At 62.0% G+C, this 57,671-nt stretch carries 44 protein-coding genes and 1 pseudogene (1 of these 45 running past the window's edge); 28 read left to right on the plus strand and 17 right to left on the minus strand.

All coding sequences use genetic code 11. The annotated features are described in order from the left end of the window. Nucleotides 1-261: 261 nt before the first annotated feature. Entirely contained in the window at nucleotides 262-1,353 is a 1,092-nt protein-coding gene (gene coaA / locus ACRQDJ_RS06595; protein ID WP_435717895.1) for a type I pantothenate kinase, read from the minus strand. Between the two features lie 56 nt (nucleotides 1,354-1,409). Between coaA and ACRQDJ_RS06600 the strand changes: the two genes are divergently transcribed. From ACRQDJ_RS06600 to ACRQDJ_RS06625, 6 genes and pseudogenes are all read left to right on the plus strand, one after another. Continuing rightward, nucleotides 1,410-3,080 carry a bifunctional ADP-dependent NAD(P)H-hydrate dehydratase/NAD(P)H-hydrate epimerase gene (locus ACRQDJ_RS06600; protein ID WP_435711530.1) on the plus strand — a complete coding sequence of 557 codons (1,671 nt, stop codon included), beginning with the start codon at nucleotides 1,410-1,412 and terminating at the stop codon, nucleotides 3,078-3,080. Between the two features lie 100 nt (nucleotides 3,081-3,180). Beyond that, nucleotides 3,181-4,354 (plus strand): annotated as a pseudogene (alr, locus tag ACRQDJ_RS06605) (alanine racemase). Between the two features lie 65 nt (nucleotides 4,355-4,419). Beyond that, entirely contained in the window at nucleotides 4,420-4,947 is a 528-nt protein-coding gene (gene tsaE / locus ACRQDJ_RS06610; RefSeq protein WP_035276466.1) for a tRNA (adenosine(37)-N6)-threonylcarbamoyltransferase complex ATPase subunit type 1 TsaE, read from the plus strand. Next, nucleotides 4,944-5,660, plus strand: a complete 717-nt coding sequence (tsaB, locus tag ACRQDJ_RS06615) for a tRNA (adenosine(37)-N6)-threonylcarbamoyltransferase complex dimerization subunit type 1 TsaB (protein ID WP_284889248.1) — start codon at nucleotides 4,944-4,946, stop codon at nucleotides 5,658-5,660. Before tsaE ends, tsaB begins: the two co-directional genes overlap by 4 nt. Nucleotides 5,661-5,679: 19 nt before the next feature. Continuing rightward, nucleotides 5,680-6,306 carry a GNAT family N-acetyltransferase gene (locus ACRQDJ_RS06620; RefSeq protein WP_284889247.1) on the plus strand — a complete coding sequence of 209 codons (627 nt, stop codon included), beginning with the start codon at nucleotides 5,680-5,682 and terminating at the stop codon, nucleotides 6,304-6,306. Between the two features lie 66 nt (nucleotides 6,307-6,372). After that, nucleotides 6,373-7,857 carry an isochorismate synthase gene (locus tag ACRQDJ_RS06625; protein ID WP_284889246.1) on the plus strand — a complete coding sequence of 495 codons (1,485 nt, stop codon included), beginning with the start codon at nucleotides 6,373-6,375 and terminating at the stop codon, nucleotides 7,855-7,857. Between the two features lie 75 nt (nucleotides 7,858-7,932). Here the strand turns inward: ACRQDJ_RS06625 and menD are convergent, their stop codons facing one another. Together menD and ACRQDJ_RS06635 are read right to left on the minus strand one after the other, a co-directional pair. Then, on the minus strand, nucleotides 7,933-9,639 hold the full coding sequence (menD, locus tag ACRQDJ_RS06630; protein WP_284889244.1) for a 2-succinyl-5-enolpyruvyl-6-hydroxy-3-cyclohexene-1-carboxylic-acid synthase: 1,707 nt from the start codon (nucleotides 9,637-9,639) through the stop codon (nucleotides 7,933-7,935). After that, a complete protein-coding gene (locus ACRQDJ_RS06635) occupies nucleotides 9,636-10,625 on the minus strand; it encodes an o-succinylbenzoate synthase (RefSeq protein ID WP_284889243.1) in 990 nt (329 codons plus the stop codon). The genes menD and ACRQDJ_RS06635 overlap by 4 nt, the downstream gene beginning before the upstream one ends. A 118-nt stretch (nucleotides 10,626-10,743) precedes the next feature. On the opposite strand from ACRQDJ_RS06635, the gene ACRQDJ_RS06640 reads away from it, so the two are divergent. The 3 genes from ACRQDJ_RS06640 to tsaD are packed head-to-tail and all read left to right on the plus strand — an operon-like array spanning nucleotide 10,744 to nucleotide 14,036. Continuing rightward, a complete protein-coding gene (locus tag ACRQDJ_RS06640; RefSeq protein ID WP_284889242.1) occupies nucleotides 10,744-11,721 on the plus strand; it encodes a 1,4-dihydroxy-2-naphthoyl-CoA synthase in 978 nt (325 codons plus the stop codon). A 23-nt stretch (nucleotides 11,722-11,744) separates the two neighbouring features. After that, nucleotides 11,745-12,977, plus strand: coding sequence for an AMP-binding protein (locus ACRQDJ_RS06645; protein ID WP_284889240.1), 1,233 nt, complete (start codon nucleotides 11,745-11,747; stop codon nucleotides 12,975-12,977). An 18-nt stretch (nucleotides 12,978-12,995) separates the two neighbouring features. After that, complete coding sequence (tsaD, locus tag ACRQDJ_RS06650; RefSeq protein ID WP_026428257.1) at nucleotides 12,996-14,036, plus strand: tRNA (adenosine(37)-N6)-threonylcarbamoyltransferase complex transferase subunit TsaD; 1,041 nt, start codon at nucleotides 12,996-12,998, stop codon at nucleotides 14,034-14,036. 3 nt (nucleotides 14,037-14,039) lie between these two features. On the opposite strand, the gene ACRQDJ_RS06655 is transcribed toward tsaD, so the two are convergent. Then, nucleotides 14,040-15,281 (minus strand): class I SAM-dependent methyltransferase, encoded by a 1,242-nt coding sequence (locus tag ACRQDJ_RS06655; RefSeq protein ID WP_284889238.1) that lies wholly within the window; start codon nucleotides 15,279-15,281, stop codon nucleotides 14,040-14,042. Between the two features lie 116 nt (nucleotides 15,282-15,397). Here ACRQDJ_RS06655 and ACRQDJ_RS06660 point away from each other — a divergent pair, with 116 nt between their 5' ends. From ACRQDJ_RS06660 to ACRQDJ_RS06685, 6 genes are all read left to right on the plus strand, one after another. After that, nucleotides 15,398-16,228, plus strand: coding sequence for an aldo/keto reductase (locus ACRQDJ_RS06660; protein ID WP_284889237.1), 831 nt, complete (start codon nucleotides 15,398-15,400; stop codon nucleotides 16,226-16,228). 264 nt (nucleotides 16,229-16,492) lie between these two features. Beyond that, complete coding sequence (gene groES, locus ACRQDJ_RS06665) at nucleotides 16,493-16,789, plus strand: co-chaperone GroES (RefSeq protein WP_284889236.1); 297 nt, start codon at nucleotides 16,493-16,495, stop codon at nucleotides 16,787-16,789. Nucleotides 16,790-16,965: 176 nt separating this feature from the next. Continuing rightward, nucleotides 16,966-18,525, plus strand: a complete 1,560-nt coding sequence (locus tag ACRQDJ_RS06670; protein ID WP_284889235.1) for a type I restriction-modification system subunit M — start codon at nucleotides 16,966-16,968, stop codon at nucleotides 18,523-18,525. Continuing rightward, nucleotides 18,522-19,754, plus strand: coding sequence for a restriction endonuclease subunit S (locus ACRQDJ_RS06675; protein WP_435717896.1), 1,233 nt, complete (start codon nucleotides 18,522-18,524; stop codon nucleotides 19,752-19,754). Before ACRQDJ_RS06670 ends, ACRQDJ_RS06675 begins: the two co-directional genes overlap by 4 nt. After that, entirely contained in the window at nucleotides 19,751-22,807 is a 3,057-nt protein-coding gene (locus ACRQDJ_RS06680; protein WP_284889233.1) for a type I restriction endonuclease subunit R, read from the plus strand. The genes ACRQDJ_RS06675 and ACRQDJ_RS06680 overlap by 4 nt, the downstream gene beginning before the upstream one ends. Before the next feature lie 58 nt (nucleotides 22,808-22,865). Next, nucleotides 22,866-23,225 (plus strand): hypothetical protein, encoded by a 360-nt coding sequence (locus ACRQDJ_RS06685; RefSeq protein ID WP_284889231.1) that lies wholly within the window; start codon nucleotides 22,866-22,868, stop codon nucleotides 23,223-23,225. Nucleotides 23,226-23,358: 133 nt separating this feature from the next. Here ACRQDJ_RS06685 and ACRQDJ_RS06690 read toward each other — a convergent pair whose 3' ends face one another. Both ACRQDJ_RS06690 and ACRQDJ_RS06695 read right to left on the minus strand, forming a co-directional pair. Next, entirely contained in the window at nucleotides 23,359-24,462 is a 1,104-nt protein-coding gene (locus tag ACRQDJ_RS06690; protein ID WP_284889229.1) for a CBS domain-containing protein, read from the minus strand. Between the two features lie 286 nt (nucleotides 24,463-24,748). Continuing rightward, entirely contained in the window at nucleotides 24,749-27,559 is a 2,811-nt protein-coding gene (locus ACRQDJ_RS06695; protein WP_435717897.1) for a LamG-like jellyroll fold domain-containing protein, read from the minus strand. A 356-nt stretch (nucleotides 27,560-27,915) separates the two neighbouring features. Here ACRQDJ_RS06695 and glmS point away from each other — a divergent pair, with 356 nt between their 5' ends. The 3 genes from glmS (at nucleotide 27,916) to guaB (ending at nucleotide 34,533) form a co-directional block, all read left to right on the plus strand. Then, entirely contained in the window at nucleotides 27,916-29,952 is a 2,037-nt protein-coding gene (glmS, locus tag ACRQDJ_RS06700; RefSeq protein ID WP_284889225.1) for a glutamine--fructose-6-phosphate transaminase (isomerizing), read from the plus strand. Nucleotides 29,953-30,056: 104 nt separating this feature from the next. After that, the gene (locus ACRQDJ_RS06705; protein ID WP_284889223.1) at nucleotides 30,057-32,747 is read left to right on the plus strand and encodes a 5'-nucleotidase C-terminal domain-containing protein; all 2,691 of its coding nucleotides are present in this window, start codon (nucleotides 30,057-30,059) and stop codon (nucleotides 32,745-32,747) included. Nucleotides 32,748-33,024: 277 nt separating this feature from the next. After that, a complete protein-coding gene (gene guaB, locus ACRQDJ_RS06710) occupies nucleotides 33,025-34,533 on the plus strand; it encodes an IMP dehydrogenase (protein WP_026428247.1) in 1,509 nt (502 codons plus the stop codon). A 236-nt stretch (nucleotides 34,534-34,769) separates the two neighbouring features. Here the strand turns inward: guaB and ACRQDJ_RS06715 are convergent, their stop codons facing one another. Further along, nucleotides 34,770-35,456, minus strand: coding sequence for an exonuclease domain-containing protein (locus ACRQDJ_RS06715; RefSeq protein ID WP_284889221.1), 687 nt, complete (start codon nucleotides 35,454-35,456; stop codon nucleotides 34,770-34,772). 126 nt (nucleotides 35,457-35,582) lie between these two features. On the opposite strand from ACRQDJ_RS06715, the gene ACRQDJ_RS06720 reads away from it, so the two are divergent. Beyond that, a complete protein-coding gene (locus ACRQDJ_RS06720; protein ID WP_284889220.1) occupies nucleotides 35,583-35,879 on the plus strand; it encodes a hypothetical protein in 297 nt (98 codons plus the stop codon). Nucleotides 35,880-36,349: 470 nt separating this feature from the next. Here ACRQDJ_RS06720 and ACRQDJ_RS06725 read toward each other — a convergent pair whose 3' ends face one another. Further along, on the minus strand, nucleotides 36,350-36,952 hold the full coding sequence (locus ACRQDJ_RS06725; RefSeq protein ID WP_435717898.1) for a hypothetical protein: 603 nt from the start codon (nucleotides 36,950-36,952) through the stop codon (nucleotides 36,350-36,352). A 154-nt stretch (nucleotides 36,953-37,106) separates the two neighbouring features. Beyond that, entirely contained in the window at nucleotides 37,107-37,856 is a 750-nt protein-coding gene (locus ACRQDJ_RS06730; protein WP_284889218.1) for an ABC transporter ATP-binding protein, read from the minus strand. Nucleotides 37,857-38,039: 183 nt separating this feature from the next. Between ACRQDJ_RS06730 and ACRQDJ_RS06735 the strand changes: the two genes are divergently transcribed. From ACRQDJ_RS06735 to ACRQDJ_RS06750, 4 genes are all read left to right on the plus strand, one after another. Continuing rightward, complete coding sequence (locus tag ACRQDJ_RS06735; protein ID WP_284889216.1) at nucleotides 38,040-38,873, plus strand: sensor histidine kinase; 834 nt, start codon at nucleotides 38,040-38,042, stop codon at nucleotides 38,871-38,873. Nucleotides 38,874-38,909: 36 nt separating this feature from the next. Next, on the plus strand, nucleotides 38,910-39,566 hold the full coding sequence (locus ACRQDJ_RS06740) for a response regulator (protein WP_284889215.1): 657 nt from the start codon (nucleotides 38,910-38,912) through the stop codon (nucleotides 39,564-39,566). 124 nt (nucleotides 39,567-39,690) lie between these two features. Further along, nucleotides 39,691-40,944 carry a lipid II:glycine glycyltransferase FemX gene (locus ACRQDJ_RS06745; RefSeq protein WP_284889213.1) on the plus strand — a complete coding sequence of 418 codons (1,254 nt, stop codon included), beginning with the start codon at nucleotides 39,691-39,693 and terminating at the stop codon, nucleotides 40,942-40,944. A 181-nt stretch (nucleotides 40,945-41,125) separates the two neighbouring features. Further along, a complete protein-coding gene (locus ACRQDJ_RS06750; RefSeq protein WP_284889211.1) occupies nucleotides 41,126-42,241 on the plus strand; it encodes a GuaB3 family IMP dehydrogenase-related protein in 1,116 nt (371 codons plus the stop codon). A gap of 61 nt (nucleotides 42,242-42,302) precedes the next feature. Here the strand turns inward: ACRQDJ_RS06750 and ACRQDJ_RS06755 are convergent, their stop codons facing one another. The 6 genes from ACRQDJ_RS06755 to ACRQDJ_RS06780 form a co-directional block, all read right to left on the minus strand. Beyond that, a complete protein-coding gene (locus tag ACRQDJ_RS06755; RefSeq protein ID WP_284889209.1) occupies nucleotides 42,303-42,734 on the minus strand; it encodes a GNAT family N-acetyltransferase in 432 nt (143 codons plus the stop codon). Next, nucleotides 42,731-44,926, minus strand: coding sequence for an NAD(+) synthase (locus ACRQDJ_RS06760; protein WP_284889206.1), 2,196 nt, complete (start codon nucleotides 44,924-44,926; stop codon nucleotides 42,731-42,733). Before ACRQDJ_RS06760 ends, ACRQDJ_RS06755 begins: the two co-directional genes overlap by 4 nt. A gap of 4 nt (nucleotides 44,927-44,930) precedes the next feature. Next, complete coding sequence (ald, locus tag ACRQDJ_RS06765; protein WP_284889205.1) at nucleotides 44,931-46,070, minus strand: alanine dehydrogenase; 1,140 nt, start codon at nucleotides 46,068-46,070, stop codon at nucleotides 44,931-44,933. A 102-nt stretch (nucleotides 46,071-46,172) separates the two neighbouring features. Continuing rightward, nucleotides 46,173-47,072, minus strand: a complete 900-nt coding sequence (locus ACRQDJ_RS06770) for a hypothetical protein (RefSeq protein ID WP_435711602.1) — start codon at nucleotides 47,070-47,072, stop codon at nucleotides 46,173-46,175. Then, on the minus strand, nucleotides 47,065-47,949 hold the full coding sequence (locus ACRQDJ_RS06775; protein ID WP_284889203.1) for an ABC transporter ATP-binding protein: 885 nt from the start codon (nucleotides 47,947-47,949) through the stop codon (nucleotides 47,065-47,067). The genes ACRQDJ_RS06770 and ACRQDJ_RS06775 overlap by 8 nt, the downstream gene beginning before the upstream one ends. Further along, complete coding sequence (locus tag ACRQDJ_RS06780; protein WP_284889201.1) at nucleotides 47,946-48,314, minus strand: GntR family transcriptional regulator; 369 nt, start codon at nucleotides 48,312-48,314, stop codon at nucleotides 47,946-47,948. The genes ACRQDJ_RS06775 and ACRQDJ_RS06780 overlap by 4 nt, the downstream gene beginning before the upstream one ends. Nucleotides 48,315-48,455: 141 nt before the next feature. On the opposite strand from ACRQDJ_RS06780, the gene ACRQDJ_RS06785 reads away from it, so the two are divergent. From ACRQDJ_RS06785 to ACRQDJ_RS06800, 4 genes are read left to right on the plus strand one after another with little or no spacing between them, the layout of a single operon-like run. Then, nucleotides 48,456-49,475, plus strand: a complete 1,020-nt coding sequence (locus ACRQDJ_RS06785) for a Gfo/Idh/MocA family protein (RefSeq protein WP_284889200.1) — start codon at nucleotides 48,456-48,458, stop codon at nucleotides 49,473-49,475. A gap of 3 nt (nucleotides 49,476-49,478) precedes the next feature. After that, a complete protein-coding gene (locus ACRQDJ_RS06790) occupies nucleotides 49,479-51,179 on the plus strand; it encodes a sodium:solute symporter family protein (RefSeq protein ID WP_284889198.1) in 1,701 nt (566 codons plus the stop codon). Then, nucleotides 51,180-51,605, plus strand: coding sequence for a hypothetical protein (locus tag ACRQDJ_RS06795; protein ID WP_284889197.1), 426 nt, complete (start codon nucleotides 51,180-51,182; stop codon nucleotides 51,603-51,605). It begins immediately after the preceding gene. Nucleotides 51,606-51,644: 39 nt separating this feature from the next. After that, nucleotides 51,645-53,507, plus strand: coding sequence for an FAD-binding protein (locus ACRQDJ_RS06800; protein ID WP_284889195.1), 1,863 nt, complete (start codon nucleotides 51,645-51,647; stop codon nucleotides 53,505-53,507). Nucleotides 53,508-53,682: 175 nt separating this feature from the next. Here ACRQDJ_RS06800 and ACRQDJ_RS06805 read toward each other — a convergent pair whose 3' ends face one another. Beyond that, a complete protein-coding gene (locus ACRQDJ_RS06805; RefSeq protein ID WP_026428236.1) occupies nucleotides 53,683-54,858 on the minus strand; it encodes an acetate/propionate family kinase in 1,176 nt (391 codons plus the stop codon). 130 nt (nucleotides 54,859-54,988) lie between these two features. Further along, nucleotides 54,989-56,617, minus strand: coding sequence for a phosphate acetyltransferase (pta, locus tag ACRQDJ_RS06810; RefSeq protein WP_284889194.1), 1,629 nt, complete (start codon nucleotides 56,615-56,617; stop codon nucleotides 54,989-54,991). 221 nt (nucleotides 56,618-56,838) lie between these two features. Here pta and guaA point away from each other — a divergent pair, with 221 nt between their 5' ends. Continuing rightward, on the plus strand, nucleotides 56,839-57,671 hold the 5' portion of the coding sequence (gene guaA, locus ACRQDJ_RS06815; protein ID WP_016443034.1) for a glutamine-hydrolyzing GMP synthase. It continues 745 nt past the right edge of the window; the window shows 833 of its 1,578 coding nt (coding positions 1-833); the start codon lies at nucleotides 56,839-56,841; the stop codon falls past the right edge of the window.

Below are 57,671 nucleotides of genomic sequence, written 5' to 3' on the forward strand. Positions count from 1 at the left end.
TTCACCCACCAACGAGACAAAACCCCAGGCCACAACGTCAATATGAATCACATCACGCCAAAATGAGCCAAGTCAGGAGGAGGAGGCAGATGCCGTGGCCCATGAACTCGCGGACGTGGTCGCCACAAACCTCGCGTTATAACTCGTACGGTGCGCGCCGCGCGCCGCGCAGTATTTTTTACGACGACGCCGCCACGTATCCTTGCGCCCCGGCCCGCCTATGCTGCTGGCCGGGGCACAGCCTAGCTACGGGCCGGGCGGCTACAACTTACGCAGGTGAATGCGCTGGACCCGGTGGTCGGCGCCCTTGCAGAGCATGATATCGGCGCGCTCGCGGGTGGGCTGAATATTCTCCAGCAGATTGGGCAGGTTGATTGCGTTCCAGATGTCGAGGGAGCGGGCCCGCAGTTCGGCGTCTGGCATATCCGCAAATTGGTGGAAATAGGCGCCGGGCAGATTAAAGGCGACGTCGCGCAATTTGAAAATACGCGAGAGGTACCAGGTTTCCAGGTCTTCCGGGGAAGCGTCCACGTAAATCGAGACGTCGAAGAAATCGGAGACCGCGGTGAGGTTCCCGGTGTAGAAAGCGGCATCCGTGGGAGTCACGCGCGTGGGAGTCACGCGCGTGGGGGTGGCGGTCCGGGCGCCGGTCCGGGCGCCGGGCTGGGTGCCGGGCCGCGAATCAGCTCGCTCACCGGCCGCTGCACCGGCCTCCGCATGCCTCGGCGGCCAGCCGGCCGCCAGCAGTGGCGGCTGGAGCACATTGAGCCCTTCCAGGATGAGAATATCCGGGTGGGCCACCACCTGGTGCTGACCGGGCACAATATCGTAAATAACGTGATCGTAGCGGGGCACCTCCACGCGGTCCTCCCCGGATTTGACCCGCCGCAGAAAATCAAGAAGCGCGGCGTGATCATAGGATTCCGGGAAACCCTTGCGGTCCATGAGGCCGCGCTCTTCCAGCACCGCATTGGGATAGAGGAAGCCATCCGTGGTCACCAGGTCCACACGGGGAGTGTAGGGCCAGCGCCGAAGCAACTCTTGGAGAAGTCGCGCCGTCGTCGATTTTCCTACCGCAACCGAACCGGCAATACCGATCACAAAAGGCGTGCGCTGTTCGCGCAAGCCCAAAAAATCGGAAGTTTTGCGGTGTAGATCGCCGATTTCCTGGGCGTACATTTGCAGCAGCGCGGAGAGCGGGCGGTAAATAGCATCCGCTTCGGCCAGGTCAATCGGGTCGCCGAGGGCTTTCAGGTGCCGCACATCCGTGTGCGTGAGGGGGAGGGGCACGTTTTTGGCGAGGGTGCTCCATTCGTCGTGCGTGAAGGTGACGAGGTGACGGTTGGACTCCATGGGGCCAGCCTACTAGCTGGGCGGCGGGGTGCGCGGGCGCGCGTTACCATACCAGTATGTTGCGTACCTATGATGCCAAGACCGTGCGAGCCGCGGAAGAACCCCTGTTGGCGGCCGGCGAGCCGCTCATGGCCCGGGCCGCTCGGGCGCTCGCGAATGCGATTATTTGGGAGCTGCGCCGTCGCTCCATCCGCGTGAGCGGGACCCGCATCGCAATTTTTGCCGGGGCGGGTAATAACGGCGGGGACGCCCTCTACGCCGGTGCATATCTGGCGCGTCGCGGGGCCACCGTGGTGGCGGCGCTTCCACTGCCTGCCTATCACCGCGCGGGGGCGCAGGCTTTGGAGCGCGCCGGCGGCACCCTCATCCGCGAGGCCAGCGCGGCGCAGGCGGTTGAGCTCGCGCGCCGCAGCGCCGTGTGGGTGGACGGGCTGCTCGGCATCGGGGCGCGCGGGCCGGCGCGCGAACCGCTGGCTTCGTGGCTTGCCGCGCTGGAATCCGAGCGCCTGGCCAGTCCGGTCGAACCGCTCGTGGTCGCGGCGGATACTCCCTCCGGGATCGGGGTGGACGACGGCGCCCTCCCCGGCCCCTACCTCTCCGCCCACCTCACCGTGACCATGGGGGCGGCCAAGGCCGGGCTGGTGCTGGATCCGGCTCGCCGGGCCGCGGGGCGCATCGAGGTGGTGGAGCTCGGCTTCGCCCCTCACCTGGGCGAACCTTCCGTGCTGCGCCTGGGTGATTCCGATGTGGCGGACCTGTGGCAGGTGCCCGGGGTGAACGACCACAAATACACCCGCGGCGTGGTGGGGATCGTGGCCGGTTCGGTGCAGTACCCGGGTGCGGGTTTATTAACGACGACGGCCGCCCTCGCGGCGGGACCCGGGATGGTACGTTACCTCGGCGAGAGTGAGGTCGCGGAGCTGGTGATCACCGCACATCCGGAAGTGGTGGCCGCCCCGGGGCGGATCCAGGCCCTCGCGGTTGGTTCGGGCGATCCTCCGGGAGCACCGGCCCTGCTGCACGCCGCGCTCAAAGACGGGTCCCCGGTGGTTGTGGATGCCGGGGCTCTGCCCACCATCGCCGATATGGCGGCGCGCAAAGGCGCGCGGTTCGGCGAACACGTGGTGCTCACCCCGCATGCCGGGGAAGCCGCCCTGCTCGCCGCGCAACTGGATCTCCGCGACGGGGATGGCACGCCGTTTAGCCGCGCGGTGATTGAGTCCTGCCCGGTGGCGGCCGCGCGGGCCCTGGCGGCCCGGTTGGGTGCGACGGTGGTGCTCAAGGGATCCGTTGATGTGGTGGCCAGCCCGAGTGGGCCGTGTTATGCCCAGGGTGGGGCGCCGGGCTGGCGGGCCGTGGCCGGAGCCGGCGATGTGCTGGCCGGGCTCATCGGAGCCATGCTCGCCCAGCAGGCTGTGGTCGCCGAACACATGGAGATTGCGGGGCGCACTGAACTCACCGAGCCGGCAGATGGCACCGGTGCGTTTAGCGCAATCGATGCACCCGCTGCGACTGCCTGCCTGGCACTGGGGGCGGCCGCCCGTATTGCGGCCGCTGCCCTGCACGTTCATGCCCGCGCTGCCGCGCTCGCTGCCGGAACGCCTTTCGCCGCGCCGGCGCGGGGCGCCCTCGGGGAGCCCGCGCCCGCGTCGGGCCGGCCTATTAGCGCAGCCCAGATCGCCGCGCGCATCCCGGAGGTCATCGGCCAGATTCTGGGCGGCGCGTAGAATACAGGCACGCACCTCCCCGCGCCGCGGCCCGCAGCCGACCGCTCGGCCGCAGCTCGCCAGCTCCCGCCCCTATCCGCGCCTCAACAGGAAGAACACCATGTTTAGCCTTGATCCCGCAGTTTTCACCTCCCGAGCTACCATCAGCCTGGGTGCGCTCGAACAGAACCTCACCCGGGTACGGGCCCATCTCACGGGCCAGAAAATCATGGCGGTTATCAAAGGTGATGCCTACGGCCACGGGTTGCTTCCCGCCGGGAGCGGACTACCTGGGGGTTGCCCAACTTGCCGAAGCACTCGTGCTGGTCCGGGAATGGGGGGAGCAGCCTACCGAAGGTGAAGCGCTGGCTGGCCACCCGGCTCTGCCCCCGGTGTTCTCCTGGATCTACACCCCCGATAGTGACCTCGCCCCGGCACTGAAAGCCGGGATTGAACTCTCGGTGGGGGACACCTGGATGATTGAGGCGGTAGCGCGGGCCGCGGAAGCTACCGGCCACACCGCCCGGGTCCACCTGAGCGTGGATAGCGGCATGACCCGCGAGGGCTTCAACCTGGAAGATATCCCCCCGGCCGCACAACTGCTCGCCACACACCAACAGGCTGGGCGCCTCCACGTGGTCGGCATCTGGAGCCACCTGGCCTGCGCGGATGACCCGGATAGTGATGCCACCACCAGCCAAATCGCCGCTTTCGACGAAGCCCGCCGCCTCGCCACCTGCGCTGGCCTCACCCCGCGTCTGGCCCACCTGGCCGCCTCCAGCGGGGTGCTCTGGCACCCGGGGGCCCGCTACGATATGGTGCGCCCCGGCATTATCCTCTACGGGCTCAGCCCCGAACCGCGCCGCACCCTCGCCTCCGACCTGGGCCTGCGCCCCGCCATGCGACTGGAATCCGAACTCCTCACCACCCGCCAACTTTCCCACCGCGCCGGCGTTTCTTACGGGCACACGGCCGTTGTTGAGGACGGGGCCGTGCTCGGCGTCGTACCGCTCGGATATGCCGATGGGGTTCCGCGGGCGCTGTCCAATAAGGGCTATGTGACGGTCGGGGAGGGGCCGGCCGCCCAGCGCGCGCCCATGACCGGGCGGGTGTGCATGGACCAGTTTGTGGTGCGCCTGGACGGGCCGCTGCCGGCCGGCACCCCCGTGGTGCTCTTCGGCGACCCGGCCCGCGGGGAAGTGAGCGCCGCGCAATGGGCGCTGGCCAGCGGCACGATTTCTTATGAGATTATTACCCGCGTGGCGGCCCGGGTCCCGCGCGTGTACGTGAAGTAGTGGCTCGCTCAACCTAGCCCCGCACGCCCTACGCCCGCGCCCGCGAAGCGACGTAGAATAGCACGGTGACTGAGAAGATCCTTATTGAGGACGCCGAGGCGATGCACGCCGTTGGCTGCGCCCTCGGAAAACTCCTGCGCGGCGGCGACCTCATCATGCTCAACGGGCCGCTGGGCGCCGGAAAAACCACAATGACCCGCGGAATCGCGGAAGGCATGAACGTGGGCGGGCGCGTCACCTCCCCAACGTTCGTGATCGCCAATGTGCACCGCTCGCGCGTGGGTGGCCCCGACCTCGTCCACGTGGACGCCTACCGCCTCACCTCCCTGGAAGAACTGGACGCCCTGGACCTAGATTCCTCCCTGGAAGAATCCGCCACCGTGGTGGAATGGGGCGAAGGCAAAACCGAGGTCCTCACCAATGACCGCCTCGATATTGATATCGAACGGCCCGTCGGCGCCGCGGCCGGCAGCGATGTGCTCGACCTGTACGTCGATTCGCCCCGCACCCTCAGCCTGCGCGCTTCCGGCCCGCGTTCGCGCCAGCTCGCCGCCGACCTGCTCGCCTCGTACCACCAGGAGAATGCTTCATGAATATTTTGACGATTGATACCAGCGACCTGTCCGTGGTGGGCCTGGTCCGTGTGGATCATTTTGGGAACGACGGCGCCGCCGGGCAGATCGCCACTCTGGCCCGCGAGGTGTCCCCGGATTCGCGCCACCACGCTGAAACTCTCACCCCGATGGTCGAGGCAGTCCTGGATGCCGCCGGGGTGGAACGCGCCGATGCCATCGTGGCGGGAACCGGCCCCGGGGCTTTTACCGGGCTGCGTGCCGGCTTGGTGACCGCCCGCACCCTCGCTTTCGCCTGGGATGTGCCCCTCTACGGCGTTTCCTCCCTGGAAGTGCGGGCCTTGGGTGCGCTGCGCGAGGGAGCTACCCGCGCGCTCGCGGTCATCGATGCCCGGCGTAAGGAACTGTATGTGCTGAGCGCAGAAGCAGCACCGGCTGCCCAGAGCGCGGCGCGCGGCGAACTCACCGTCACGGACGGCCCCCGGATTATCCGCCCGGCCGAGGTGCCTGCGCTGCGCGGCGAACATACCAGCGTCGTCGTATCCCATGGGGATATGTATCCGGAACTGAGCGGGGCGCGCGTGGTGGAATGCGAACCGGAGCTCATGGTGGCGCGCGCGGGCGCGAAGTTGGCGGCGGGCGAGGCGCTCGATACCGAGCCGCAGTATTTGCGCCGCCCCGATATTGCGCAGGGTGTGGCCCAGCCGGCGGGCAGCGGTTACCTCGGCAGCTAGGCGCGCGATGGGGAGTGAGATGCCGCGGCACTGGCGCGATGTGCCGGTGCGGCGCGTGGTAGCTGATCCGTCCTGGGCGCGTGACCTGGCGCGTTTCGACGCCGCGCAATTTGGCGCGCGGGAAGCCTGGCCGCGCGGGGCCTGGGAGCAGGCGCTGCGGGCCAGCAGCGAAGCCTACCTGCTCTACACGGTGGAGCCCCCGCGGGAAGTAGCGGAGTGCGGCGCAGCTTCGGCAACGGCGGTATTCCCGAGTACTGCCGCGAATTCTGCCGCGTCTGGCAACAATTCATCCGCGCCCGGCACTGCTAAACCAAGCGCTCCTTCCATTAATGCGCTCGACGATCTCCACCCGCCCATCCTGGCGGCCGGCGGGGTGAGCCTCGGAGTGGAAGCCGAAATCCTCACCCTCGCGGTCGCGCAGGCGGTGCGCGGGCAGGGCCTGGGCGGTGCGCTTCTTGACGACCTCATGACCCTGGCGCGTGACGCGGGCGGAGAAACCATGTTCCTGGAGGTCCGCTCGGACGACCCGATTGCCACCGGACTCTATGCCTCGCGCGGCTTTACCGCGGTGGGGCGGCGCCCGGGCTACTATCACGGGCGTGACGCCACGATTATGCGCTGTTCATTAGCCGCCGCTTCGGCCTAAACTATCCCTTTGCGGGCTCGCGGGTGAATCCGCCGGCACAGTGTAGTGACAGCGAAAGGAAACGGGATGGCGGAATGCAGCGGCGCGGATATGACGGGTAGGGCGGATGCTGTGGATTATGCGGATGCGGCTGGCTGTGCGGATGCGGCGGACGTTGCGGGCTTTGCGGACGTTGCGGATTTTGCAGGATTTGAGGTTCACCGGCTGCGCCAGCCCCTCCCGATCTGCCCGGAGCTTTTCGGTCTCGCTCCCTCCCCGAATATCAGCGCGTGGGTCGGCCCGCACCTGGCGCTTCTCGGCTGGGGCGAATACACGGCGGTAGAAAGCGAGGCCCCGGATACTCTTGAACGCGCGGCCGCGCGCTGGGCGCAGCTGAGCGGCGCGGCACAGCACAGCGGGGGAACCGCGCGAACCGGGCACAGCGAGCGAACTGAGCGAACCGGGCGAACCGGGCACAGCGAGCGAACTGAGCGAACCGGGCGAACCGGGCACAGCGAGCGAACCGGGCACAACCGCCACACGGATACGAACAAGTACGACGACGCAGAGCTGCCCTGCGCACTCCCGCTCGCCTTCGGATCTTTCGGGTTTCTCCGGGGCGGGATGCTCCTGATCCCGGAAACTCTCCTGGTGATCACCAAGGCCGCCAGCTGGGTGATCGGGGTGGATTGTGAAGATCTGGCTCGGCGCTTGGACTCCCTGGACGGGGAGGCGGTGCGCGCGGCGGGCCGCGCCGCATTAGCGAGCATCCCCGGCTGCGGGGCCACGCACTCGGAAGGCGGGAGCCTAAGCGAAAGCGAATGGTGCGCGGCGGTGGCCACGGTGCGCGATATGCTCCGCGCTGGCCAAGCGGACAAAGTAGTGCTGGCCCGAGATAAAAAACTGCGGGCGCAACGGGATTTCGATCCGCGCCTGCTGTGCGCCCACCTGGCGCGCTCCTATCCGAGCTGCTGGATATACGCGGTGCGCGGCCTGGTGGGCGCCACCCCCGAACTCTTGGTTGGTACTCGGGCGGGGGAATTTTCCTGCCGGGTCCTCGCGGGAACAGCCACAGCGGATGAGGGGGAGGCGCTCCTCGCCTCGGAAAAGGACCGCCGCGAACATGAGATCGCGGTGGCATCGGTGCGCAGCTCGCTTACTCCCGTGGCGAGCTCGCTGGACATTCCCGAGCAACCGGGGCTGCTCCAGCTCCCGAACGTGTGCCATTTGGCAACCGATGTGCGCGGACGCAGCGAGCATTCCGCCTTGGGCCTGGCCTTCGCTTTACATCCCACCGCGGCGGTATGCGGCCAGCCCACCGCCCTGGCCCGCGATATTCTCACCGATGTGGAACATATGGACCGCGGGCGGTATGCCGGCCCGGTCGGCTGGGTGGACGCGGCCGGCAACGGCGAATTCGGGATCGCGTTGCGCGGGGGCCACATCACCGGAAACCTCATCACCCTGTACGCGGGAGGCGGGATTATGCCGCAATCTATCCCGGCGGCAGAATTCGCGGAAACCGAAGCGAAAATGCTCCCCATGCTCAGCGCGGTAGCGGAAAGCCGCTAAGCCCCGTACCGCGCCGGGGCGCTCAGCTCACCCGGCGCTCAGCCCATGCGGTGCTTCGCTCGTGCATCGCGTGAGCTACGCACCCAGGGCAGCACTAATCTCCGCTTGCACCTGCGCATCCCGGGCGCGCAGATCCGGAATATCGGTACGCACCTCGACTACCGACACCCCGCGGATCGGGCGCTCCAGGAGGTCATCGAGCTGGTCAAGGCTGCGCACCTCCAGATAATCAGCTCCCATTCCGTAGGCAAGGTACTCGATGTCACAGCGCTGCGGCGTCGCAAAATAACGCCCGAAATCCTGCGCGTGCTGCGGCTCGCCGTGCTCCAAGCCGGCGAAAATGGAGCCGCCCGCATCGTTGAGAACAATGACTTGCAGATCCACCTCCGGTTCGTAACTCCCGCGGAGCAGCCCGCCCATATCGTGAAGGAAGGTGAGATCGCCCAGCAGCACCCGCACTGGCTCTCCGGTGGCGGTGGCCAGCCCGCGCGCGCAACTGATGGTGCCGTCAATCCCCGCCAGCCCGCGATTACTGAGAACCCGAAGCGGGCGGGCCGGGGTGCGCGCCGCGCGGTCGAGGATCCGGATAGAAGACGAAGCTCCCACGAAAAGCAGCGGGGCGCTCTCGGGATGCTCGCTGTGGCTATCCCAGATAGTGCAGGCAATATGCAGGGGATCGAAAGGTGCGCCGGGGGTGCGCGTGGCTAGGCTGCGCCGTCGGCTTATCATCGTGGCGCTACGTTCCTCCGCTGCGCGCCACAACGGTGGAATCGTACCCGTAGTTTCCGGTGCGGGCGGCAGCGCCGGTAGCACGGCGCGAACCGTTCCGAAAGGATCGCAATAGTAGCCGCTGCGATCAGCCACCGCCACAATATTAATATCGGCCCGTTTGAGGAGCTGGGTGACGGGACGCGAGAGAGTGGGATGCCCGCACAGGAGCACCTGCTCAATACCCTGCATGTGCTGGAGATAGTAAACGTAGTGGCTGAGCGCGGGCCCGTACGCCGCCGGGCTACTCGGCTCAGCCAGCAGCGGCCAGCCCAGCGCCGTGGCGAGCGCCACGATGCCCGCCCCGCTGCCGGTATCATCCCCGGCCACAATAACGGTGCCCAGCTCCCGGTCCAGAACTTCCGGCCAGGGCGCGCCGGCCGCACCCATAGGGGCCGGCGCGGGAATCCGGCGGGGCGCGGCCCATACCCGCGGGGGAGCGGGCAGCGCGGCAAGATTGCCGTCTAAACAAATATTGAGATGCGCGGGGCCGGGGCGCCCGCCCTCGCCGAGCGCCCGGGCGGCCGTGCGCCACACCTGGTTCGCGACCAACGCGCCGTCCTCCCCGAAGGCCGGAATATCCACCTGTGCGCGCACCACGGTGGCGAATATTCCGGCTTGCTGGGTGGTCTGATTGGCTCCGGTGCCGCGCAGATAGGCGGGCCGGTCCGCGGTCACCGCGAGGAGGGGGATCCCGGTGGCATCGGCTTCCGCGAGAGCCGGGTGAAGATTGGCGACGGCGGTGCCGGACGTGGTGATCACAGCAACCGGGCGGCGCTCTCCGGCGAGCACCTCAGCGCGGGCCAGCCCGAGGGCGAAGAAGCCAGCGCTGCGCTCATCGACTCGCACGTGGGTGGTGATCAGGCCGGCGCGCGTCGCTGCCGCTGCCGCGTAGGTGAGGGGCGCATTGCGCGAACCGGGGCAGATGACCATATGGCGCACTCCGGAACCGATCAGCGCCCCGATAATATCGCGGGCGTGCGCGGCGGTTGCGTCGTCGTTCATTATGCTCATGAGTACCACTCCATCATCTCGCTCAGGCGCCGCTGCCAGCGCGCCGCCAAGTCCGGTGCCGCGCTGAGCTGCGAGGTATCTACGGCGGCCCTCCCGCATTCGATCATGCCCGCGCGAGGCAGCTTCGCTTTGCTCACAATATCGGCGCTCAGGAGCTGAACGGTGGCCAAACCGCAGGCGTAGGGGAGGTGATCAAGGGCCGCGGCCGCGGCCAGCCCGGCCGCGATCCCCACCGAAGTCTCCAGGGCGGAGGACAGCACCACATCCAATCCACACTCGCGAGCAACATTGAGTGCGCGCGGGATTCCTCCCAGGGGCGCCACTTTAATAACCGCAATATCGGCAGCTCCCGCGCGGGCCACCGCCAGCGGGTCGCTCGCGCGGCGAATCGATTCATCCGCGGCAATTTTGGGAGCAACTCGGGCGCGCACCCGGGCGAGCTCCGTGATCTCCTTGCAGGGCTGCTCCACGTATTCCAGCCCGGCCAGCCCGCCCGCGCGCGCCGCCGCATCAAGTTCGGTGATGGCCCGGATAGCAGTATCGGTATCCCAGGCCGCGTTCGCATCCACGCGCACCTTCCCGCCCGGCCCGAGGGTCGCCGCCACTGCGGCCACCCGCTCGCAATCTTCGCGCAGGGTCGAGCGCGGATCGGCAACTTTCACTTTCGCGGTGGTGCACCCGGCCGCGCCGCGAACCAACCGGGCCGCGTCTTGAGGTGAGGTAACCGGGATCGTCACGTTCACGGGGATATGGCTGCGCAGCGGGCGCGGAAAAGGCCGGGTGGCCGCCTCGATTCCGGCGCGCAGCCACCGGGCTGATTCCCGCGGGTCATAATCCCAAAACGGAGCTGCCTCACCCCAGCCGGCCGGGCCCTCCAGGAGCAGTCCCTCCCGCACGGTAATTCCTCGGAAGCGGCGCTTGAGTGGAATCGAATAGGCGAGCACCCGGGACAGCTCGGGGAAAGGATTGACTAATTCAGTAAGCATGGCCTCGTTGACAAGTACGCGGGACGGCGCGCGGGTCCGGGCCGCTAGGCCGTGGCTCCGCGCCGCCGAGAGTGTGAAACAGACCCCATACTAGCGCCTGCCGGCTAAACTGTCCCCCATGAGTATGCTTCCTTCGGTTTCAGATACGTTCGATCCCGCGCGCTGGCGCACGGTCCCCGGTTTTGAGTTTGAAGATATTACCTACCATCGTGGTATTTCCCGCGGGGAGGTGGATGGCCGGCCCGCGGGGGAGGACCTCCCGGTGGTGCGCATCGCCTTTGACCGCCCCGATGTGCGTAACGCTTTCCGCCCGCTCACCGTGGACGAACTCTATCGGGCTTTCGACCACGCGCGCATGAGTTCCGATGTGGCCGCCATTATCCTCACCGGGAACGGCCCCTCCCCGCGCGATGGCGGTTACGCGTTCTGCTCGGGTGGCGACCAGCGGGTGCGCGGGGCAGATGGCTACCAGTACGAAAAGGCCGGCGCGGATTCCAGCGCCGGGGTGGCTCAACGCCGCGCCCAGATCGACCACGCCCAAGCCAGCCGCATGCACGTGCTCGAACTCCAGCGCCTTATCCGCACCACCCCGAAACCGGTGATCGCGGCGCTCACCGGGTGGGTGACCGGTGGCGGGCATTCCCTCATGGTGGTCTGCGATCTGGCGGTTGCTTCCCGCGAACACGCCCGCTTCAAGCAGATCGACGCCAATGTAGGTTCCTTCGACGCCGGATACGGCAGCGCCCTACTGGCCCGCCAGGCCGGTGACAAGCGCGCTCGCGAGATTTTCTTCCTCGCCCGCGAATACAGCGCGGACCAGGCCGCGGCCTGGGGCGTTATTAACGAAGCGGTTGCGCACGCGCAGGTGGAAGAAACCGCTCTCGAGTACGCGCGTATTATTGCCACGAAATCGCCGCAAAGCATCCGTATGCTCAAATTTGCTTTTAATATGGTCGACGACGGTATCGCCGGCCAGCAGGTATTCGCTGGTGAAGCCACCCGTTTGGCCTATATGACGCCGGAAGCCCAGGAAGGCCGGGATGCGTTCCTCGAACATCGCAGCCCCAATTGGGATCCCTACCCGCGCTACTTCTAAAACAGGCGGGTTGAGGTTCGCGCATGTCCAGTGTTCTTGGCCCGGAGGATATCGAGTTCATTGTTCCTTCCCGGAGCGGTATACGCGCGCTATACGATGCGATAGCGGCGCGGCTGGAATCCCCCGGTAGCCACCGCCCGCTCATGCCGTTGGCTTCTTCGGATGGCGTAGCGGCGGATGCAGCGGTTGCTGCGACTACGGCCGCGGATGCGGCGGTTGCTGCGGTCGATGCGGCGGCGGTGGCGGGGCGGATCCGGTGGCGGCCGGATATCGATTTTATTTTGCAAACCTCGGGTTCTACCACGGGGAGGGGGCATCTGGTTGGGCTCTCCGCCCGAGCTTTCCTCGCTTCGGAAGCCGCCACCGCGGAATTCTTCGGGGGTAGGGGCCGCTGGGTGCTGGCCCTTCCCGCGCATCACGTGGCTGGGTTCCAGGTAGTGGCACGCTCCTGCGTGGCCGGTAGCTATCCGGTGGTGCTCCCACCCAGGGTATCGTTACGCGAGCACGGCGGCGCGGGCATGGTGGATATGCCGGAGGGTGGCTTCCTCTCCGTGGTTCCCACCCAGCTCTCCGATATTGTGGAATCCGGCCACGTGGGCACCACGGCCTTGAGGAACTTGCGTGCCATATTGGTGGGCGGGGCGGCGGCTGCGCCGTCGCTCATTATCCGTGCCCGAGCATTGGGGCTCCCGGTGGTGACCACCTACGGCATGACGGAAACCGCGGGCGGCTGCGTCTATAACGGCATCCCGCTGCCCGGGGTGCAGGTGGCCGCGCCCGGTGGGCGGCTGCACTTATCCGGGCCGATGCTGGCCGCGGGTTATCTGGACGAACCGGAATCTGCGGCTTTTATAACGAGTGGCGGCCGGCGCTGGCATGTGACGAATGATGCCGGGAGCGTCACCGATGGGATCGTGCAGGTCGCCGGGCGGCTCGATGACGTCATCATTTCCGGCGGGGTGAAGGTGCATGCCCGGCAGGTCAGCGAGGTGCTGTGCAGTTTCCCGGGAGTGCGGCGCGCGGAAGTTCTTCCGGTGGCAGATGCACGCTGGGGGCAGATCGTGGGAGTAATTCTGGAAGCTGATTTTCCTTTCGCGCAGCGCGCGGCGGAGGTCCGTGAGTACGTGCGCGCGCAGCTGGGGAAGGCCGCCGCGCCACGCCGGGTGGTGCAAGCAGCTATCCCCATGCTGGCCTCCGGGAAAGTGGATCGCCTGCGCGCGCTGGAGATGCTGCGCACTCCCACATGGGAAAAGTGAGGAGTAAGATTGCCGGGCGTGAGTACAACAGTTTTGGGAATCGAAACCTCGTGTGATGAAACGGGGATCGGGATCGTACGCGACGGCGAGCTGCTGGCCGATGTGACCGCCACGTCTATGGATGAATACGCCCGCTACGGCGGCATTATCCCGGAGATTGCCTCGCGTGCTCACCTCCAGCAAATGGTCCCCACCTTGAACGCGGCCCTGGAGAAGGCTGGCGTGGGCCTGGGCGATCTGGATGCGATTGCGGTAACCGCCGGCCCGGGGCTCATTGGTTCACTCACCGTGGGGGTTTCCGCCGCGAAATCCCTGGCATTGGCGCTGGGTATTCCGCTCTACGGCGTTAATCATATTATTGGGCACCTGGCGGTGGATCAGCTGGCCAGCGGGCCCTTCCCGGAAAGCTTTATTGGCCTAGTGGTTTCCGGTGGGCATTCCTCGATTCTGCATGTGCGCGATATTGCCGGGGACGTGACGGAGCTGGGTGGCACTCTGGATGATGCCGCAGGTGAGGCTTTCGACAAAGTGGGGCGCCTCCTCGGCCTGCCCTACCCGGGCGGCCCGCATATTGACCGACTTTCGCGCACCGGCAACCGGGATGCCATTCGTTTCCCGCGCGGCCTGGAAGGCGGGAAAAATAAGGCACGCCACCGCTACGATTTCTCCTTCTCCGGCCTGAAAACCGCGGTGGCCCGCTATATTGAGGGCCTGGAGGAACGCGGCGAAGAAGTCAATGTTCCCGATATTGCCGCCGGATTCACCGAAGCTATTACCGATACTCTCACGGATAAAGCCCTGCGGGCCTGCGAAGATAAAGGCTGTGACACCCTGGTGGTGGGCGGGGGGTTCTCCGCGAATTCCCGGCTGCGGGAACTGGCTGCTCAGCGCGGAGCCGAACGCGGGATCAACGTGCGTATCCCAGCGCTGCGCTACTGCACCGATAATGGCGCCATGATTGCTGCCCTCGGGTACAGCGTGGCGGTCAGCGGGCGGGCGCCGTCGTCCCTCGATATTACGGTGGACACGAATATGCCCCTCGATCTGGTAGCGTTCTAGCGCCTACCACCCTTCGCGTTCGGCGACGATAGCGCGGTGCTCGCCGAGGATCCGGGTGAGGATCACGGTGGCGGCGCCGTCCCCGGCGTTCTTGTGCAGCTTGAGTTGTTTGCGGAAGAGCGCCGGGTCAATATCGGTTCCGCGTTTTTTGATTTCGGCCCGCACGACGCCGCGTTTGCGCAGCTCGGTAGCCACGGTTTTGGCGTGCAGCGGGAGCACATCCAGTATTTTGAAACGGGCGAGGAGCGGGGAGGCGACGGCGTCGCCGCTTAAATACGCCAGCCCGGGCGAAATCGGAGCCAAATCAAAATCGCTACACACCTGGTCAAGGCCGCCCGCGCGCATAAGCGCCGGATCCGGTTCGTACAGGTACGCATCCAGGGGCCGGGCCGGCAGGGGAGCGGCGGACTGGCTCGGATCCCCGCGCCAGGTGCGGTAGTAGCCGACCAAGTTCCCGGTGGCGGAAGTGGCGCCGTCGTCGCCCTCCTCGCGCCGGGGCTTTTCGGTGAGGATCGTGGCGCCGCGCCCCGGATCGCGCGTCCCGAACCACGCCACCGCCTCCACGAGGTCCCCGTCCACGCTCACCCAATCGACGAAGGCGTCGGCGGGCAAATCCGCCCAGCGAATCCCGGGCCCGAGCTTAATTCCGGTCACCCGGAATTCGCGCGCCAGCGCAATGGCATCGCTGAGGGCCGGCTGCCAGTGCTCGGGATGCGAAATCCGCTTTCCCCGCGCATCGCGCCGCGCCGGGTCGAGCCACAGCCCCTCGCGGCTCTCATAGCTACCGAGCAGGGTGTATCCATCTGTTGGTACGACGGCGCAACCGGCATTAGCCTGCGCGAAATGAGCGGTAACCGGGTCACGCTCCACTCCCAGGGCGGTCAGGCCGGCGTCGGTGAAGGCCTGGGAATCCGCCCCGATCCCGCAGCCGAAATCGAGCACTTCGCGCACGCCGGCACGTTGGAAGACCGAGGCGTGCTGGCGGGCCACGCTGGCGCGGGTGGATTGCTGGAGGCCGGCGTCGGTGAAGAACATGCGGGTGGCGCGCTCGCCGAATTTGGCGCGGGCGGCATCGCGCAGGCGGGTCTGGGTGAGCAGAGCGGAGCTTTGCTCGGGGGTGAGGCCGCGTTCGCGCAGTTCGGTGGAGAGTTTGAAAGCATCGGCCACGTTATGGGCCGGCATGGTGGCGAGGAGGGCTTGCCCGGCGGGGGAGGTGAGCCAGTGGGCGACGTCGAGCTGTTCCACGCTTCCAAGCCTAGCGTGCCCGGGCGGGCGGGGCCTAACGCGTCTGGGGAGGCGGAGCCTAACGCGCCCGGGGGAGTGCCTGGCGCGAGCTGCCCGCGCCTGGCACACTATGTGATATGGCTAATATTCCGACATTGACATTGAACGACGGACACACCATCCCGCAGCTCGGCTTCGGCGTTTTCCTGGTGAAGCCGCAGGAGGCAGAGCGCGTGGTGAGCGAGGCGCTGGCCACCGGCTATCGGCATATTGACACCGCAGCCATTTACGGCAACGAAGCTGAGGTGGGGCGCGCGATTGCGGCCTCCGGTATCCCGCGCGAGGAACTTTTTATCACCACGAAACTGTGGAATGACCGGCAGGCCGATGCCCCGGCCGCGCTGGCGCAATCCCTGGAGAAACTCGGGCTTGATTACGTGGATCTGTATCTCATCCACTGGCCGGCACCCCAGCAGGGGCTGTACGGGGAGGCCTGGAAGGACCTGGTGAGCTTCCGGGAAGCTGGGTTGGTCCGTTCGGTGGGCGTATCGAATTTCCAACCTGCGCATCTCAATCGCATCGTGGCTGATGGCGGCGTCGTACCGGCCGTGAACCAAGTTGAGCTGCACCCGCGTTTCCAGCAACACGAAGTTTCTCAGTATTGCGCCGCGCGCGATATCAAGATCGAGGCGTGGGGGCCGCTGGGGCAGTCTAAGTACGGGCTTGATGAACTGGAGCCGATTGCGGCCGCGGCCCGCGCGCACGGGAAAACCGCCGCGCAGGTCACGTTGCGCTGGCATCTGCAAAGCGGGCATATTGTTTTCCCGAAAACCACGCACCGGGCGCGTATGGAGGAGAATATCGACGTCTTCGATTTCGAGCTCAGCGCCGCGGAAATGCAGGCGATTGCCGTGCTGGATGCCGGGGAAGCCGGGCGGGTGAGCTCCCATCCCGATGAGGTGAACTAAGCGCGAGGAACGGCGCGAGTGCGGGTGCGACGCGGTAGGTGTGAATGCCGGGAGCCCTGCAACCGAGAGCGCGCCGTGCGAGAAACTTCGCTTTTCGCAAATCCTTAGCACTCACCTTGACTGAGTGCTAAGTGCGGCTTACCTTTAATAGCGGACGTAGTTCATGCTACGGCTTGTGCTTAGTGCGGGCCCGGCCCCCGCGACGGCGGGTCCCGGTTCTGAGCGCGTTTGTAGTGCACGAGTTGAGAAGTAAGGAGGAGCCGCATGTCGGTCTCCATTAAGCCGCTTGAGGATCGCGTTGTTATCCGTCAAGCTGAAGCAGAAACGACCACCGCTTCCGGTCTGATCGTTCCCGATACCGCTTCGGAAAAGCCCCAGGAGGGCACCGTTCTGGCGGTGGGCCCGGGCCGTATTGATGACAAGGGCAACCGCGTTCCCATGGATGTCAAGGTGGGGGATGTTGTGGTGTACTCCCGCTACGGTGGCACCGAAGTCAACTACGGCGGGGATGAATTCATTATCCTCTCCGCGCGTGACGTGCTCGCCGTGGTGGAAAAGTAACATCATCTAGGCAGCGCCGTTTTTGCGGCAACTAGTAGCGCCGCGATTCGGCGGCAACGTAGTACGTGGTGGGGCTGGCTCGTTTGGGCCGGCCCCACCACGTTTTACCTGAGTCGTAGCCTCGGCCCCCGCGAAACTCCGGTAAAGTTGCGGTGGAACATAACAAGGAGGTTCTTGTGGCAGCTGCGGCTCAGCGGGCGAATTTGCATCGGACAATTTGGCGAGTTGCCAACGATCTGCGCGGAAGCGTGGATGGCTGGGATTTCAAAGCCTACGTGCTGGGCATGCTCTTCTACCGTTTCATTTCCGAGCACATCACGAACTGGGTGAATAAGATCCAGGCGGAAGCGGGCGAGACCGGTTTCGATTACGCGCAGCTTTCTGACGACGACGCAGAGCAGGCCCGCGCCTACCTTGTCCAGACCCTCGGATTTTTCATTGCGCCTTCTGAACTGTTCCAGAACATCCGCAAGGTTGCCCCGCGTGATCCTAATCTGAATGAAACTCTTGCCAAGGTCTTCTCAAGCATCGAAGCTTCGGCCACGGGTAGCGAATCCGAAGATGATATGAAGGGCCTTTTCGAGGACATCAACGTCAACAGCCCGCGGCTGGGTAACACCATCGAGCAGCGTAATGACAAGCTCGTGAAATTGCTTGATGCTATCGGCGACCTTGAGTTCGGCAATTACCAGGATGCCGATATCGATACGTTCGGTGATGCCTACGAGTACCTCATGACGATGTATGCGTCGTCGGCCGGGAAATCGGGAGGGGAATTCTTCACCCCGCAAGACGTTTCGGAACTGATCGCCCGCATCACCGTCCTAGGTAAGCGACGGGTGTCGCGCGTGTATGATCCGGCCTGCGGTTCTGGTTCGCTGCTCCTTAAATTCGCTAAGGTGCTGGGCCGGGATAACGTGGAGGAAGGTTTTTACGGTCAGGAAATCAACCTCACCACCTATAACCTGTGCCGGATCAATATGTTTTTGCACGGCGTGAACTTCTCGAAGTTCAATATCGCGCTGGGGGATACGCTCACCGCACCGGCACATTGGGATGATGAGCCCTTCGAGGCGATTGTTTCCAATCCTCCCTACTCCACGAAGTGGATCGGCTCGGATTCGCCCACGTTAATGAACGACGAGCGCTTTTCCCCGGCGGGTGTGCTTGCCCCGAAGGGGAAGGCTGATCTGGCTTTCACCATGCATATTCTTTCCTGGCTGGCAGAAGATGGCACGGCTGCTATTGTTCAGTTCCCCGGGGTGCTCTACCGCGGCGGGGCGGAGCAGAAGATCCGCAAATATTTGGTGGATGGCAACTATGTTGATGCCGTGATCCAGCTGCCGGTGGACCTGTTCTACGGCACTTCCATCGGTACGTGTGTGCTGGTGCTTAAGAAGGCCAAGAAGGATTCGAACGTTCTGTTCATTGATGCTTCTCAATTGTTCGAGCGGTCTGGCACGAAGAATCAGATCACGGAGGCTTACCGCGAGCAGATTCTGGATGCCTATGCGAAGCGGGAGAATCAGGAGCATTTCGCGCAGCTTGTTCCGATGAGCGAGATCGCGGACGCTGATTACAATCTGTCGGTTTCCAGTTATGTGGAGCCCGAGGATACCCGGGAAAAGATAGATATCCACGCGCTCAATAAGGAGATCGAGGGGATCGTGGCCCGCCAAGCTGAGTTGCGCGCCGCTATCGACGCGATTGTCGCGGATCTGGAGGGTGCCAAGTGAATCGTATTGACGAATTGATCCAGAAGTACTGCCCGAACGGGGTGGAGTATCTTCCTATGGGTTCTGTTGGCACATTTGAACGGGGCAGCGGTTTACAGAAGAATCAGCTCCAATCGAGGGGTGTTCCCGCGATTCATTACGGCCAGATTTACACCCATTATGGAGTGGCTGCGAGCGAAACTCTTAGTTTTGTATCGTCTGAGGATTCTCGGAAATTCAAGCGCGCGTATCCCGGGGACGTACTCATTGCTACTACAAGTGAGAACGACGAGGATCTGTGTAAAGCAGTGGCGTGGGTTGGTGACGAACCACTCGTGTTTAGTGGGGACGCGTGTAGGTTTTCATCGAATCTCAACGCGCGATACGTATCATATTTTTTGGGTTCAACGTATTTTCATGAGGCAAAGCGAAAGTACATTACGGGGACCAAAGTTCGGAGAGTATCACCGCAAGCTCTGAGCAAAATTAAGATCCCCGTTCCACCGTGTGAAGTTCAAGACGAAATAGTGCGAATCTTAGATACATTCACTAAAATGGAAGCGGAGCTGGAAGCGGAGCTGGAAGCCCGACGTATGCAATATGGGCATTATCGTAGCTCCATATTTTATAAGGTCCGTAATGCTGAATCCACTCGAATGATTGCCCTGAAGGAACTTGGTGAGTGGGGTGGCGGCGGAACACCCAGTAAGAGTGTTGAGGCTTATTGGAACGGTCCTATTCCTTGGTTTTCACCCAAAGACATGAAGCAGACTCTTCTGGAAGAATCACAGGATCAAATATCGGAAGAAGCGGTAACTGCGCGGGGACTTACCAAGTATGGTGAGAACACGATTCTGGTAGTTGCAAGGTCTGGCATACTGAAGCACACCCTGCCGGTTGGTATTTTGGCGACCGAGGCAACAGTCAACCAGGATATGAAAGCACTGACAACGAGCAAGAAGATCGCACCAAGATATGCTCTCTATCTTTTGCAGAATTACGCCGGGGAAATCCTACTGAAATGTCATAAGGCGGGTGGGTCTGTGGATTCGTTGGACACGAGGAAGTTTTTCGATTTTCGTGTTCCAGTACCCCCACTCGCCGAACAGGAACGCATCGTGGCTATTCTCGATAAGTTCGATGCCCTCGTCAACGATATTTCCTCGGGTCTGCCCGCGGAGATTGAGGCTCGGCGCAAGCAGTATGAGTACTACCGTGACCGGCTCCTGAGTTTCGAGGAAGCCAAATGACCAGTTATCTTCCGATTGCCGCCAGCGACGATGCGACCGTCGTCGCCACATATGACCCGCCCACGCGTCAAGCCGCAGGGTATCAATCCGAAGCAGCGCTAGAAAAAGAACTCATCGCGCAACTCCAGCGGCAAGAATACGAGTACCTGCCCATCAAAGAAGAAGCAGACCTCGAAAACAATCTGCGCGCGCAGCTTGAGGCCCTCAACGGCATCCGCTTCGACGCCGAGGAGTGGGCGCGTTTCTACAGCATGCAGCTTGCCAATAAAGCCGAAGGGATCCTGGAAAAAACCGCGATTATTCAGGCGAATCCCGCGGCGTTGGTACTAGTCCGCACAGACGGCAGCCAGAAGAATATCCACCTTTTCGACAAGGAAAATATTCACCGCAACCATATGCAGGTCATCAACCAGTACGAGGTGGAAGGCCGGCATCATAACCGCTACGACGTGACCATCCTGGTGAACGGCCTGCCGCTCGTACATATTGAACTCAAGCGGCGCGGCGTGGAACTGCGCGAAGCTTTCAACCAGATCAACCGCTACCAGCGCGATAGCTTCTGGGCGGGCAGTGGGCTGTTCCAATACGTCCAACTTTTCGTGATTTCCAACGGCACCTACACGAAGTACTACTCCAATACCACGCGTTTCGAGCACGTGAAAGGCCAGAATTCCGGGCATAAGAAGGCGAGCGCCGCGAGTTTCGAGTTCACCTCCTGGTGGACAGACGCGCGTAACCGCCACATCACCGACCTCATGGATTTCGCGAAGACGTTCCTCTCCAAACGCACCCTGCTCAACATCATTTCGCGATTCTGCGTCTTCACCTCCGAGAAGAACCTCATGGTGCTGCGGCCCTACCAGATCGTGGCCGCCGAGCGCATTATCAACCGCATCCGGATCGCCACCAATTACAAAAAACTCGGAAGCATCGAAGCCGGCGGCTATATTTGGCACACTACCGGCTCGGGTAAAACCCTCACCAGCTTCAAGACCGCCCAGCTCGCAACCCGAATCGAGGGAGTGGATAAGGTTCTTTTCGTCGTCGACCGAAAAGATCTGGACGACCAAACCAAGAAGGAATACGAGACGTTCCAAAAAGGCGCGGTCAATTCCAACCGTTCCACCGCCGAGCTGGCCCGGCAGCTATCCAACCCGGCTGCCCGCATCGTCATCACCACGATCCAGAAGCTCTCCAACTTCGTGCGTGCAACCAAGACTCACGATGTCTACAACAGCCATATCGTCATCATCTTCGACGAATGCCACCGCAGCCAATTCGGGGATATGCACAAGGCGATCACGAAAGCCTTCCGGAACTACCACCTCTTCGGTTTCACCGGCACCCCGATTTTCAACGAAAACAAGGCAAGCGGCTCCTCGCTCGCGATTCGTACGACGGCGCAAGTCTTTGGCGATCGCCTCCACTCCTACACCATTTCGGACGCGATCACAGACGCCAATGTGCTGCCCTTCCGTATTGACTACGTCAACACCGTGCGGGCCCGCGAAGGCGTGGAGGATGAGGAAGTAGCAGCCATCGCCACCGAGGCAGCCCTCCTGGACCCACGCCGAATCAGCCAGGTTGTGGCTTATATCCTTGAGCACTTCGATCAGAAAACAAAAAGGAACGAGCACTACTCCCTCAAAGGCAAGCGCCTCTCCGGCTTCAACTCTATTTTCGCAACCGCCTCCGTCAACGCCGCAAAACTCTACTACACGGAATTTGCTCGGCAACAAGAGAACCTGCCGGTGGAGCGGCGCCTGAAAATCGCCACGATCTTCACCTACGCGGCGAACTCAGATGAGTACAGCGGCGATGGCCTACTTCCCGAAGAAGACTTCAACGCTGAGGCGCTTTCGTTGCCGGATCGCGAATTCCTTGAGGGAGCCATCGCCGATTACAACACCATGTTCGGATCGAATTTCGATACCTCGGCAAACAACTTCGGCAACTACTACGAGGACGTATCCAAGAAGATGAAGACGCGGGAGCTGGATATGCTCATCGTGGTCAATATGTTCCTCACCGGATTCGATGCGAAAACCCTCAATACCCTGTGGGTGGATAAGCATATGCATCACCACGGGTTGCTCCAGGCGTTCTCGCGGACCAACCGGATCCTCAACTCCGTGAAAACCTACGGGAATATCGTTTCCTTCCGGAACCTCGAAAAGGAAACAAACGATGCCATCGCGCTGTTCGGGAACAAAGAAGCGCAAGGCATCACCGTGCTCAAGCCTTTCGCTGATTACTTCTCCACGTACGTAACGAAGATCGACGCCCTGCGGACCTGGGAACCCGGCGCGGTTATCGCCAGCGAAAGCCAGCAAAACGCGTTCATTCAGGTATTCGGAGAGCTGCTGCGCCTGCGCAATATCCTCACCGCTTTCGATGAATTCGAGGGACAGGACCCGCTTTCCCAGCGCGATCTGCAGGACTACCAATCCACATACCTTGAGCTATACCGGGCCCGGCGCAAACAAAGCGAAGGCGATGTTGAGCGCATCAATGACGATCTCACTTTCGAGATTGAGCTCATGAAGCACGTTGAGGTCAACGTTGATTACATCCTCATGCTGGTGGAACGCTACCGGGCACAGCACGAAGCTGGATCGCGAGCCGAGATTCGCGAAGAAATCCGGCGGGTGGTGAAATCCAGCCCGAGCCTGCAGAACAAGCTTGACCTTATTGAGCGGTTTATCGAGTCGGTCTCCGTGACCGGTGAGATTGACCAAGAATGGGAACAGTATCTAGCTGAACAAAAGGCTGTCGAAATTGAACAGCTGGTGCGGGAGGAAAACCTCAAACAGCCGCAAACGGATACTTTCATTGATATGGTCTTCCGGCGCGGGCGTTTGGTGGCCTCGGGTGCGGATATTGAAATCATCTTGCCGGCCGAATCGCTCTTCGGGGCGGGTAAGAACAGCCGCATTGCCCGCAAACAGCGTGTTATCGAGAAGATCAGCCTTCTGCTGGATCGCTTCCGCGGGCTCGGCGCCCCGGCTACCGCGGAAAGCTATGCGGTGGCCGATGCCGGTGAATATGTTTGAGGTGGGTCCGGTGCATAGTTTCATAGCCTCACGGCAAGGTTAAAGAGCGGACGGTGAGATGGCATTCCAATACTTGCATCCGGAGGAAGAATTCCAGGTGTGGACGCTCATCCATTACGCGGATGCCCGCCCGGATAATTTACTCGATATTCACTACGAAGAAGGCGAACGTTACCGCTGCCTCTTAGCCACTGCATATGAGAGCGAGAACGGAGGAGAACTCGATATCGAACCGGAGGATCCACTCTACGATGAGTTTCTCCAAGTAGCTATGGACATCATTGAGATCGTTCATGATGGGCCACGGCGCTACAACGCTTCTCTTACTCTCGATTATCGAGATTTTCCCACCCTGATCACCGACTCCGTCACCGGCGAAACCGTGTATTCGGCTAGTAGTGATCCTCTGCGCGGGTAGTGATCGGCGCGTCCGGGCTGACAGTGCCTGTGTGGAAACGGTGGAGTCTGCGCAAGTAGTGTGCTACTGGGGTTTGTCCCTTTGGTTTTACCTTCTGGTAAATGCGGACGCTACTCGAAAAACGGTAGAATAATTAGTTCGGCTGGTTCTTAGGTGCCGCTTTGCGGAGCCAGGTGGCTAAACACTCAAATGAAGGTGTGAGCATTTCTATAATTTCATCGCTGCTAATGTGCATGACTTTGTTCCGAGCTAATCGGGCATCGTTTAGGGCCGTTAGGCAACGATCCTTGTCCAGCCCATCTATCGAAAGGCACTGTTTCCAAACCTCTTTAGAGCTAAAGCACTTCATGTAACCGGCAAACGTTAACCTTTCTATATATTGCTCAGACTCACTGGATTGCCCATAGTTTATGTCTTCGTCGTTGAACAGGGGGCCGCTATCATCAGCCTTTTTAATGTCGGTGAGGCTTTTTGTTTCGGATACGGCTTTTCTGAGGATGTCCTCATCAACTTGACCTAGAATTCTCCGAATTAGATTCTCTATTTCTTGTACTCGTAGGAACATTTCAGTTGTGGAGTGAAGGTGTTTTGCCAGATCGGCAAGGGTATATATTTGGACGATTCGTCCATTAGTGTCGGATCCGTATATGAATCCATGTTGAAGAATTGAAGGGATGCAGTCGGAGAGTTTTCTTTCTGTTGGGAAGATAGGCACCTGGGTCTGCGCCATTTCAACCAGCTTACTTTGGCCAGCGGTAATGCCGCGGGCCAGGTCGGATACCGTTACTGAGCCAATTATTGAAGCTTTATCGGATTCGCTGAAGAACAAAGGCATTTTGCTTCGCCCTGTATTTTGCATCCGATCTAACGCCTCGTTCGGAGTCATGCCGTAAGTTAAGTAGTCAAGATCGTCGGGTTCGTCGGCTTTTAGAAGGGATAGGACACTGCCCTGAATGGAAGATGTATCCCTGTTTGCGGCGTTTGGCCTAGGTGATAGTTGCACATCCCCGTAGTAGTCCGCTAGTTCGATTGGTGGGAACATTTCCCAGCCCATGCTCGTCAGTTCAGCCCGGATTTCGTTGTTTATATTCGAACCCCGTCGCTCTCGATTTTTTCTTTTTAGAAGATTCTGAGTCGATATCAGAATGCTCCCGTCTTCCTTGAATTCAACATCTTTATCCCCTTTTCTGATGTTGAACGGGGTGTTTACGACGCTATTTACACTGCTTCTTTGCATAACTATATTATCGCAGATAATATAGAGAATTTGTGTCGGTTATTCACGGGAAATCCTGACCGCCGTAGCTGCTTACGGAAGGTTTTTCTCGTGTTTTTATCGCGGTTTTCGGGCCTACTTGGACTGATCGCTGATCGTCTCGTTTCCTAGTTAAATTTGATGGAAGGGGAGGCTCCCGGAAAATCCGGGGCCTCCCCTTTCGCTTGCCCGGGGCGGGATGCTGGCCAATAGGCCGGCATCCCGCGCGAGGCGCGCTAGTTGTTAGCGGGTTGCTAACAGTGCTGTGTTAGCGGCGGACGATGGGGGTATCAATACCATCCCCGTCCCAGTCACCAACCAGCATCTGGTCACCAGACCGGCCGTAATGCAAGGTGATATCGGCGTTCCCGCTCTTGAGCGAGTTCGCCACAAACACCTGGTTACCGCGGCGGACCGCGAAGGTGTCCTTACCGTCGCCGTCCCAGTCACCAACGAAGATTTGGTCACCGGTCTTGCCGTAGGAGAAGGAGGTTTCCGCCTTGCCGCCCGTGAGGGTGTTATTCACGAAGAACACATTCCCCCGTTGGACCGCGAAGCTGGACTTGCCATCCCCGTCGAAATCGCCGGAGAGCAATACATCGCCGTCGCGGCCGAAGCTGAATGCCTGGTCGGCATCGCCGGAACGGATCGAGTTGAGGACGAATACCTGGTTGCCGCGGCGGACCGCGAAGGTGTCCTTCCCGTCGCCATCCCAGTCGCCGACCACGATGGTGTCATCGGTGCGCCCGAACGAGATGACTTCATCGGCCACGCCTCCGGTGAGGCTGTTCTGAATGAAGATCTGGTTACCGCGGCGCACTGCCAAGGTTTCCTTACCGTCACCATCCCAGTCACCGATCAACACCTGATCAGCGGCTCGCCCGTAGGAGAAAGCCGGCTGGGTTGCTGCGGAGTCCCAATCATTGGATAGGTAGAACGTATTGCCAGTGTTACCCGGCTTCACCGGGGGAGTGGGAGTGGCCGAGGGCACGGGCTGTGCCGAAGGGGCCGGTTTCTCGGTGGGCGTCGTCGTTACTGAAGGAGTAGGTTTCGGATCTTGCTGCGCAATACCTGCCGATTGCTCAAGGCCGGCCAGGGTAAATTTCGCTTGCTTGATATACGCAAGATCGGTGCGCACATCGTACCCGCGCCCGGACGTTCCCTTCCAGGAACGTGAGAAGTCCTTATCCCAGTGGCCGTACGAGTGCATGATGAACGTGCCATCGGGCAACGCGGTGATGCCCGTATATCCGGTATCCCCGCCGTAACGGTTATTCGACCAATCGCGCTCCAGCAGGATGCGATACTGGCCGGGGCGCTGGTGCATTAAATCATCGAAGGTGCCGACCCAGGCCACCCAGTTCCCGGCCTTCCAATCACTGGCACCATCGTGGCGGCCATTGCCATTGAGGTCATAGCGGATTTCCCGCATCGGAACCACCACCCGGCCGGAGACGGGATCATAGGCCGGCTTATGCCGCTCGCCGGCAAGGGAACCGGGAAGCTCCACCGGTTTCGACCAGGTCTTGCCTTCATCCTTGGACACGATCATCGTGGGCAGATGCGCGTGGGACTGGCTGCGCGCCAAACCAACAATCTGCTTGCCGTCCGGAGAACGGAACATCCCGATCTCACACATTTGATGGGACTTTTCAATATCGCGGTGTTCGGCCAGGTAGGGAACCGGATCAGACCACTTCTCCACGCCGTCCTCGAAAGTGAGATAGGTCTTGTAATTGACGAAATCGTAATCGTGATAGACGCCCATCCATTTTTGGATTGGCTGGCCGGTGCCGTCGCGCAATTGCACCAGGGAAGCCATAGCAACAATCGCAGCATTATCCTTCCCATCATGCTGACGCACCGGATGGAAATTGGTGTACTCGCTCCACGTTTCGCCATTGTCATCCGAATACGAGGTATTCCACCCGTAACGATGGCCGGCATTATCAACACCCCACCCCGGATTAGCGGTGATGAGCATGAGCCGCTCCGAGCCATCCTCCTGGATGAGGGAATACAGGGTAGGAGTCTCCTGCGAACCGGTCCACGACTTCGGGGTATCGGTCTTTTCCGTCCACGTTTTACCCTGATCATCCGAGATCATCATGACCAGCGGGCCCTTGCCGTGCCCGGCCGGGAACGCGGAAATCATCCGCCCGGTTTTCGTCTGCACCAGATCGGGCTGCCCCAAATACTGGCGATTCCCACCCGGCTGGCGCATCACCGTGCTGATATCGGCATCATCGAGCTTGTATTCCGGGATCGTATTGCGCAGGGGGAGCTGGAGCTGGGCGGGTTCGTTTTTGCCGGGTTCGCCCTTGTCGGGGACATCTTGGCCGGGCTGACCGGGCTGGCCGGGAGTCGGCTTTCCCTGGTCCGGATTGCCTTGCGCGGAATCCTGCGGCCGTTCCTTATCGTAGAGAGCCTTCACCTCAGCCGCGCTCAGTTCAGAGTTGTAGACGGCCAGTTCGTCAATGGCTCCGGTGAAACCAGTTCCACCAATAACATCCGCGGGGATGAGCACGCGATGATTTTTCGTCCAGGAATTCTTATCAACAGCCTGGCCATTGACGTACATCGTCATCCCAGCGGTTTTCGATTGCGTCCACGCAACGTGATACCAGGTATCACCGGCAAAATCGTATTTGAAGGTCAGCACATCCCCGCGGCCCTTACCAACATGGAATCCAGCCTGGCGGCCCGCAGCTAATTTCAGATCAAAAGAAAAATCCTTCTTGTTATCCATGAGCACGGAGGTACGTTCGCGGGGTTCCGCATCCGAGCGCACCCAATAGCTCACCGACCACGGATCCTTCTCAGAAATCGATATCGGCTGGGAAAAGCTGAGGCCGTGGCCATTCTCCACTCGCAAGGCAGTGCCGGACACGCCATTCACCAGCGGCGCTTGTGCCTGATCGGGATTGCGTTGCCCCGCGGAATCCGCGAGATCCGTATCGAAGGTGTACTTATGAATGGGGGTAGCTGCCTGTGATGCGTGGGCGATGAGGGTACCGCCGCCCGGCAAGGTAAGGAGTAAGGCACCGGCAACAGATATAAATCGGTATAAACGTTTCACCACTATTCGCTTTCGATGAATTTGACAGTTCTGAGCACGGAGCTTCCGCGACATTGCTTCCGCTGCAACCCAGGCCGGGGGTTGCCGTGCTCGTATACAAGATCACCGGTTCTTGTTCTGAACATATTAGGAGCGTGGCCGGGCGGGAGTAAGTGCCTTTTGGTCCTAAAGTCTGACAACTTTTTGTGAGGTGAAATACATTCGGGTCGTGTGGTGGCGGGGACGGCACGTAGCTGCGTCGTCGTTCGAAAAGACCCCGGGCGCCGTGAGCGAAATTTGTCTGACCTGCGCAAATGTGCGCGCTGTGCGGGTGTTGACTCTTTTCTCGGAGCCGCCGGCGCAGTACTTTAACTTCCATGTGCGGAATTGTTGGGTACGCGGGCCCGCGCTCGCGAGCAGAACAGGGAAGAACGAACGGCGCTGAAACGGCAGGCACCAGCGCCCTGACCGAAGCCACCACCGGCGCCTTGACCGGCACCACGCAACGCGGATTGCAGGTGGTGCTCGAAGGCCTAGCTCGCCTGGAATACCGCGGCTATGACTCGGCCGGGGTGGCGGTGGCCGGGCCGGAGGGTTTGCGCGCGGTCAAGCGCGCCGGGCGCCTCGATAACCTGCGCCAGGCGCTGCAGGACACCCCGCTGCCGCCGGCGCAGGTGGCCATCGGTCACACTCGTTGGGCCACCCACGGTTCGCCCTCGGATACCAATGCCCACCCTCATGTTTCTTTTGATGGCCGAGTTGCTATCGTCCACAACGGCATTATCGAAAACTACCGCGAACTCGCGGAGGGCCTTGCGGCCGCGGGAATTACGCCCATCTCCGATACCGATTCGGAAATCGCGGCGCATATCCTCGCCCAGCAGCTCGCCGCGGTTGATGCGGTTGATGCGAGCGTTGCGGAGTCTGGTTCCGACGACGCCGCCACCGGCACCGCAGCCAGCACCGCCACCACCGCGGAGCCCGGCTCCGGCTCCGCCCTTTTCCGCGCCATGCTCGCCACCGCGAATATTATCGACGGCTCCTTCACGCTCGTCGCGATTGACCGCGATCACCCCGATACCGTGGTGGCGGCCCGGCGGAACTCCCCGCTGGTCATAGGCCTGGGTGAGGGGGAGAACTACCTGGGTAGCGACGTGGCCGCTTTCATCTCCGAAACCCAGCGCGCCCTGGAGGTCCCGCAGGATACCGTGGTGGAAATCAGCGCGGATACCGTGCGGCTCCTCGGCTTCGACGGTTCGCCGCGCGCGGGCAAGGAATTCACGGTGGATTGGGACGCTTCGGCAGCTGTCAAAGGCGGATACGCCACCTTTATGGACAAAGAGATCCACGAGCAGCCGCGCGCCGTCGCCGATACCCTGCGCGGGCGCGTGGTCAATGACTCTCTCCAACTCGACGAAATGCGCATCAGCGAAGCGGTGCTGCGCACCATCGATAAAATTATCGTGATCGCCGCCGGCACCGCGTCCTACGCCGGGCAGGTCGCGCGTTACGCCATCGAGCATTGGTGCCGCATCCCGGTGGAGGTGGAACTCGCCTCCGAATTCCGCTACCGCGACCCGGTGGTGGGGGAGAAGACGCTCGTCGTCGCCATTTCGCAATCCGGGGAAACGATGGACACGATTATGGCGGTGCGCCACGCGCGTGAACAGGGCTCGAAAGTCCTCGCCATTGTCAATACCTACGGCTCGACCATCGCACGCGAATCCGACGCGGTGCTCTACACCCACGCCGGCCCCGAAATCGCGGTGGCTTCCACGAAGGCCTTCGTGGCCCAGATCACCGCGTCCTACCTGCTCGGGCTCTACCTGGCTCAAATCCGCGGCAATAAATTCCGCGACGAAATCACCGGCTACCTCGACGAACTCGAAAAAATGCCGGCGCGCATGGAAAAAATGCTCGCCCAAGAACCGCAAATCCGCGCCCTGGCCCGCGAACTCAAGGGCGAAAACTCGGTGCTTTTCCTCGGCCGGCACGTCGGTTTCCCCATCGCCCTGGAAGGCGCCCTCAAACTCAAAGAAATCGCCTACGTGCACGCCGAAGGTTTCGCCGCCGGGGAACTCAAACACGGTCCCATCGCGCTCGTGACCGAGAACCTGCCAATTTTCGTGATCGTCCCGACCCCGCGCCGCCCCGAGCTGCACGCGAAAACGCTGTCGAATCTGCAAGAGGTCCGTTCGCGCGGGGCACGCACCATTGTGGTTGCGGAGGAGGGCGACGACGCCGTTCGCGATTTCGCCACCTCGGTATTCTGGGCACCCCGCGGCACGCCCACCCTCATGATGCCGCTCGTCACCGTGATCCCCTTGCAGATTTTCGCTTCGGAGATGGCGGCGGTGCGCGGCTACGACGTTGATAAACCGCGCAACCTGGCTAAATCCGTGACAGTCGAATAATCGCGCCACCCCGCGCTCACTTTCCAGTCACGTTCAATTAGCCGGGTGTTTACCCGGGCTTCCTATGGTGACGGTGTCCTATTTCCCTCGGATGAAGGAACACCATGACCATATTTTCCCTGCGGCGCATGACCGCTTTCGGTGCGGTTGCGGTGCTGGGCGCGGGCGTGCTCACCACGCCGGCCCAGGCCGCGCCAGCCGACCACGTCACTATCGATATCGCGGCGATCTCCGATTTCCACGGCCATATCGAGAATGCGGCTGCCCTCGATTACCAGATTGATGAGCTGCGCAAGGCCAATCCGAATACCATTTTCGTGGGGAACGGGGATCTGGTGGGCGGCTCGGCTTACGTATCCTCCATCGCGAACGACCAGCCCACCCTCGATATTCTCAACGCCATGCAGCTCGACCTCTCCGGGGCGGGCAATCACGAATTCGACCAGGGCGTCAAGGATTTCGAGAACCGCATCGTGCCGGCCTCCGAATTCCCGTGGACCCTGGCGAGCGTGGGCGGGATCGATACCGAAAAGATCACCCCCTACGCCTTAAAAACCGTGGGCGGGGTACGGGTGGCTTTCGTTTCCGGCGTGACCGACGAGCTCAATACCCTGGTGTCTCCCACCGCGATTACCGGCCTGGATATTAAGGATCCCGTCAAGGCCGTGGATGCGCAGGCTGCCCTGCTCAAGGATGGGGACGAAAGCAACGGCGAGGCGGATATCGTCGTCGCCCTCATGCACGCCAATAATGCGGTAGCGGCAACGCTCGGAAGCGATGTGGACGCCGTCGTCGCAGGTCATACGCACCTCACCGTGGATAGCGTGACCACGCCTTCGGGCGCACCGGTTCTGGAAGTGGGCGAATACGGGCGCACGTACGGCCGTTACACTTTTGTGTACGACGCCGCAGCTAAGAAGCTCGTGAGCGCTACCGCCGCCAACGTTGCTATTGACTACAAGAATGCCCAGGCCCCCAAGTCCGCCGATATTGAGGCGATGTACCAGGCTGCCGAAACGAAGGCGAAGGAACTGGGTGCTCAGCAGATCGGGACCATTAAGGGAATCGCGAATCGCGGCACCAATAACGGCACCGATACCGGGGCGAATCGCGGAACCGAATCCTCGGCCGGCAATATGATCGCCGAAGCGTTCTACCAGTACTCCCAGGGCATGGAAAAGAAGGCCGATTTCGGGATTATTAACCCGGGCGGTATTCGCGCGGATCTGGACCCCAACGGGGACGGCATCGTCACTCTGGAAGAGTCCTACACCGTGCAGCCTTTCGGGAATTCATACGCCACCGTGGACCTGACCGAAGCGCAGATCTACACCATGCTCGAACAGCAGTGGAATGACAAGGAAGGCGCCTCGCGGCCGATGCTGCGCCTCGGGCTTTCCTACAATATGCATTACGTTTTCGACGCCGCCGCGGATGCCACCCCGGGCCAGCGCGTCAAGGCCGTGTACATCAACGGTGAGAAACTGGATCGGGCGGGGCAGAAGGTCTATACCGTGGCCTCCAACCAGTTCATCCTGGCCGGTGGTGACGGTTTCACGGTGCTCGGCGAGGGTAGCAATTACGCCGATACCGGGCTGATCGATAACGATGTATTCAACGCTTTCCTCAAGGCCAACCCCGGCTACCAGGTGCGTTATAACCAGACCTCGGTGGGTATCACCGGGGAAGATGCTCTCAAGGCCGGGGAAAGCGCGGAGCTGAGCTTCTCCTCGCTGGCTCACACCTCCACCGAGCCCAAGGGTGAGAAAGTCACCGTGTACCTCAACGGGGTGGAAGTGGGCAGCGGCGCGCTGGATACCACCGTGACGCCCTCGCTGGATAACACCGGCCGTGCCACCGTAAAGGTTACGGTGCCTGCCGATGCCCCCGCGGATTCCGTGCTGCGGGTGGTGGCCGGGCCCACCGATCTGTCCTTCCAGGTGGCCGTTGCTCCCGCCGCGGTGACGCCGGATCCGGGCGCGGGCGAGGAGCCGGGCAAGCCGGAGCCGACGGAACCGGGCAAGCCGGAACCGGGGCAACCGGGCAAACCGGAACCCACGGAGCCCGGAACCCCGAACCCCACCCCGGAACAACCCGCGAAGCCGGGCACTCCGGCGGGTAACCGCTTCATCGCCACCAATACCTGGAACTCGGGTGCTGGCAGCATTGATGCCGGCTACGGGCGCGCTGGCGAAAGCTTCATTTACGGGGATTGGGATGGCGACGGCGTGGATAGCCTCGGCGTCGTGCGCGGTAACCAGTTCCTCCTGACCAACGGCTTTGCCGGGAATGCCACCGAGGTCTTTGCTTTCGGGAAGGCCGGTGACCGGGTGCTCGTCGGCGACTGGAACGGGGACGGTAAGGACACCGTGGCCGTGGTGCGCGGAAACACCATTTACGCGGTGGATTCCCTGCGCGGCGGCGCGGCGGACCACGTCTTCACCTTCGGGCGCCACGGGGATACCTACCTGGCCGGCGATTTCAACGGCGATGGCCGTGACGAAGTAGCGGTCCAGCGCGGCAATACCTTCTTCGTGCAGGACTCCCTGGGCGGGGCTGCCGGTGCCACCTTCTCCTTCGGCCGTGCTTCGGATATCGCCCTCGCCGGTGATACCGATGGGGACGGGAAGGACACCATCGTGGTGGTCCGCGGTAACGCCTACTACGTTGCCGGCTCCTTGAGCTCCGGGCCGGCCAGCGCGGTGTACTCCTTCGGGAAGCACACCGATACGCACCTCCTGGGTGACTGGAATGGCGACGGCGTCGATACCCCGGCCGTCCACCGGGTCCGCTAAGGATTCTGCGGAGGGTTCGCTAAGGAACTCCGCCGCGGTGCTGCTGGGCATTTCTTGCCGGTAGTGCTGTTGTGCATCGCTAGCCCGCATGCTGCCGTGCTCATGAGTGAGCCGCGCGGCGTGCGGGCTAGTTGCGCACGGGTGACTTGCTAATCACGGGCCTGTGAGCTGGGCTTGTGTATATGTGCCTGCCGGTTGGGTATGCGCGCGCGAGCTGTGTTGATTTTCGCGTGCCGGCCACATTGGAGTTATCAGCTTGGCGCGATAACATGGGAAAATGGATTTCGTGAACGATTTTGCTCCTCTTGCTCTAACCTATGACGATGTGTTGCTTGTTCCGCAACCAACTGATGTTATTCCTTCCGAAGTCGATACCTCTTCCCACCTGACCCGCAATATTGTGCTGAAAACCCCCATGGCTTCCGCGGCCATGGATACGGTCACGGAGCGCGATATGGCTGTTGCGATGGCACGCCAGGGCGGTATTGGGATTATTCACCGCAATCTCTCCCCGGAAGATCAGGCCCAGCAGGTTCGCGAGGTCAAACGTTCCGAATCCGGTATGATCACCGACCCGGTGACCGTCGCCCCGAATGCCACGATCGCCCAGCTCGATGCCCTGTGCGGGCAGTATCGGGTCTCTGGCCTTCCCGTTGTGGATGAGCAGAAGCACCTGCTCGGCATTATTACCAACCGTGATTTGCGTTTCGTTCCGGAAGATGAGTACGCCACCACCCGGGTTGAGGATGTTATGACCCGCATGCCGCTGGTGACCGCGCCCACGGGCGTGTCCCGCGCGGATGCCCGGGCACTCCTCAAGAGCCACCGAATCGAAAAACTGCCCCTTATTGATGAAGATGGGCGCCTCACCGGCCTTATCACTGTCAAGGATTTCGTCAAAACCCAGCAGTACCCCAATGCTTCCAAGGATTCCCAGGGCCGCCTCCTCGTGGGTGCGGGCGTTGGGTACTTGACCGACTCCTGGGAGCGGGCCGGGATGCTTGCTGATGCCGGTGTGGACGTGCTCGTGATTGACTCCGCGAACGGGGAAGCGAAGCTCGCCCTCGATATGATTCGCCGCCTGCGTGCCGATTCCGGTTTTGACGGCGTGGAAATCATTGGCGGCAATATCGCCACCCGCTCCGGCGCCCAGGCACTCATCGATGCCGGGGTGGACGCGGTCAAGGTCGGGGTGGGCCCCGGGTCCATCTGCACCACCCGCGTGGTGGCCGGCGTTGGCGTACCGCAGGTAACCGCTATCGTGGATGCGGCGCGCGCCTGCAAGCCGGCCGGTATCCCGCTGATCGCGGACGGCGGCCTGCACTGGTCCGGTGATATCGGCAAGGCCATCGTGGCCGGTGCCGATACCGTGATGCTCGGTTCACTCCTGGCTGGCTGCGTGGAAACCCCCGGCGAAGTCATTTTCGTGAACGGCAAGCAGTACAAGCACTTCCGCGGAATGGGCTCCCTGGGCGCGATGAGCTCGCGCGGCAAGAAGTCCTACTCCAAGGACCGCTACTTCCAGGCCGATGTCACCTCCGATGCCAAGCTCATTCCGGAAGGCATCGAAGGCCAGATTCCCTTCCGCGGCCCGCTGGCCTCCGTGCTCTACGAACTGGTGGGCGGCCTGGGCCAGACCATGTTCTACTCGGGTGCCTCCACCATCGCCGAGCTCAAGGAAAAGGGCCGCATGGTCCGCATGACCGGCGCCGGCCTCAAGGAATCGCATCCCCACGACGTGGAAATGACCGTGGAAGCCCCGAATTACTCCGGGCTCAAGTCCTAAATATTCCTATTCATAACCTCCTTTAGCTCGCTGCCGTGAGCGGTAGGGCCGGGGTGGTGGCGAGGGCCGGGAACGTAAGAGTGCGTTCCCGGCCTTTCGTATGTACCGCAAAGTACGACGCCGCAGCCCGGCTCCCGCGTGGCCGAGTTGATGCGCGTAGCACGATCATGAGCGGCTGGACTATGCGGGCTCCGGCTGGGTTCGCCCAGCCGGACCAGCAACGCGACCAGTGAGCACTATGCGCGCGGAACGGGCCAGCCTTCCTTGGGACCATCCGAGCGGCCTACTTTGCGCAAAAACTCTTGGAATTCGCGTTCTGCTGCGATCTGAATATCCACGATTTCCCGCAGTTCCTTTTCCCGCAGCTGGGGGAATCTCTCCAACATGGCCCCGAGTACCCGCAGCGTGGCCACCACATCGGCTTCCGCATTGTGGAAAGAATCATCCTGGAATACCCCGTAGTGCATAACGAGGTTTTCCAAGCGCCGCTTCCCCTTCCGGTAGCGATCCACCCCGCGATCCAATAGATAGGGATCAATAACCGGGAAAATCTCACCACCCAAACGCTGGCTGAGGGTGGGCATCCCGTGGCGGGCCAGCTCACTTTCGAGCAGGGTGAAATCATAAGAGGCATTAAAAGCCACCACCGGCTGGCCCGCCGCGAGTTGCGCACCCAAAATATCCGCGATCTCACCGAGCACTTCCGCGATGGGGCGGCCCTCCGTGCGGGCCTGCTCCGTAGTAATGCCATGCACCTGGCTGGCCGCTTCCGGAATATCCACCCCGGGATCCGCCAGCCAATACCGCCGCGAGGTTCCCTCACTATCCACCCGCACGAGCGAACAAGTGACGAGGCGATCACGCCGGGGATCCACCCCGGTTGTTTCTGTATCAAAGCCGATAAGCGGCAGCGTGGTCCACACGGTTCCCATCCTTTCCGCGGCCCGCGCCGCGCTTCTGTGCTGGTGCTTCGTAGTCTAATCCGCCCCTACGACACAAAAACGTACCTGTTTCTATCTGCGGCTACGTCCGCGGCGTAAGGGTATCCAATGTTTCAACGCGGCGACACCGATGAGCAGCAAGCTGGAGAAGAGCAGTACGAGAAGCCCGGTTCCGGGTGGAAGCATATTCCCGGAATCGTCACCCTTGAGGATACTGATACCGGCAATTCCGGGAAGGTACTTTCCTACCTCGGGAAGGAGGGTCTGGACAAGAGGAGCGATAATCGCCACAATCGTGAGCAGAACGGCCACGCTGGAATATCGGGATCGGAAAATAAGGCAGATACTCACGCAGAATATGCACAGGGTGGCAAGATACACGAGTACCGCACCTACCGAAGGTAGCGAGGCTAACAACAGCTCGCGATACTCTGCGGCACTTAGAGTTGAGGCATCTATACCGCGCGGTGCCAGAAATCTGTACATCACCACGGCGCCAATGGCCTGACCCAATCCCCACAAACACACAGTCACGCCACTGCATATGGCTCGGGCGAGCAGGGTCAGTGGTGTGGCGGGGAGAACCAAGGTAGTGATATCGCGGTAACGCGGTTGATCATCGAAATTTAGCAACACGCACGGTAGGACAGCCGCAATGGGCTGCGCAAAAACAATGCTGACCGCGATAGCGGTAGATAAACCTGCACAACCAGCGGGAAGTTCGCCGGCGCGGGGGAGTAGTTGCAGGGCGGTCATCATGTTCCCGGCAACGACACACAGCCCGAGAACGACACCGATTCGTACCTGCGAAGCCACCTGAATGAGCGCACCGCGCAGGTGCCAGATCGCCCTATCGCGGGCACGCAAAGAGCTAATCATGCCGCGGCCTTACGGCGTTCGGACCAGAAAAACCCGAGTGTAATGACAATCATCCACGCGAGCAGAACGAAGATATTTGTGCTCCAATGCGCGGCTACATCCGCAGCAAGTTCTGGTGACATAGCCGAATTGGTGAGCATATCACCCTGCAAAATCAGGCCGTAAGCGGCCAGGTCCGGACTCCAACGGGCGAGGGGCGTTACCCGAGATAAAAGGAACGACAGTGGAACAACTGACTGATTGAGCAGGAGGAAGAGAAGAGGGATCGTCCCGGATTGGAATACCGAGGTGAGGAAGGAGGCTAACCAGCACAGTACACTCCAGTAGATGAGGAGACCACATAACGCTTGTACATTGAAGCTGCTCCACTGGAAGGCACCCACGCCAAAGCCGACAAACAGGGCAAGGCTGAGGTACATGACGACAAAGAAGAAACCTACCAGTAGATGAGCAGCCGCCCAGGCGAAACGACGTGGCACCGCTACCGCGATGAGAGTTCGGGTGGAAGCGTGGTGGGGCTCCAGGGGAACCAAGTTTTCGGAGATGGATCCCACCCCGGAAATAATGGGGGCAAGGGAGAGCATAAGGAGCGCCTGCAAGAATAGAGAATAATCGGCGTGCCAGAGTTTCCCGTCGCTGTACTGTACGAATAAGAACAATGCTGCAGGCAGGAAACATGCCAAAAATGCGATTCGGACAGATCGTGAGGTCCACCAGAGTACCCATTGTGCGCGCACTAACCGCGAAAATGACCTAAGCATCTGTGTCTCCTTCGTGGTTCGCGGCTCCGGTAGCTTTTTCGGTTGTATTCGGGTGGGACGGCCATCGGCCGAATGGCAGGTTGCCGTGAGCCAACGTGGCTGCGCCGTCGTACACCACGCTGCCCTGTTCCAGGACCACCAGACGATCACAGGTATCGGCAAGGAAATCCAACAGATGACTGGAGAGCACAACCGTTTTTCCCTCACGCCGCCACATTACAATCAGCTGCGCCAGTAACTCGATTCCTTGCGGGTCAAGACCATTGGAAGGTTCGTCTAGTAGCAGCACAGGAGGGTCGCCGAGAAGCGCGGCCGCTAAACCGAGACGTTGATTCATGCCCAGAGAGAGCTTTCCGGCTTTTCGAGTGGCCACGTGATCCAAACCAACCGTATGCAGTACCTCGTCAATGCGCTGGCTCGCGAAGTGATGGGTCGCTGCGATCCATGCCAGATGCTGGCGCACAGTACGCGAGCGAGTTGCCCCCGAACCACCCAGGAGGGTTCCCACGTAGCGAAGCGGGTAGTCCAGTCGTCGGTAGGGATGCCCAAAGATGAGAGCTTGTCCATGGGTGGGTGGTTCCAGGCCAACTAAGAGACGTATGAGTGTGGATTTTCCGCAACCGTTATGGCCAGCTAAACCCACGATCTGGCCGGGAGGGAAACTCAGCGTTAGATTATGGAGCGCACTTTGACCACGATAAATTTTGGATAAATCCTTGGTTTCTATGGGAAGTGTTGTCATGCTTCTATGCTGGCGACTCATCATGCGGAACACATCGGCCTCGTGTTCGATACTCGCGGCCCTAGCTCAGCCTGGGTTCCGAGGGAAAAATCAGCCCGCGGGCCGATGGAATGGGAGCGCTGCACGGGTAGCATATGCGCTATGTGCGCTACCACCTCTCCATCGCGTCCCGCGTCCATTCGCGTGACCGCCGGTCACACGGCGCAGAAGAAGGAAAACCGCTGGGGAGTGCTGGGCAGGGCGGTGCTACCACTGCTTGTTCTGGGACTTATGGTCTTTGTGGCAGTCCCGGAAAAATACGAAATCTGGTGGCGTCTAGCGATATTTGCGCTCTGCGGGGCGCTGCTGGGGTGGTGGTATTGGCAGTGGCTTGTGCAAAGAAAACGCAATAGTGAGTTACAAGCACAGGCGGAAACTGAAAAAATCCTATCGGGAGATCGCTTAGCCCTCGCCGCGGAGCTGCACGATATAGTTTCCGACGGCTTGGGATTACAGCACTTGCGACTCACCCGGGCTCTCGAAGAAGTGACTGATCCGGTAGCACTGGCAGCGTTGAGCGATATTCGGGACTCTAATAAACAAACTATCGCTCAGATGCGTACTGTTCTTGACCGATTGCAGGGCCGCGATATTAGCCCTCCCGGGATGCCGGATCTAGAACAAATTTTTGCGGCAGCGCAACGGCACGGTATGGAACTCAGGGGCACTGCCGAAGTACTCGCAACTATCCAAAGGCTAAATCCGCAACTGCGCAAGCTCTTCATCGCAACCTGCAGGGAAGGACTAGCGAATACCGCCCGCCATGCCGGACCCACCACCGTCACCTTCCAGATTGAAGAAAAAGGCACAGGCGTGAGCCTCGAACTAGTAGATCAGGGACCGGCACCGGACTGGCAGCCCATCATGGGCTCCGGTATTGGCTTGGATCACCTTCGGCAACGCGCCGCCGAATGCGGCTATGTCGTGGGCGCCGGGCCAGTGGGCGCCGGGTGGAAACTATGCATGTACCCCGAGTGAGAACGGTAATACCCGGTATGTATGAGGAGGTAGCACATGATGATTCGGATTGCGATTGCAGATGATCAGGGACTACTTCGGGAAAGCCTCGCGGTTCTCCTCGAGCAGCAGGAGGACTTTCGCGTGGTGGGCAGCGCCGGAGACGGCGTGGAAGCCTGTCGTATGGTGCGTGAGACGGATATTGACGTTCTGCTGCTGGATATTCGCATGCCTCTGATGGACGGACTGGACGTACTCAAGGAGCTGAAACGGAATGGCTTCCCTGGGCGCATTGTCATGCTGACCATGTATCAGGATGACCTGTATCTGCGAAAGGCCTTGAGCCTGGGCGCTGACGGGTACCTTCTCAAAGATAGCGAATCCGAGACGATTATCTCGACAATCCGCCAGGTATCGGTGGGAAACAGAGTGCTCGACCGCCAGGTTCTGGACCACGTAGTACAGGGTTACCTCCACGAAAGGGGCCGGTCACCTGGTGAGGTACCTGAATTACAGAATTTGACCGCACGGGAACTAGAAGTCTTGACCCTCATCGGTAGCGGTTTAACTAACCTAGAAATTCGGGGGCAACTCTGTATTTCGGAAGGTACTCTCAAAAGCCACATCAACGCAATACTGCGCAAGACGGGCGCTCGCGACCGCTCGGCGGCCATCGTCCTGGCCTTCCGAGCCGGATTGGTGACATTTAGCTAAGACGGATTATTCGCACCGAACTGAGGAAGCTTTCCGCCCCGCATTTCCAGGGCTGTTTCAGCTTAAGTTACTCTAATAGGCAGGTGGCGAATCAGCTCTGAGCTGCCCGGCAGGAAGGAACACAATGCAGTTCGCGGTGTTATCCGAGAATGACTATAACGACTACATGACCACGCAACGGTGTTTCATTTCCCAAACGGTGAGCTACGGGCGAGTCCGGGCAGCCGAAGGCTACCGGGTGGAATACGTGGGCGTGCGTGATGCCGCCGGCGCGATTTGCGGGGCCGGCCTCGTCATGTACCAGCCCTGGAAGAAGATCTTCGCCCGGGCTTCCCTCGCCTACGGGCCCACCCTGGATTGGAGCCGCAGCGAGGTTGTTTCCGCTTTCTTCAGCGGGCTCAACCGGCATTTCGCTTCCCAGCCGCGCCTGCTCACCGCCCGGATTAACCCGATTCTGGCGCGGCGCTGGTACACGGATATTACGCCGCTCAAGGACAATCCGGTGGCCGGCGCGGTGTCCGAGGCCCTGGAACGCGATGGTTGGCGCCACCTTCCTTATGAATTCGGGGAGCGCGCCGATATCCAGCTGCGTTGGATTTACACCAAGACGATCTCCGGGATGAACTTCGAAGAAGCCAAAGCAACTCTTGCCAAGGGGCTGCGTCGTCGTTTCAATAACGAAAACCGCTACGGGGTGCAGACCCGTTTCCTCGGGCCCGAAGATTTCGATGTATTCGTGCAGCTCTACGCGAGCACCCGGGATCGCACCGACGGCATGCCCGCGCTTTCGGCTTCCGCGGTGCGTTTCTACCGCGATCTCATGGCGGACATGGGTCCCGAACGCGCGCTGCTCGCGGTGGCCTATGTGTCCCCGCGCCGCTACCTCGACCAGATCGCGGCCGAACGCGCGGAAGTACACGAGCGGATCGAGGTACTACGCGGGCGTAAAGAAACGAAAGCGCGGGAGCGCGAACTTGAGCAGGCAGCCCAGCGCCTGGAGGTGCTCGACGGCCAGGAAGAGATGGCACGCGAAACTCTGGCCGAGCGCGGCGACGCGGAGATTCCCTTCAACGCGGCGCTCGGATTCCGGGTCGGTTCCGAACTGATTTTGCTGCTCGGCGGGATGGATAAAACGCTATCCGCCTACGCGCGGGATTATCCGGTTGAGCGCGCCATGTTCAAATACGCCTGCGATGAGGGCCTGGATACCTACAATACGTTCGGGATTTCCGGGGACTTTTCCGAGGACGCGGCCGATGCCAATATTCTCGCTTTCAAGCGCTGGCTCAACGGGCAGGTGGAAGAATTTGTGGGCACCTACGAAAAGACGTTCGCGCCGCGTTTCCTCGCCCGCGCGCTGGGTGCGGAAACGCGGTAGCGGCGTAACGCGGTAAGTGCGTGATGCGGTAGGAGTGTAACGCGGTAAGCGCGTGATGCGGTGGAGTGCAACGCAGGAGCCGGGTGAATCGGGGCTGCGGCCCCGCGCTTCGCTGTCTTAACCGCGCGGATGTGCACCGCGGCCCGGCCGCTCGCCTTTCTTTGCCGGTAAAGTGGAGGGCGTGAGCGAAATCGAGATTGGGCGCGGCAAACGCGCGCGGATGACCTATACCCTGGACGACGTCGCCATCGTGCCCACCCGGCGCACCCGGGACGTTCGCGAAGTCTCCACTGCCTGGCAGCTGGACGCCTACCACCTCGATATTCCGGTGCTCAGCGCCCCCATGGATTCGGTGGCTTCCCCGGATATGATGATCCGCCTGGGGCGGGCCGGGGGATTGGGCGTGGCGGACCTTGAGGGCCTGTGGACCCGCTACGAGGATCCCACCCCGCTGTACGAAGAAATTGCCGCGCTGCCGCCCGAATCCGCTACCGCGCGCCTCCAGCAGATCTACGCCGAGCGCTCCATCGATACCGGCTTGGTGCGCTACCGGGTGGCGCAACTGCGGGCCGCCGGGATCACCGTAGCCGGGGCCTGTTCGCCGGGCCACGCCAAAGAAATTGTGCCGCCTGCCGCCGATGCCGGCCTGGACCTCCTGGTCATCCGCGGCACCACGGTGAGCGCCGAGCATGTGTCCACCACCCGCGAACCGCTCAACCTGCGCGGCCTTATTTACGATCTTGATATTCCGGTGCTGGTGGGTGGCGCGGTCACCTACCAGAGCGCGCTGCACCTCATGCGTACCGGCGCGGCCGGGGTGCTGGCCGGTTACGGGGGAGGGGCCGCTTCTGCGACGTTACGTACCGTGGGGATCGCTGCCCCGATGGCGACGACGATAGCCGATATCGCGGCCGCCCGCCGGGACTACCTCGATGAATCGGGCGGGCGCTACGTCCATGTGATCGCGGACGGCTCGGTGGGCAGCTCCGGGGATCTCATTAAAGCCCTGGCCTGCGGGGCGGACGGCGTGATGCTCGGAACTATCCTGGCGCGGGCCAGCGAAGCACCCGGGCGCGGCTGGCACTGGGGTCCGGAAGCCCGCCACCCGCGCCTCCCGCGCGGGGAACGTGTCTATGTGGGAACCGCCGGCACGCTGGAAGAAATCCTGGTGGGGCCCACCTCGAGCGCCCGCGGGCATACCAATATTATGGGGGCACTGCGCCACGCCATGGCCGCTAATGGCTACTCAGATTGCAAGGAATTCCAGCGCGCCCAGCTGGTGGTCACCCGGCGCTAGGCGCGCTTCTCGCAGCAATGGCGCTACTCACCACGCGGCCGCGCGCGCCTGTGCTCCGCCTTTACTGCGCGTGATACCGATACACGTTGGTATCACGCGCTTCGAAACCGCAGCGCCGGTAGAGCCGGTTGGCGGCTTCCCGGCTGGGCCGCGAAGTCAAATCCACCGATTTCACGCCGAGCTGGGCAGCGTGCGCCAGGGCGGCTTCCACGAGTTGCTGGCCGGCGCCGTGGCCGCGGGCGGCGTCGTCGACCACTACGTCTTCAATCCAGGCCCGCGTGCCGGTGGGAATCTGGAAGGTGACGAGGGTGAGCATCCCGAGGATCGGGGCACCTTCCTCCACCCGGTACACCAATTGGTACACCCCGGGCTGGGCGAGCAATTCCTCCGCAGCACCGCGCGAAAGCGGCGCGCTGCTTGAGGAGAGCTGGGGGATGAGGCGCTGGCAGGCCGCCAGGAAATCCTCGGTCACATTTTCTTGCAGGGAAATCATGCGTCCTCCGTGGGGATATCGGGGATATTCTCCAGATCGGCCAGCCACACCCGGCTGGTGGCATCGGAAGGCATACGCCAATCCCCGCGCGGGGAAAGCGAGCCACCCGAAAGGATCTTCGGGCCGTTGGGGAGAGTGGAACGTTTGAATTGCTGGGAGAAGAACCGGCGGTAGAACAGCTCCATCCACGTCTTGATCTCCGCCAGGCTATAGGCGTGGCGGGCATCCCCCTCAATGCCTTCCGGCCAGAAGCCGCGGGAAGCATCCCCCCAGGCTTCCCGGGCCAGGAAAGCAATTTTCGAGGGCAGGAAGCCGTAGCGCAAGGCGAAGTACAGGGTGAAATCCTGGAGTTCGTAGGGGCCGATTTTTTCCTGGGTGGATTGCAAGGCCCCGCCGGCATCCGCGGGAACCAGCTCCGGGGAAATCTCCGTATGGAGAATATCGATAAGAGATTGCGCCGCCGCGCCGGCTAGGAAGTCCTGGCGAGCCATCCACCGCAGCACATGCTGCATAAAGGTTTTCGGCATCCCGGCATTCACGTTGTAGTGACTCATATGGTCACCCACCCCGAAGGTGCACCACCCGAGGGCAAGCTCCGAAAGATCCCCGGTGCCCAGCACAATACCGCCGTGGAAACCGGCCAGCCGGAACAGGTAATCAGTGCGCAGCCCGGCCTGCACATTCTCAAAAGTGAGATCATAAACTGGCTCGCCAGCCGCGAAGGGATGGCCCATATCGGCCAGCATTTGCCGGGCCGCCGGGCGAATATCAATCTCCTCCAGCGGAACACCCAGGGCTTCGCATAGCGCATAGGCATTGTTCTTGGTGTGCTGGGAGGTGGCGAAACCGGGCAGAGTATAGGCAAGGATATCCGTGCGCGGGCGCTCCAGAAGATCCATGGCCCGGCAGGCCACCAGCAGGGCGTGCGTGGAATCGAGCCCGCCGGATACCCCGATAATCACCTTGGCGGAGCCGGTGGCCCGCAGCCGGGTAATGAGCGCGTACACCTGGATGGAGAAAGCTTCGAAGCAATCGCGATCCGGATTGCGTTCGCTGCCGCCCATGAAGGGGAATCGCACCACTTCGCGGTGCAGGCGCTGCTCCGCGGTACCAAGCGCGCTCATATCCGGAATGCCGGCGGTGAAATGAATGGTGCGGAAAGAATCCGTGCCCGGGTTGGTATACGCATCGCGCTCGGTGCCCTGGGTGAGCGCATTGTCATTAAAGGAGCCGTTGCGCTGGCGTTCCTGGCGGATACGATCCAAGTCAATATCACCCAGGGTGGCGCTGTGGCCGGCCGAAAAACGCTGCCCGGCCGCGATTTTCTCCCCGCATTCGTAAATGACGGTTTGGCCATCCCAGGCCAGATCCGTGGAGGATTCCCATTCGCCATTCGCCGCGTAGATATAGGCCGCCGCGCAGCGCGCCGAAGCCCCGCGGATCAGCAGATCGCGGTCATCTTCACGGCCCACCGTAACCGGGGAACCGGATAGATTGACGAGCACCTGCGCCCCGGCCAGGGCCGCGCGCGCCGAGGGCGGGATAGGAACCCACATGTCCTCACAGATCTCCACGTGGAAATCAAAACCGGGAATATCACTAGCGGAGAAAATCAGATCCGGCCCGAAGGGAACGGTATCCCGCCCCAGGGTATAGGCCCAGGCTTCTTCGGTGTGGGCGAATTCGGCCCGCTGCTCCTCGCTAAGCCCGGTGCTCCACGGCGCATCCGTGCGCACCCCGGGCAGCTCGATATCCGCATTGCGCAGCCCCGCCCCGGAAGCGAAATGCCGCTTTTCGTAAAACTCCCGGTAGTTGGGGATATAGGACTTGGGCACCACGCCCAGCACATTCCCGTGGTGGAGCACAACCGCGCAATTATAGAGGCGGTTGCGCCAGTGCAGCGGCGCCCCCACAATGAGGGCCGCGTCGAATTCCGCGCTGGCCGCCCGCACGGTTTCCAGGGCTTCCAGGGTGGCGCGCAGCAGCGCATCCTGGAGGAACAGATCCTCCGCGGAATACCCGGTGAGGCTCAGCTCCGGGAACACGGCCAGCACCGCACCCCGCGCGCTCACCACCCGGGCGGCCGCAATAATGGCCTGGGCGTTGCGCTGCGGATCGGCCACCACCACTTCCGGGGAGCAGGCGGCCACGCGCACGTAACCGTGACTGTAGATCGAGGAGAAATCGCTCATGGGTCTAGTCTGCCATTGCCTTCGACACGTAGGAATCGTCAAACTCAGATTCGGGCAGCCCCAGCGCCCCGCTCAGCGAATCAAAAACCCCGCGGTGGGTAATTTTCCCGCCGCTAATATTCACGCCGCTAGCGAAACCCCGATCCGCACTGGCGGCCGCGCGCCACCCCTGGGCGGCCAGGCGCACCACGTAGGGGAGTGTCGCCGTCGTCAAAGCTTCCGTGGAGGTGCGCGGAACCGCACCGGGCATATTCGCCACGCAATAGAAAATCTTGCCGTCCACGGTGAACGTGGGCTCATCGTGGGTGGTGGGATGGGAATCCTCGAAGCATCCGCCCTGGTCAATAGCAATATCAACAAGCACGCTGCCCGGGCGCATACCCTCCACCATCGCGGAGGTCACCAGCTTGGGGGTGGACGAACCCGGCACCAGCACCGTGCCGATCACCAAATCGGCATCCGCCACCTGCTCCTCGATGGTCTGCGCGGTGGAGGCGAGGGTGGTGAGCATCCCGGCGTGGCGCATTTCCAGCTGGGCGAGCCGCTCAATATTAATATCCAGAATCGTCACGTTCGCGCCCATGCCGGCGGCCATCACCGCGGCGGATTCCCCGGCAATGCCCGCGCCGATCACGGTGACTTTGCCTTTGCGGGTCCCGGCCACTCCGCCAATGAGAATCCCGGCCCCGCCCTGCGCGTCGAGGAGGTAATGCGAGCCCACGATGGGGGCGAGTTTCCCGGCCACCCGGCTCATGGGCGCGAGCAGCGGCAGCGCTTTCCGTTCCCGCACGGTTTCATAGGCGATGGCGGTAGTGCCGGCATCCAGGAGCGCGCGGGCCAGTTTCGGCTGGGAAGCCAGGTGCAAATAGGTGAAAAGCACCAGGTCCTCGCGCAAATACCCGTATTCTTCCGCTTCGGGTTCCTTGACTTTGAGAACCGCATCGGCGCCCCACACCTCGGCCGCGTCCGGGCAGATACGGGCCCCGGCGGCGGCGTAGGCGGCGTCGGCGCATCCGGAGGCTGCCCCGGCCCCGGCCTGCACCAGGACGGTATGCCCGGCCGCGGCCAGTTCGCGCGCACCGGCCGGGGTGAGCGCGACCCGGTATTCGTTATTCTTCAATTCTGTGGGAACGCCAATAATCATGTGCATAGTCTACGGCGCGCGTGCGCGCTGCTCCTAGGTAGGAACGACGACGGCGCTGCGGGGCGCGCCACCGCGCGCCCCGCAGCACGGTCCCGCTCCCAGTTAGAGCCGCAGCAGATGCAAGCGCCCGGTGGACCGCCGCGCCAGTGCCCAGGCGATCACCGCGCAGGTGCCGAAAATCAGAATGAAACCAATCATCGCCATAAAGGCCCTATTAGCGGTGAAGAATTCCGAGAGACCGGTGGAATCTCCGACTCGCCCAACCCAATGCGCGAAATCCGTGCCGGTGCGGGCGGCCCAGGCGTAGAAGCTTTCCCAATGGGGAATCCAGAGCCGGTAGATAAATCCGGCCAGCCCGGTGATACCAAGGAGGTAGCCCACCAGGGAGAGTCCGGCGAAGAAGGCGATGACCACGGCAGCGGCCCGCAGCACTGTGCTCAGCGACCAGCGCAGGAAGAAGGTGGTGAGGAGCACGGTAGTGAAGAAAAATGCGAGAAGGCCGGGCCACATGGGAATGAGTGTGAACCACACGCTGCCCGATTCCATCGCGTTACCGTTCGTAGCACCATCGAGAAGCCTGGAGCCATTCGAACTGGGTATAAAGGCCAGCGTGATAAGGAGGAGTACTGCGGTGACCACCAGGTATTCAGCGCTCATCCGCATGGCAGCCCGGGCCAGGGCGTTGAAGAATTGCCGCCGCGTGGTCCCTGCTTGTAGGTGAGCTCGCATGGCAATCGTGGAGAGCATAGCTACCAGAACCATTCCCACTCCCAGGCAGACCCAGGCAAGCACGATCCAGTTAAGGAAGCCATGATCAATTCCTTCAATGGCCATATGCGGGAGATTATTGGTAGCCAAGGCCAAGGCGCTCATGACGACCAGCGCGCACACCGTGAGCAACCAGAAGCTCCGGTAGAAATAGGAGAAGAGACCGCGGTATCCAATCACCCGCCGGGCTGTGAGATCAATAGCAGAATTGATGCAGCGATACAGCTTAATCATGATCGACTCCAATCTGAGTGCGGGTGGATGCTTCCGCGGTGGCTTCCTGGGTAGCTTCCCCGGTGGCAGCCGCCGCACGGGCTAACGCGCTTCCGGCCCGGGGCGCCTGCGCGCCCAGCGGTTGTGCCAGACGGGCGCGCTGGGCGGGGGAGAGCGTCGTCGTAACTAAAACATCGGTGAGGGACGCGAGGCTATCCGTGGAATGGCGCGCGCGAACCTCATCGGCGTCCCCGGCTTCCAGCAGTTTCCCGCGGTGCAGGAACACCACGGTATCCACCAGGTTCTCCACCTCCTCGAGCAGGTGGGAGGAGAGGATGATGGTGCGGGGATGCTCGGCGAAATCGCTGAGCAAAACCCGGTAGAACAGCTCGCGCATCACCGCGTCCATCCCCAGGTGCACCTCATCGAAAATGGTGATGGGGCAGCGCGATGCCAGGCCCAGAATCGCGGAAAATGTGGAGCGCTGGCCTACGGACAGCCCGTCAATTACGCGGGTGGGATCCAGCTCGAAAAGCTCGAAGAGCTCCCGGGCGAAATCCTCATCCCAGGTGGGGCGGGCCATGCGCCACAAATCCATCGTCATGGCGAGCGGCGAACCGGAAATCACCTCCACGCGGGCCGGAATATAGGCCACCCCCGGCATGACCTCCGGGTTTTCATCCACCGGATGCCCGTCAATAAAAATGCTTCCCGCGGCGCGCCCGCGGGTGCGCCGAATCGGGAGGAGCCCGGCGATGAGCATCCCGAGCGTGGATTTGCCCGAGCCGTTGCGGCCGAAAAGGCCGGTGATGGTGTCGTGGCCGATCTCCACGCTGAGATCATCGAGGGCGCGAGCCCCGCGCCGGTAGCTGAAACTCAGGTTCTCGATGCTAATCATTGGTTCTCCTCCCAATAGGTCGAGACGAGTGCGGATATTTCCGCGCGGCTGAGCCCGAGCGCCCGGCCCGCGGCGAGTGCCGGGGCGAGGGTGTCACTCAGGTAGGTGGCGCGCCCGCGTTCGCGCAGGGCTGCCTGTGCGCCCGCGGTCACGAACATGCCGATCCCGCGGCGCTTTTCCAGGATTCCTTCCTCCACGAGGAGGGAAAAAGCTTTGTTCGCGGTGGCGGGATTAATGCGGTAGGTGGCGGCGTATTCGGTGGTAGACATGACCTTTTCTCCGGGCCCGAGTTCGCCGGAGAGAATACGACGACGCAGATCCTCGGCCAGCTGCACATAGATCGGCACCGCTGAACTGAACTCCATCACGCCTTCCCTCCTTGGTTAGTTACATAACTAATGAACCACAGAACTGACTCTGCTGCAAGTGCTATGAGGTGTGACTCACATCTCGCACGGCTCGGGGGAATTGATCTAGGCTAATGACACGTTTGGAAGGAATCCCTGTTGAAAATTGGTTTACTGGGAGCGGGCCGCGCCGGGTTGATGCACGCGCGCATTCTCGCCCACCGTGTTGATGAACTTGTTATTGCCGAACCGAAACCTGAGCGCAGTGCCGCCGTCGTTTCCGAACTGGAAGGTGAGGCTGCAACTCGCGCCCGCATCAGTGAAGCCAGCGTGGAAGCCACCCTCACGGACACCACCCTGGACGCCCTCGTTCTCACCAGCCCCACGGATGTGCACGCCGAACAGCTGCTGCGCGGCATGGAGCTGGGCATTCCCATGTTCACCGAGAAGCCGGTATCCACCTCGCTGGCTTCGACCCTGAAAGTGCGCGAGGCCGCCCGCAAGCATGGAGCCCGCATCCAGGTTGGCTTCCAGCGGCGCTTCGATACCGCCTACACCCGGGCCCGCGCGGCGGTGCGCGAAAAAAGCCTGGGCCAGCTGCGCCGCCTGAGCATGGGAACCATGGATCAGGCCCCGGCTGCCCGCGAATTCCTGGCGGCCTCGGGCGGTATTTACATCGACTGCCTCATCCACGATTTCGATATGCTGCGCTGGGTCACCGGGCGCGAAGTCACCGAGGTCATGGCGTTCGGCACCGATCTGGGCCTGGCCGATTTCCGTGATTTCGGAGATGTGTGCGAAACAGCGGCGGTGCTGCGCCTGGAAGGCGATGTGCTCGCCACCGCGCAATCCTCGCGTTTCAACGGCCACGGCTACGACGTACGCATGGAGCTGCACGGCACCGAGCAGACCCTCGCGGTCGGCTTCGATAGCAAACTGCCCGTGCGCTCCCTCGAGGATGGGGTTTCCTATCCGGAGGAGTCCGCCTGGGTGGATTTCATCGCCCGTTTCGCCGCCTGCTACGAACGTGAAATCGAGGCGTTTTTGGAGGTGGTTGCGGGCCGCGGGGAGATTCCCGCCACGGTGGACGACGCCGTCGCCTCCCTGCGCATCGCGGAAGCCGTCCGGTTATCGCAACGCGAGCACCGAGTGGTATCCCTGGCCGAAATTGAGGGCTAAAACATGGATTTGCGGCTCGACGCGAGCGCTTTCGACTACAGCTTCGTGGTGCTCTACCTGGTGCTGGTCCTCGTCATCGGCGTGGTCACCCGGCGCAAAGTCACTACCTCGGAGGATTTTTTCCTCTCCGGGCGTTCGCTGCCGGCGTGGATCTGCGCGCTGGCTTTCCTCTCCGCGAATATCGGGGCGGTAGAACTCATCGGGATGGCGGCCTCCGGCTCCCAATACGGCCTGCCCACGGTGCATTACTACTGGATCGGCGCGGTGCCGGCCATGATTTTCCTCGGGCTCATTATGATGCCCTTCTATTACGGCTCGCGGGTGCGTTCGGTTCCCGAATACCTGCGTTTGCGTTTCGACCGGCCCACCCACCTCTACCAATCGGTGATTTTCTCGGTGGCAACCATCCTGGTGGCCGGCATCAATCTTTTCGCCCTGGCGCTCCTCATTAATGTGCTCATCGGGGTGCCGCTGTGGGCCTCGATTATTATCGCGGCTGGCGTGGTGCTGGTGTATACGGTCATGGGCGGGCTCACCGCCACCATGTACAACGAGGTGCTGCAATTCCTCCTCATCGTTGCGGTGCTGACCCCGCTCACCATCGCCGGGCTGGCGCGGGTGGGCGGGCCGGCCGGGCTGGTCAGCGCCCTCAACGAAACCCAGGTGCTCGGCCCGAACGGCCTGGATGTGTGGGGCGGAACCGGACTCGGGAACACCACGAACCCGTACGGGAATTGGATCGCGCTGCTGCTGGGGATGGGCTTCGTGAATTCCTTCGGGTACTGGACCACGAATTTCACCGAGGTGCAGCGTGCGCTGTCCGCTAAAGATATGCGGTCCGCGCGCCTGACCCCGATTCTTGCGGCGATCCCGAAGATGTTCTTGCCGCTCATTATTATTGTGCCCGGGCTGATCGCCGCGGTTCTTATCCCGCAGCTGCACACGGGCGAAATCACGCATAACGAAGCCTTCCCGGCGCTTATGGGGGAGGTGCTCCCGCACGGCCTGCTGGGCATGGCGCTAGCCGGGCTGATCGCGGCCTTTATGGCCGGGATGGCGGCGAATGTTTCCTCTTTCAATACCGTGGTGACCTACGATATTTGGGAAACGTACGTGCGCCCGGGCCGCAAGGACACCTACTACATTAAAATCGGGCGGCGCCTGACGATTATCGGGGTGCTTATCGCCATCGGGGCGGCCTTTATCGCGGCGGAATTCTCCAATATTCAGGACTACACCCAGATGTTGCAGTCCATTTTCAACGCCCCGCTTTTCGCCACCTTCATTATGGGAATGTTCTGGGCGCGCATGAGCCCGCAGGCCGGGTTGTGGGGCCTGGTGGCCGGCGCGGCCGGAGCCGGGTTTATCCAGTTGGGCTACGCGAACGGGCTACTGGACTTCAATTCTTCCCAGGCGGCTTCCTTCACGGCTTCGGGTGTCGCTTTTATTGCTGATTTCATTGTGTCGGTGCTCGTTACGAAGGTCACGCGCCCCAAGCCCATCGAGGAACTCGACGGCCTGGTGTGGGGGCGCGTCAAGATGGATATTAAGGGCGCCCGGCCGGCCCCGAAACTGCACGAAGCCCGGGTGGCCGAAGCCCGTGAACGCGCCCTGACCGGCGAAAAACTCCACTGGTGGGAAGAACCGGTGCCGTTGGGTATCGCGGTGCTCGCGGTGTGCACGGTCCTCAATGTGGTGCTGTAAATGAAGGGATACGAGTCTATGAACGACGACGCAGCGCGGCGGAGCGCCGCGCCAGCTTCGGCGCCCGTGCAATCGGGCCATGCGGGTGCGGCTAGCGGCGAGTCTGCTTCGGCGCCGGCGCCCGCGCCGCACCTCCCCGAGGCGCGCCTCGGGCGGCTCTCGCTTTTCGACCTGCGCACCTGGATCGCCATCATGTTCGGGGTTTTCGGCACGATGCTGGCCGGCTACGGCCTCTTCTTCGTGACCGAGGAGGACCTGGCCAAAGCCGCGGGCATCAACCTCAACCTCTGGACCGGCCTGGCCATGATTATCGTGGCGCTCTTCTTCGCCGGCCGCAGCGCCGCCGCCCCGCAGGTGCTCTCCGAAGCGCTCGGCTCGCGCCTGCCCGATGAGGATGCGCAGCCCACCGCGCCGCGAGAGAGCTAAGATTATGTGCAAGCCTAACGCCTACGTCAGGGGACACTTATGACCATTGCGGTTGCCTACAAAATTGCCGGCGATCCACGTTCAGCGCACGTGCTGGATTCCGGTGTGGTGGATTGGAGCGGCGCGCGCCTCTCCATTAGCGACGACGACGCCGTTGCCATGCGGGCAGCGCGGGAACTCGGCGACTCCCTGGGCACCGAGGTTGTGGGCATCACCCTGGGCCCCGACTCCATCGGCACCCCGGCGCTGCGCAAAAACGCGCTGTCCAAAGGCCCGGATCGCCTGCTCGTGGTGAGTGATGATGCCACCACCAGCTGGAATTCCACCGCGGTGGGCGAAGCTCTGGCGCGGGTGGTGCAGCGCGACGGCACCATCACCGCGCTTATCACCGGCCCGGGTTCCACCGACGAAGGCTCGAAAATGGTCTCCGGCGTGATCGCCGGGGCGCTGGGCTGGCCCTCTTTCCAGGATGTTTCCGCCATTCGCACCGAAGGGGAGGACCTCCTCCTCACCCAGCACACCGGCGGGCAGCGGCGCGAGGTGCGCGTGGCCGGCCCGGTCGTCATCGCGGTCACGTCCGACGCCGCCGCCGTCAAAGTCCCGGCCATGAAAGATATCCTCGACGCCGCCAAGAAACCCGCCCAGCTCCTCACCGCCGCCGACCTCGGCGATATGGAAGGGCGCACCCTCGACCCCATCGCGCGCGCGGTTCCGCCCGTCCAGCGCCGCCTCCACCAAATCCTCGACGGCCCCGGCGCCGTGGCTGAACTCGTCGGCATTTTGGACCGGCGTGGTTTACTGCCGAACGCCGGTTCCACGGGCATTTCTGGCGACGACGCCACCCCTCACGCCGCTGGTACTTCGGGCGCGGAAGCTTCTTCCGCCACCGGTTCGGTTCCCGAGCAGGCGGTGTGGATTATTAGCTCCGGCGCTGCTATTTCGCCTTTCCTTCCGGCCCTGCGCCGCTACGACGCGGTCCATGTGATCGCCCTCGTTCCCGAGGGTGAAGCTGGGGACAGCGTGCAGCTGCCCGCGTTCCCGGATGCCACCAGCGTGCAGATTATTACGCACCCGAGCGATGTGCCGGCCGAGGCCCTGAGCGCGGCGCTCACGGAGCTCGTGGATGCCCAGCCCGGGGATATTGTGCTGGTTCCTAATGAGCCGAGCGAACGCGCGCTGGGCGGGGAGATCGCCGGCCGGCGCGGCTGGCCCATCCTCACCGATGTGCGCGAAGTCAGCGCCGAGCACGTGGTCAGTGGGCGTTTCGGGGCTATCTCCCTGGAAACCTACGCGCGCGCGGGAGTGACCTTCGTGGGCGTGATCGGTTCGCTGCCCGGTACGGCGGCTTGTGCTGGTGCTGCAGCGGGTGCTGGTGTTGCTTCGGGCTTTGGTGATGCGGCGGGTGCTGGCAGCACCCCGGTATCTGAGGTGGCGGCTCCGGCCGGCGCGATAGCGCCGGCGCGGATCACGGCAGCCGAATCGGAAGATGTGTCCGAGCGGCGCTTGGCCACCGCCACCCGGGTGGTCGGTGCCGGCCGCGGTTTCGCCGCCAAGGAAGACCTGCGGCTTTTCCACGAACTTGCCGAGGTGCTTGATGCCGCGGAAGGCGCAACCCGCCCGCTGGCCGAAGGGGATGCCTGGCTCCCGCGTGATTCCTACGTGGGGCTCTCGGGCACGGTTATCGCCCCGGATTTGTATATCGCCATCGGTATTTCCGGCCAGCCGCATCACACCGCGGGAGTCACGGATTCCGGAGTCATCGTGGTGATCAATAATGATCCCGAAGCGGAAATGTTCGAATTCTGCGATTACGGAATCGTCGGAGACCTCTACACGGTGCTTCCCGAGCTCATTACCCTCATCCGGAAGCGAGTCGCAGCCTCGGCCCCCGAAAACCGGTAGCGAATTAATGGCCCCGGCTCCGGAATGGGCGCCAACCTCAGCCCCGGATATGGGTGCCAGCCTCGGCTAGCAATCACTCCTAAATTGCCACACAGCCAAATAAGTGGGGGGGAGTAACCGGAACGGTTACTCCCCCCAACTGCGTCGTCGTACCCGAAAATAACGGGCGCCGTGCTTAGACGAGCGTCATAGCCTGCTGGGCGATAGCTAGCTCCTCATTGGTGGGAACCACGAGCACATGCACCGTGGAATCCTCCGTGGAGATCTCCCGCGCGTTCTTCGAGCGCGTGGCGTTCTTCTCGGCGTCGTACTTGACACCGAAGGGAGCCAGGCGGTCCAGGACTTCCTTGCGGATGATATCGTCATTCTCACCCACACCGGCGGTGAAGGTCAGGGCATCCAGGCCGCCAAGAATCGCGGTGTAGGAGCCGATGTACTTGACGATGCGATGAACGTAAATATCCACCGCTTCCTTCGCGTTCTCATCACCCTTCTCCACCATGGCGTGCACATCGCGCAGATCGGAAGAGCCGGTCAGACCGGCCATACCGGACTGGCGGTTGAAGAGCTTATCGATCTCATCAATGGACATCTTCGCCTGGCGAGCCAGGTGGAAGACGGCAGCCGGATCAATATCGCCGGTGCGCCCACCCATAACGAGGCCCTCCAGCGGGGTCAGGCCCATGGAGGTCTCCACCGCGCGGCCCGAATCCACCGCGGATACCGAGGCGCCGTTACCGATATGCAGCACGATCTGCTTGAGATCATCGCGGCCCAGGATCTTCGCTACCTCGCCAGAAACATACTGGTGCGAGGTACCGTGCGCGCCGTAACGGCGGATCTCATACTTATCGGCAATCTCGCGGTTGAGGCCGTAACGCGCTGCCTCTTCCGGAAGGCTCTGGAAGAACGCAGTATCGAAAACAGCCACGTGCGGGACATTTGGCAGCAGGCGCTGCGCCACCTTGATGCCCTCCAGGGCCGGCGGGTTGTGCAGCGGGCCGAGCGGCTGGAGCTCTTCGATCTTCTGGCGCACCGCATCGGTAATAAGAGCCGGGCCATCGAAGTACTTACCACCCTGGACCACGCGATGCCCGACGGCGCGAATGGAGCCATCATGCAGGGACGGGCCGGCGGCGTCGAAGAACTCGAGCACCTTCTCCATACCGACTTCGTGGTTGGGAATGGGGCCTTCCCATTCGCGCACGTCCTCGCCGTGTTCGTGCTTGACGTGGCCGGAGGGCAGACCGATCTGCTCCACGAGGCCCGAGGCGAGTTCCTCACCCGATTCGGGGTCCACGACCTTGTACTTGATCGAGGAGGAGCCGGAATTAATTACGAGAACGGACAAAATGATCTCCTTGTGTCTGTGACCGGGTGGAGGCCCACCCCTATAACTTCAGTGTAATGCCGGATACGGGTTGTTCCGGCTCATGCCTGCGGATTCCTGCGAATTGCAGGTTATTTCCGGTTGCTGCTGGTTATTCCTGCGCCTGGATCGCGGTAATCGCCACGGTATTGACGATATCCTCCACGAGCGCGCCGCGGGAAAGATCATTCACCGGTTTATTCAGGCCCTGGAGCACCGGGCCCACGGCCACCGCGCCCGAAGAACGCTGCACAGCCTTGTAGCCGATATTGCCGGCATTCAAGTTCGGGAAAACGAAAACCGTGGCGCGGCCGGCCACCGGGGAATCCGGCAGCTTCTTCTTCGCGGCCGCGGCATCCACCGAAGCGTCATACTGGAGCGGGCCGTCAATGAGCACGCCCTCGGGTGCCAGGCTCTTCGCGAGCTCCGTGGCTTCGCGCACCGCATCCACATCCGGGCCCTTCCCGGAGGTACCCGAAGAGTAGGAAAGCATGGCCACGCGCGGCTCAATACCGAATTGCTGGGCGGTGCGGGCCGAATCAATGGCGATACCGGCCAGCTCTTCCGGGGTGGGATTGGTATTGACCGCGCAATCGGCGTACACGTAGACGCGATCATCCATGAGCATGAGGAAGGCACCGGAAACCGTCTTCGTGCCGGGCTTCATCTTGATGGTCTGGAAGGAGGGAACAATGGTATTCGCGGTGGTGTGGTTCGCACCCGAAACCATGCCGTCAGCATCGCCCATGTAGACCATCATGGTGCCGTAGTAGGAAGGATCCTTCATCTTTTCCACGGCCTGCTCGTACGTCACGCCCTTCTTAGCGCGCAACTCGGCGAACTTCTCCGCGTAGCGGCGCACGCGCTCCGGATCATCAATCGAAATAATTTCCGCACCGGAGACATCCACCCCGAGCTCAGCGGCGCGAGCGAGGACCTCATCTTTTTCCCCAACCAGGGTAATATCCGCGATATCGCGGGCAAGAATCTGGGAGGTGGCCAGCAGAATGCGATCATCTTCGGCTTCCGGCATGACAATGCGCTTCTTTGCCTTGCGGGCCCGGGCCGCCAGGGAAGCCTGGAAGGACAGCGGGGTAATAACCGAGGATTCTTCTTCCATCGCGGCAATGAGGGTGGCCCGATCCTTATCGGTGAAGGAACGCGCCTCGCCATCGGGTAGATAAATAGTAGGAATGCCCAGGTCACGCATGGTGGCGGGGACGCTCTCATCAGCGTCAATAACAATGAGGGCGCTCAGGGTGCCGTACCGATCCGTGATTTCCTTCGCGGAAAGCTGGGCAACAACTTCCACCTGCGCGGCGCTGCGCTGCGCTGCCGATACGGCAACAATGCCGGTGGTTCCCAGGTTGGCGATGGTGCGGCCGGTACGCGAAAGCATCCCGGGATTAATGGGATCCCCATCCAGAATGCCCAGGATGAGCACCGCATCGAAATTCTGGGCGTAATCGGTGTAGCGGTTCACCAGCTGGGTCATGGCCTCGTCTTCATCAGCCACGTAGGCCTGCCGGCTCGAACCCCAAGCAATATCGCGATCCTCGCCGCGGCCAACCTGGTCGAGCAGCTGAAGGAAGGCGGAGTCATTTTCGATATTTCCGTTGGTGAACGCCCGGAACACCCCGACGTTCTTGTAAGTGGAGGTGAGTACATCAACGTAGGCGCTGGCCACCGCCTGGGTGCCCGCATTGCCTTCTACCGCGGTGAAATATACGCTGTAGGTCACTTTCTTATCCTTCCGGCCCGTGAGGACCCTTGAAAAAATAGGCGTATCCACGCCGGGATATCCCTTCAAATAATCTCACATCTTGCGAGCTGATGTGCATGCCCAGCTCAGGTCCACGCGGGCGGGTGGGCGTCGTCGTTCCTATCCGGTGACGAAGGTCCTAGAAACCTTCCGGGCGCGGGCCGGCTCCCAGTAGGCGCCGGCGCGTTTTAATCACTAGAATGAACAGCGTGAATACCAGCGATAATTCCCCGGTTCTTGTTGTCGATTTTGGTGCGCAGTACGCTCAGCTCATTGCGCGGCGCGTTCGTGAAGCACACGTTTATTCAGAAATTGTTCCGCACACCATGTCCGCCGCGGATATGCTGGCGAAAAAGCCCGCGGCCATTATTCTTTCCGGCGGCCCGGCATCCGTGTACGCGGAAGGCGCGCCCGCAATCGATAAGGACATTTTTGAGGCCGGGGTGCCTATCCTCGGTATCTGCTACGGCTTCCAAGCCATGGCCCAGGCCCTGGGCGGGCGCGTGGGGCGCACTGGAACCCGCGAATACGGGCGCACCGAAGCCCGCACCGCCGGCGATTCCTGCCTTTTCGCCGGTCTGGAAGATAAGCAAATCGTGTGGATGAGCCACGGGGATGCCGTGAGCGAAGCCCCGGAAGGCTTCACCGTCACCGCCGCCACCGATGAAACCCCGGTGGCCGCTTTTGAAGACCGCAAGCGCCGGCTCTTCGGCGTGCAATGGCACCCGGAAGTGCTCCATTCCCAGCGTGGCCAGGCCGCCCTGGAAAACTTCCTCTACGAAGGCGCGGGAATCAGCCCGAACTGGACTCCGTCCTCCATTATTGATGAGCAAGTGGCTCAGATTCGCGAACGGGTCGGCTCCGCGCAGGTGATCTGCGCGCTCTCGGGCGGGGTGGATTCCTCCGTTGCCGCGGCGCTTGTGCACAAAGCTATTGGTGACCAGCTCACCTGCTTCTTTATTGATCACGGGCTGCTGCGCGCCGGCGAACGTGAGCAGGTGGAACGCGATTACGCGGAAAGCACCGGCATTCG

Source organism: Actinotignum urematis, from assembly GCF_051264595.1.
Taxonomy (GTDB): domain Bacteria; phylum Actinomycetota; class Actinomycetes; order Actinomycetales; family Actinomycetaceae; genus Actinotignum; species Actinotignum timonense_A.

Bases quoted from the DNA above. Each gene is read 5' to 3' on its own strand.
- ACRQDJ_RS06800 (WP_284889195.1), top strand. From the start codon at position 51,645: ATGACCATTGCGGTTGCCTACAAAATTGCCGGCGATCCACGTTCAGCG.
- ACRQDJ_RS06730 (WP_284889218.1), bottom strand. From the start codon at position 37,856: ATGACAACACTTCCCATAGAAACCAAGGATTTATCCAAAATTTATCGT.
- ACRQDJ_RS06755 (WP_284889209.1), bottom strand. From the start codon at position 42,734: ATGATTTCCCTGCAAGAAAATGTGACCGAGGATTTCCTGGCGGCCTGC.
- ACRQDJ_RS06770 (WP_435711602.1), bottom strand. From the start codon at position 47,072: ATGATTAAGCTGTATCGCTGCATCAATTCTGCTATTGATCTCACAGCC.
- ACRQDJ_RS06780 (WP_284889201.1), bottom strand. From the start codon at position 48,314: ATGGAGTTCAGTTCAGCGGTGCCGATCTATGTGCAGCTGGCCGAGGAT.
- menD (WP_284889244.1), bottom strand. From the start codon at position 9,639: ATGAGCATAATGAACGACGACGCAACCGCCGCGCACGCCCGCGATATT.
- glmS (WP_284889225.1), top strand. From the start codon at position 27,916: ATGTGCGGAATTGTTGGGTACGCGGGCCCGCGCTCGCGAGCAGAACAG.
- ACRQDJ_RS06775 (WP_284889203.1), bottom strand. From the start codon at position 47,949: ATGATTAGCATCGAGAACCTGAGTTTCAGCTACCGGCGCGGGGCTCGC.
- ACRQDJ_RS06640 (WP_284889242.1), top strand. From the start codon at position 10,744: ATGAGTATGCTTCCTTCGGTTTCAGATACGTTCGATCCCGCGCGCTGG.
- coaA (WP_435717895.1), bottom strand. From the start codon at position 1,353: ATGGAGTCCAACCGTCACCTCGTCACCTTCACGCACGACGAATGGAGC.
- ACRQDJ_RS06720 (WP_284889220.1), top strand. From the start codon at position 35,583: ATGTTTCAACGCGGCGACACCGATGAGCAGCAAGCTGGAGAAGAGCAG.
- ACRQDJ_RS06690 (WP_284889229.1), bottom strand. From the start codon at position 24,462: ATGCAAAGAAGCAGTGTAAATAGCGTCGTAAACACCCCGTTCAACATC.
- groES (WP_284889236.1), top strand. From the start codon at position 16,493: ATGTCGGTCTCCATTAAGCCGCTTGAGGATCGCGTTGTTATCCGTCAA.
- ACRQDJ_RS06680 (WP_284889233.1), top strand. From the start codon at position 19,751: ATGACCAGTTATCTTCCGATTGCCGCCAGCGACGATGCGACCGTCGTC.
- ACRQDJ_RS06635 (WP_284889243.1), bottom strand. From the start codon at position 10,625: ATGCTTACTGAATTAGTCAATCCTTTCCCCGAGCTGTCCCGGGTGCTC.
- ACRQDJ_RS06625 (WP_284889246.1), top strand. From the start codon at position 6,373: ATGGCGGAATGCAGCGGCGCGGATATGACGGGTAGGGCGGATGCTGTG.
- ACRQDJ_RS06685 (WP_284889231.1), top strand. From the start codon at position 22,866: ATGGCATTCCAATACTTGCATCCGGAGGAAGAATTCCAGGTGTGGACG.
- ACRQDJ_RS06620 (WP_284889247.1), top strand. From the start codon at position 5,680: ATGCCGCGGCACTGGCGCGATGTGCCGGTGCGGCGCGTGGTAGCTGAT.
- guaB (WP_026428247.1), top strand. From the start codon at position 33,025: ATGGATTTCGTGAACGATTTTGCTCCTCTTGCTCTAACCTATGACGAT.
- ACRQDJ_RS06760 (WP_284889206.1), bottom strand. From the start codon at position 44,926: ATGAGCGATTTCTCCTCGATCTACAGTCACGGTTACGTGCGCGTGGCC.
- ACRQDJ_RS06705 (WP_284889223.1), top strand. From the start codon at position 30,057: ATGACCATATTTTCCCTGCGGCGCATGACCGCTTTCGGTGCGGTTGCG.
- ACRQDJ_RS06740 (WP_284889215.1), top strand. From the start codon at position 38,910: ATGATGATTCGGATTGCGATTGCAGATGATCAGGGACTACTTCGGGAA.
- tsaB (WP_284889248.1), top strand. From the start codon at position 4,944: ATGAATATTTTGACGATTGATACCAGCGACCTGTCCGTGGTGGGCCTG.
- ACRQDJ_RS06745 (WP_284889213.1), top strand. From the start codon at position 39,691: ATGCAGTTCGCGGTGTTATCCGAGAATGACTATAACGACTACATGACC.
- ald (WP_284889205.1), bottom strand. From the start codon at position 46,070: ATGATTATTGGCGTTCCCACAGAATTGAAGAATAACGAATACCGGGTC.
- ACRQDJ_RS06600 (WP_435711530.1), top strand. From the start codon at position 1,410: ATGTTGCGTACCTATGATGCCAAGACCGTGCGAGCCGCGGAAGAACCC.
- ACRQDJ_RS06790 (WP_284889198.1), top strand. From the start codon at position 49,479: ATGGATTTGCGGCTCGACGCGAGCGCTTTCGACTACAGCTTCGTGGTG.
- ACRQDJ_RS06660 (WP_284889237.1), top strand. From the start codon at position 15,398: ATGGCTAATATTCCGACATTGACATTGAACGACGGACACACCATCCCG.
- ACRQDJ_RS06795 (WP_284889197.1), top strand. From the start codon at position 51,180: ATGAAGGGATACGAGTCTATGAACGACGACGCAGCGCGGCGGAGCGCC.
- ACRQDJ_RS06645 (WP_284889240.1), top strand. From the start codon at position 11,745: ATGTCCAGTGTTCTTGGCCCGGAGGATATCGAGTTCATTGTTCCTTCC.